General features: G+C 47.5%; 63 protein-coding genes (2 of these 63 running past the window's edge). 62 read left to right on the plus strand and 1 reads right to left on the minus strand.

The window, feature by feature from the left end; translation table 11 throughout:
- The 8 genes from sdaAA to rnc form a co-directional block, all read left to right on the plus strand.
- Positions 1-563 carry the 3' portion of an L-serine ammonia-lyase, iron-sulfur-dependent, subunit alpha gene (gene sdaAA / locus ACXAGL_RS16880; RefSeq protein ID WP_474968472.1) on the plus strand. Its footprint begins 322 nt before the window's first position, so 563 of the gene's 885 nt are visible here — the last part of the coding sequence; its start codon lies off the left edge, out of view; it ends in the stop codon at positions 561-563.
- Between the two features lie 5 nt (positions 564-568).
- A complete protein-coding gene (gene recG, locus ACXAGL_RS16885; RefSeq protein WP_474991888.1) occupies positions 569-2,605 on the plus strand; it encodes an ATP-dependent DNA helicase RecG in 2,037 nt (678 codons plus the stop codon).
- A 167-nt stretch (positions 2,606-2,772) separates the two neighbouring features.
- Complete coding sequence (fapR, locus tag ACXAGL_RS16890; RefSeq protein ID WP_242520187.1) at positions 2,773-3,351, plus strand: transcription factor FapR; 579 nt, start codon at positions 2,773-2,775, stop codon at positions 3,349-3,351.
- 15 nt (positions 3,352-3,366) lie between these two features.
- On the plus strand, positions 3,367-4,371 hold the full coding sequence (gene plsX, locus ACXAGL_RS16895; RefSeq protein ID WP_474968474.1) for a phosphate acyltransferase PlsX: 1,005 nt from the start codon (positions 3,367-3,369) through the stop codon (positions 4,369-4,371).
- A complete protein-coding gene (fabD, locus tag ACXAGL_RS16900; protein ID WP_474968475.1) occupies positions 4,368-5,309 on the plus strand; it encodes an ACP S-malonyltransferase in 942 nt (313 codons plus the stop codon). The genes plsX and fabD overlap by 4 nt, the downstream gene beginning before the upstream one ends.
- A complete protein-coding gene (gene fabG, locus ACXAGL_RS16905) occupies positions 5,309-6,049 on the plus strand; it encodes a 3-oxoacyl-[acyl-carrier-protein] reductase (protein ID WP_474968476.1) in 741 nt (246 codons plus the stop codon). Before fabD ends, fabG begins: the two co-directional genes overlap by 1 nt.
- A 61-nt stretch (positions 6,050-6,110) precedes the next feature.
- The gene (acpP, locus tag ACXAGL_RS16910) at positions 6,111-6,344 is read left to right on the plus strand and encodes an acyl carrier protein (RefSeq protein WP_027954176.1); all 234 of its coding nucleotides are present in this window, start codon (positions 6,111-6,113) and stop codon (positions 6,342-6,344) included.
- Between the two features lie 75 nt (positions 6,345-6,419).
- Entirely contained in the window at positions 6,420-7,112 is a 693-nt protein-coding gene (gene rnc / locus ACXAGL_RS16915; RefSeq protein WP_027954177.1) for a ribonuclease III, read from the plus strand.
- A 45-nt stretch (positions 7,113-7,157) separates the two neighbouring features.
- Here the strand turns inward: rnc and ACXAGL_RS16920 are convergent, their stop codons facing one another.
- Positions 7,158-7,379: a DUF1128 domain-containing protein gene (locus ACXAGL_RS16920; protein WP_474968477.1), complete on the minus strand. Its 222-nt coding sequence runs from the start codon at positions 7,377-7,379 to the stop codon at positions 7,158-7,160.
- Positions 7,380-7,563: 184 nt separating this feature from the next.
- Between ACXAGL_RS16920 and smc the strand changes: the two genes are divergently transcribed.
- The 54 genes from smc to rpsB all read left to right on the plus strand — a co-directional run.
- Positions 7,564-11,124: a chromosome segregation protein SMC gene (gene smc, locus ACXAGL_RS16925; protein WP_474991890.1), complete on the plus strand. Its 3,561-nt coding sequence runs from the start codon at positions 7,564-7,566 to the stop codon at positions 11,122-11,124.
- Positions 11,125-11,137: 13 nt separating this feature from the next.
- Positions 11,138-12,469: a signal recognition particle-docking protein FtsY gene (gene ftsY, locus ACXAGL_RS16930; RefSeq protein ID WP_474991892.1), complete on the plus strand. Its 1,332-nt coding sequence runs from the start codon at positions 11,138-11,140 to the stop codon at positions 12,467-12,469.
- A 90-nt stretch (positions 12,470-12,559) separates the two neighbouring features.
- Positions 12,560-12,889 (plus strand): putative DNA-binding protein, encoded by a 330-nt coding sequence (locus ACXAGL_RS16935; RefSeq protein WP_474968480.1) that lies wholly within the window; start codon positions 12,560-12,562, stop codon positions 12,887-12,889.
- Positions 12,890-12,902: 13 nt separating this feature from the next.
- On the plus strand, positions 12,903-14,243 hold the full coding sequence (ffh, locus tag ACXAGL_RS16940) for a signal recognition particle protein (RefSeq protein ID WP_027954182.1): 1,341 nt from the start codon (positions 12,903-12,905) through the stop codon (positions 14,241-14,243).
- Positions 14,244-14,333: 90 nt separating this feature from the next.
- On the plus strand, positions 14,334-14,603 hold the full coding sequence (rpsP, locus tag ACXAGL_RS16945) for a 30S ribosomal protein S16 (protein WP_160835583.1): 270 nt from the start codon (positions 14,334-14,336) through the stop codon (positions 14,601-14,603).
- An 18-nt stretch (positions 14,604-14,621) separates the two neighbouring features.
- The gene (locus tag ACXAGL_RS16950; RefSeq protein ID WP_027954184.1) at positions 14,622-14,849 is read left to right on the plus strand and encodes a KH domain-containing protein; all 228 of its coding nucleotides are present in this window, start codon (positions 14,622-14,624) and stop codon (positions 14,847-14,849) included.
- A 66-nt stretch (positions 14,850-14,915) separates the two neighbouring features.
- The gene (locus tag ACXAGL_RS16955; protein ID WP_474968481.1) at positions 14,916-15,302 is read left to right on the plus strand and encodes a YlqD family protein; all 387 of its coding nucleotides are present in this window, start codon (positions 14,916-14,918) and stop codon (positions 15,300-15,302) included.
- A 4-nt stretch (positions 15,303-15,306) separates the two neighbouring features.
- Positions 15,307-15,822, plus strand: a complete 516-nt coding sequence (gene rimM, locus ACXAGL_RS16960) for a ribosome maturation factor RimM (RefSeq protein WP_474968482.1) — start codon at positions 15,307-15,309, stop codon at positions 15,820-15,822.
- 1 nt (position 15,823) lies between these two features.
- Positions 15,824-16,552, plus strand: a complete 729-nt coding sequence (trmD, locus tag ACXAGL_RS16965; RefSeq protein ID WP_474968483.1) for a tRNA (guanosine(37)-N1)-methyltransferase TrmD — start codon at positions 15,824-15,826, stop codon at positions 16,550-16,552.
- A 131-nt stretch (positions 16,553-16,683) separates the two neighbouring features.
- The gene (gene rplS, locus ACXAGL_RS16970; protein ID WP_027954188.1) at positions 16,684-17,028 is read left to right on the plus strand and encodes a 50S ribosomal protein L19; all 345 of its coding nucleotides are present in this window, start codon (positions 16,684-16,686) and stop codon (positions 17,026-17,028) included.
- A gap of 116 nt (positions 17,029-17,144) precedes the next feature.
- Positions 17,145-17,696, plus strand: coding sequence for a signal peptidase I (gene lepB, locus ACXAGL_RS16975; RefSeq protein ID WP_474991894.1), 552 nt, complete (start codon positions 17,145-17,147; stop codon positions 17,694-17,696).
- Positions 17,697-17,706: 10 nt separating this feature from the next.
- Positions 17,707-18,549 (plus strand): ribosome biogenesis GTPase YlqF, encoded by an 843-nt coding sequence (ylqF, locus tag ACXAGL_RS16980; RefSeq protein WP_474968485.1) that lies wholly within the window; start codon positions 17,707-17,709, stop codon positions 18,547-18,549.
- A gap of 101 nt (positions 18,550-18,650) precedes the next feature.
- Complete coding sequence (locus tag ACXAGL_RS16985) at positions 18,651-19,412, plus strand: ribonuclease HII (protein ID WP_474971475.1); 762 nt, start codon at positions 18,651-18,653, stop codon at positions 19,410-19,412.
- A 214-nt stretch (positions 19,413-19,626) separates the two neighbouring features.
- Entirely contained in the window at positions 19,627-20,787 is a 1,161-nt protein-coding gene (gene sucC / locus ACXAGL_RS16990) for an ADP-forming succinate--CoA ligase subunit beta (RefSeq protein WP_474968487.1), read from the plus strand.
- A gap of 17 nt (positions 20,788-20,804) precedes the next feature.
- The gene (gene sucD, locus ACXAGL_RS16995; RefSeq protein WP_027954193.1) at positions 20,805-21,707 is read left to right on the plus strand and encodes a succinate--CoA ligase subunit alpha; all 903 of its coding nucleotides are present in this window, start codon (positions 20,805-20,807) and stop codon (positions 21,705-21,707) included.
- 75 nt (positions 21,708-21,782) lie between these two features.
- Positions 21,783-22,664, plus strand: a complete 882-nt coding sequence (dprA, locus tag ACXAGL_RS17000) for a DNA-processing protein DprA (RefSeq protein ID WP_474968488.1) — start codon at positions 21,783-21,785, stop codon at positions 22,662-22,664.
- Positions 22,665-22,822: 158 nt separating this feature from the next.
- Positions 22,823-24,898, plus strand: a complete 2,076-nt coding sequence (topA, locus tag ACXAGL_RS17005; RefSeq protein ID WP_474968489.1) for a type I DNA topoisomerase — start codon at positions 22,823-22,825, stop codon at positions 24,896-24,898.
- Positions 24,899-25,185: 287 nt separating this feature from the next.
- Positions 25,186-26,085 (plus strand): tyrosine recombinase XerC, encoded by a 900-nt coding sequence (gene xerC, locus ACXAGL_RS17010; protein WP_474968490.1) that lies wholly within the window; start codon positions 25,186-25,188, stop codon positions 26,083-26,085.
- 5 nt (positions 26,086-26,090) lie between these two features.
- Positions 26,091-26,636: an ATP-dependent protease subunit HslV gene (gene hslV / locus ACXAGL_RS17015; protein ID WP_027954197.1), complete on the plus strand. Its 546-nt coding sequence runs from the start codon at positions 26,091-26,093 to the stop codon at positions 26,634-26,636.
- 12 nt (positions 26,637-26,648) lie between these two features.
- Positions 26,649-28,046: an HslU--HslV peptidase ATPase subunit gene (hslU, locus tag ACXAGL_RS17020; protein WP_474991897.1), complete on the plus strand. Its 1,398-nt coding sequence runs from the start codon at positions 26,649-26,651 to the stop codon at positions 28,044-28,046.
- 26 nt (positions 28,047-28,072) lie between these two features.
- Positions 28,073-28,852: a GTP-sensing pleiotropic transcriptional regulator CodY gene (gene codY, locus ACXAGL_RS17025; protein WP_027954199.1), complete on the plus strand. Its 780-nt coding sequence runs from the start codon at positions 28,073-28,075 to the stop codon at positions 28,850-28,852.
- Between the two features lie 323 nt (positions 28,853-29,175).
- The gene (flgB, locus tag ACXAGL_RS17030) at positions 29,176-29,565 is read left to right on the plus strand and encodes a flagellar basal body rod protein FlgB (protein WP_474970387.1); all 390 of its coding nucleotides are present in this window, start codon (positions 29,176-29,178) and stop codon (positions 29,563-29,565) included.
- A gap of 3 nt (positions 29,566-29,568) precedes the next feature.
- Entirely contained in the window at positions 29,569-30,018 is a 450-nt protein-coding gene (flgC, locus tag ACXAGL_RS17035) for a flagellar basal body rod protein FlgC (RefSeq protein ID WP_474991899.1), read from the plus strand.
- Between the two features lie 29 nt (positions 30,019-30,047).
- A complete protein-coding gene (gene fliE / locus ACXAGL_RS17040) occupies positions 30,048-30,350 on the plus strand; it encodes a flagellar hook-basal body complex protein FliE (RefSeq protein WP_474972312.1) in 303 nt (100 codons plus the stop codon).
- A 62-nt stretch (positions 30,351-30,412) separates the two neighbouring features.
- Entirely contained in the window at positions 30,413-32,020 is a 1,608-nt protein-coding gene (gene fliF, locus ACXAGL_RS17045) for a flagellar basal-body MS-ring/collar protein FliF (RefSeq protein WP_474991901.1), read from the plus strand.
- Between the two features lie 12 nt (positions 32,021-32,032).
- Positions 32,033-33,046 carry a flagellar motor switch protein FliG gene (fliG, locus tag ACXAGL_RS17050; protein WP_027954204.1) on the plus strand — a complete coding sequence of 338 codons (1,014 nt, stop codon included), beginning with the start codon at positions 32,033-32,035 and terminating at the stop codon, positions 33,044-33,046.
- Positions 33,039-33,779: a flagellar assembly protein FliH gene (gene fliH / locus ACXAGL_RS17055; RefSeq protein ID WP_474968494.1), complete on the plus strand. Its 741-nt coding sequence runs from the start codon at positions 33,039-33,041 to the stop codon at positions 33,777-33,779. Before fliG ends, fliH begins: the two co-directional genes overlap by 8 nt.
- Positions 33,772-35,079 carry a flagellar protein export ATPase FliI gene (gene fliI / locus ACXAGL_RS17060; RefSeq protein ID WP_474991903.1) on the plus strand — a complete coding sequence of 436 codons (1,308 nt, stop codon included), beginning with the start codon at positions 33,772-33,774 and terminating at the stop codon, positions 35,077-35,079. The genes fliH and fliI overlap by 8 nt, the downstream gene beginning before the upstream one ends.
- 12 nt (positions 35,080-35,091) lie before the next feature.
- Positions 35,092-35,544: a flagellar export protein FliJ gene (gene fliJ, locus ACXAGL_RS17065; RefSeq protein WP_474968496.1), complete on the plus strand. Its 453-nt coding sequence runs from the start codon at positions 35,092-35,094 to the stop codon at positions 35,542-35,544.
- A 4-nt stretch (positions 35,545-35,548) separates the two neighbouring features.
- Positions 35,549-36,133, plus strand: a complete 585-nt coding sequence (locus tag ACXAGL_RS17070; protein ID WP_474991905.1) for a MotE family protein — start codon at positions 35,549-35,551, stop codon at positions 36,131-36,133.
- 140 nt (positions 36,134-36,273) lie between these two features.
- Positions 36,274-38,340 (plus strand): flagellar hook-length control protein FliK, encoded by a 2,067-nt coding sequence (locus ACXAGL_RS17075; RefSeq protein ID WP_474991906.1) that lies wholly within the window; start codon positions 36,274-36,276, stop codon positions 38,338-38,340.
- An 8-nt stretch (positions 38,341-38,348) separates the two neighbouring features.
- Complete coding sequence (flgD, locus tag ACXAGL_RS17080; RefSeq protein WP_474991908.1) at positions 38,349-38,792, plus strand: flagellar hook assembly protein FlgD; 444 nt, start codon at positions 38,349-38,351, stop codon at positions 38,790-38,792.
- A complete protein-coding gene (locus ACXAGL_RS17085; RefSeq protein WP_474968500.1) occupies positions 38,792-39,160 on the plus strand; it encodes a TIGR02530 family flagellar biosynthesis protein in 369 nt (122 codons plus the stop codon). Before flgD ends, ACXAGL_RS17085 begins: the two co-directional genes overlap by 1 nt.
- A gap of 83 nt (positions 39,161-39,243) precedes the next feature.
- Complete coding sequence (gene flgG / locus ACXAGL_RS17090; RefSeq protein ID WP_474991909.1) at positions 39,244-40,137, plus strand: flagellar basal body rod protein FlgG; 894 nt, start codon at positions 39,244-39,246, stop codon at positions 40,135-40,137.
- Positions 40,138-40,150: 13 nt separating this feature from the next.
- Positions 40,151-40,381: a flagellar FlbD family protein gene (locus ACXAGL_RS17095; protein ID WP_425306996.1), complete on the plus strand. Its 231-nt coding sequence runs from the start codon at positions 40,151-40,153 to the stop codon at positions 40,379-40,381.
- A 4-nt stretch (positions 40,382-40,385) separates the two neighbouring features.
- Positions 40,386-40,802, plus strand: coding sequence for a flagellar basal body-associated protein FliL (fliL, locus tag ACXAGL_RS17100; protein ID WP_474968502.1), 417 nt, complete (start codon positions 40,386-40,388; stop codon positions 40,800-40,802).
- 21 nt (positions 40,803-40,823) lie between these two features.
- Positions 40,824-41,825: a flagellar motor switch protein FliM gene (fliM, locus tag ACXAGL_RS17105; protein WP_474991910.1), complete on the plus strand. Its 1,002-nt coding sequence runs from the start codon at positions 40,824-40,826 to the stop codon at positions 41,823-41,825.
- Entirely contained in the window at positions 41,818-42,996 is a 1,179-nt protein-coding gene (gene fliY / locus ACXAGL_RS17110) for a flagellar motor switch phosphatase FliY (RefSeq protein WP_474971462.1), read from the plus strand. The genes fliM and fliY overlap by 8 nt, the downstream gene beginning before the upstream one ends.
- Before the next feature lie 30 nt (positions 42,997-43,026).
- Positions 43,027-43,389: a response regulator gene (locus ACXAGL_RS17115; RefSeq protein ID WP_474968505.1), complete on the plus strand. Its 363-nt coding sequence runs from the start codon at positions 43,027-43,029 to the stop codon at positions 43,387-43,389.
- A 40-nt stretch (positions 43,390-43,429) separates the two neighbouring features.
- The gene (locus ACXAGL_RS17120) at positions 43,430-44,050 is read left to right on the plus strand and encodes a flagellar biosynthetic protein FliO (protein WP_474991912.1); all 621 of its coding nucleotides are present in this window, start codon (positions 43,430-43,432) and stop codon (positions 44,048-44,050) included.
- Positions 44,043-44,708 (plus strand): flagellar type III secretion system pore protein FliP, encoded by a 666-nt coding sequence (fliP, locus tag ACXAGL_RS17125; protein ID WP_206932597.1) that lies wholly within the window; start codon positions 44,043-44,045, stop codon positions 44,706-44,708. Before ACXAGL_RS17120 ends, fliP begins: the two co-directional genes overlap by 8 nt.
- A 12-nt stretch (positions 44,709-44,720) precedes the next feature.
- On the plus strand, positions 44,721-44,990 hold the full coding sequence (gene fliQ, locus ACXAGL_RS17130; protein WP_474968507.1) for a flagellar biosynthesis protein FliQ: 270 nt from the start codon (positions 44,721-44,723) through the stop codon (positions 44,988-44,990).
- 2 nt (positions 44,991-44,992) lie between these two features.
- The gene (gene fliR, locus ACXAGL_RS17135) at positions 44,993-45,769 is read left to right on the plus strand and encodes a flagellar biosynthetic protein FliR (RefSeq protein WP_474991914.1); all 777 of its coding nucleotides are present in this window, start codon (positions 44,993-44,995) and stop codon (positions 45,767-45,769) included.
- Between the two features lie 6 nt (positions 45,770-45,775).
- A complete protein-coding gene (gene flhB, locus ACXAGL_RS17140) occupies positions 45,776-46,861 on the plus strand; it encodes a flagellar biosynthesis protein FlhB (protein ID WP_474968509.1) in 1,086 nt (361 codons plus the stop codon).
- Between the two features lie 15 nt (positions 46,862-46,876).
- Positions 46,877-48,910 carry a flagellar biosynthesis protein FlhA gene (flhA, locus tag ACXAGL_RS17145; protein WP_474968510.1) on the plus strand — a complete coding sequence of 678 codons (2,034 nt, stop codon included), beginning with the start codon at positions 46,877-46,879 and terminating at the stop codon, positions 48,908-48,910.
- Entirely contained in the window at positions 48,907-50,010 is a 1,104-nt protein-coding gene (flhF, locus tag ACXAGL_RS17150) for a flagellar biosynthesis protein FlhF (RefSeq protein ID WP_474991916.1), read from the plus strand. Before flhA ends, flhF begins: the two co-directional genes overlap by 4 nt.
- Entirely contained in the window at positions 49,994-50,866 is an 873-nt protein-coding gene (locus ACXAGL_RS17155; protein WP_474991918.1) for a MinD/ParA family protein, read from the plus strand. The genes flhF and ACXAGL_RS17155 overlap by 17 nt, the downstream gene beginning before the upstream one ends.
- The gene (locus tag ACXAGL_RS17160) at positions 50,863-51,909 is read left to right on the plus strand and encodes a protein-glutamate methylesterase/protein-glutamine glutaminase (protein WP_474968513.1); all 1,047 of its coding nucleotides are present in this window, start codon (positions 50,863-50,865) and stop codon (positions 51,907-51,909) included. The genes ACXAGL_RS17155 and ACXAGL_RS17160 overlap by 4 nt, the downstream gene beginning before the upstream one ends.
- 4 nt (positions 51,910-51,913) lie before the next feature.
- Entirely contained in the window at positions 51,914-53,896 is a 1,983-nt protein-coding gene (locus ACXAGL_RS17165; protein ID WP_474991919.1) for a chemotaxis protein CheW, read from the plus strand.
- A gap of 14 nt (positions 53,897-53,910) precedes the next feature.
- Entirely contained in the window at positions 53,911-54,381 is a 471-nt protein-coding gene (locus ACXAGL_RS17170) for a chemotaxis protein CheW (protein ID WP_474968515.1), read from the plus strand.
- Positions 54,374-54,907 carry a chemotaxis protein CheD gene (locus ACXAGL_RS17175; RefSeq protein WP_474971457.1) on the plus strand — a complete coding sequence of 178 codons (534 nt, stop codon included), beginning with the start codon at positions 54,374-54,376 and terminating at the stop codon, positions 54,905-54,907. Before ACXAGL_RS17170 ends, ACXAGL_RS17175 begins: the two co-directional genes overlap by 8 nt.
- A gap of 51 nt (positions 54,908-54,958) precedes the next feature.
- On the plus strand, positions 54,959-55,729 hold the full coding sequence (locus tag ACXAGL_RS17180; RefSeq protein ID WP_027954230.1) for a FliA/WhiG family RNA polymerase sigma factor: 771 nt from the start codon (positions 54,959-54,961) through the stop codon (positions 55,727-55,729).
- A 37-nt stretch (positions 55,730-55,766) separates the two neighbouring features.
- Positions 55,767-56,189, plus strand: coding sequence for a hypothetical protein (locus ACXAGL_RS17185; protein WP_474971456.1), 423 nt, complete (start codon positions 55,767-55,769; stop codon positions 56,187-56,189).
- A 166-nt stretch (positions 56,190-56,355) separates the two neighbouring features.
- Positions 56,356-56,869 carry the 5' portion of a 30S ribosomal protein S2 gene (gene rpsB / locus ACXAGL_RS17190; RefSeq protein ID WP_027954232.1) on the plus strand. The gene runs 224 nt beyond the window's last position, so only the first 514 of its 738 coding nucleotides appear in the window; the start codon lies at positions 56,356-56,358; its stop codon lies beyond the right edge, outside the window.

Below are 56,869 nucleotides of genomic sequence, written 5' to 3' on the forward strand. Positions count from 1 at the left end.
CCATCTGCGCCACGCCGACAGCCGGCAGTGCGGGGTGTGTGCCGGGTACTTTGTTTGCCGTTAAAAATCAGCTGAATCCATCACGTGAGCAGATGGTCCGGTACTTGTTCACCTCAGGTGCTTTCGGTTTCGTTGTTGCCAATAATGCATCGATATCAGGGGCTGCGGGTGGATGTCAGGCAGAAGTCGGCTCCGCTGCTGGAATGGCTGCCGCGGCTATTGTGGAAATGGCAGGAGGCACGCCTTCCCAGTCTGCCGAAGCTATGGCGATCACTTTGAAAAATATGCTTGGATTAATCTGCGATCCTGTTGCTGGACTTGTCGAAGTCCCGTGTGTGAAACGAAATGCCATGGGGGCTTCCAACGCTGTTGTAGCGGCAGATATGGCCCTTGCCGGTGTGAAGAGCAGAATTCCATGTGATGAAGTGATTGATGCCATGTATAAAGTAGGGCAGCGGATGCCGTCAGCTTTCAGGGAAACCGCCCAGGGTGGACTGGCTGCGACGCCGACCGGACGCGAACTCGAAGCAAAAGTGTACGGAATATCTTTAAAGAAAGAGTGAATGATGTGCTGCAGCAACCGATTAGTGAAATCAAAGGAGTTGGCGAAAAACTGCAGTCCCATTTAAACGAACTGGGGCTGTTTACGGTGGAGGATCTTTTGTTTTATTTTCCACATCGTTATGATTCCTATGAAGTCAAGCCGTTGACGGAACTGGATCATAACGAGAAAGCGACCATTGAAGGGGAGATTGTCTCCGAACCTGTCGTCAGCTATTACGGACGGAAGAAATCAAGGCTGACCTTTACCCTGCAGGTGGAGCATTTTGCTGTGAAGGCGGTCATGTTCAACCGGGCCTTTGCGAAGAAGCAGCTGCAGCAGGGGGACACCGTCACAGTGACAGGGAAATGGGATCAGCAGCGTCTTCAAGTGACGGTCAGTCAATTCAAAAAAGGGGAGTCGAAAAGTCAGGCGCCGATCCAGCCCGTCTACACATTAAAGGAAGGGGTGAACATGAATACCCTCCGGAAAGTGATGACGGCAGCTTTCCACGAATATGGTGGATCGGTTAAGGAAATCCTTCCGGAGGATCTTGCTCTCGCTTATAAGCTCCCACCCCGGCAGGAGGCCCTGCATCAGATGCATTATCCGGAAAACCGGGTGATGCTCAAACACGCCAAGCGCCGGTTCGTATATGAGGAATTTTTAATTTTCCAGCTGAAAATGCAGCTGCTGCGTAAGCATAACCGCGAATCGACGCAGGGCATTGTTCAAAGGTATGATAATCAGAAGCTGACCGGTTTTGTCCAGTCCCTGCCCTTTGAACTGACTGGGGCACAGAAGCGCTCGCTTGCGGAAATTTTGAAGGATATGAAACGTCCCCACCGTATGAACCGCCTGCTTCAGGGGGACGTAGGCTCAGGGAAAACCGCCGTTGCGGCGATTGCTCTCTATGCTTCCATCACCGCTGGATACCAGGGGGCTTTAATGGTTCCGACGGAAATTCTGGCGGAACAGCATTATCAGTCTTTGTCGGCCATGTTTGAAGGCCGGGCAAGGGTGGAGCTTCTGACTGGTTCTATTAAAGGGAAGAAACGCCAGGAAATCCTCGAAGCAGTCAAAGCGGAGGAGATTGATATTCTTGTAGGAACACATGCGCTCATTCAAGATGAAGTCCTATTCAGTCATCTCGGCTTTGTCATTGTAGATGAACAGCACCGCTTCGGTGTAGAACAGCGGCGGACCTTAAGAGACAAGGGTCTTTCCCCCGATGTATTGTTCATGACGGCTACACCTATCCCGCGGACGCTGGCCATTACGGCGTTTGGTGATATGGATGTCAGTGTCATTGATGAAATGCCGGCGGGACGTAAGCCTGTAGAGACCTACTGGGTGAAAGGTGAAATGACCGACCGGGTCTTGAATTTCATCAAGAAGGAAATCGATCAGGGACACCAGGCCTACGTCATCTGTCCGCTTATTGAAGAGTCGGATCAGCTGGATATTCAGAATGCCATTGATCTGTACCATCAGATCAGCAGTGTCTTTGAGCCGGATATTTCTGTTGGACTGATGCATGGCCGCCTCCATAATGATGAGAAAGAAGAAGTGATGAAGGAATTTGCAGAGAATCATCTGAATATCCTTGTTTCCACAACGGTGGTGGAGGTGGGTGTGAACGTTCCCAATGCCACGATGATGGTGATTTATGACGCCCAGCGTTTCGGCCTTTCCCAGCTTCACCAGCTGCGCGGAAGGGTCGGGCGTGGATCTGACCAGAGTTATTGTATTCTTCTTGCTGATCCAAAAGGGGATGTCGGTAAAGAACGCATGCGGATCATGACGGAGACGAACGATGGCTTCGAACTGTCTGAGCAGGATTTGAAGCTCCGGGGTCCAGGGGACTTCTTTGGGAAAAAGCAGAGCGGATTACCTGAATTTAAAGTAGGGGATATGGTACACGATTACCGCGCGCTTGAAACGGCAAGAAAAGATGCAGCCGAAATGATTGAAGAAGACATCCTGGATCAACATGAATCTTACAGCTCGTTAAAGGAAGTCGTCTATAAGGATAAGCAGATCATGGAAAATGTTCTGGATTGAGTGGAAAAGGGCACGTCCTGACAAGGGGCGTGTTTTTTTTATTTCCGCTTTTCATAGGACAGGCATCCGTATTTTTTCAATGAATGGGTTTTCAATCCTTGCGTTATGGTTTCCGGTATTATATATTACTATTAGTACCTAGTCATAAAAACGAGGCTTATGGCTGGATGAACGGTGGTATTTGTGTGAAAAAAACCAAGAGAGTACGTCAGGAAGAACTGAAGACACGTATTGAGCAAATGCCTTTCACAACGGATGAAGAACTCGCTAAATCCTTTGGTGTCAGCATACAGACGATCCGGCTGGACAGGATGGAGCTCGGAATTCCCGAGCTGCGGGAGCGGATTAAATCGGTGGCCACACAGGAATGGAATGAGACGGTGAAAGCTCTGCCGGTTGAAGAAATCATTGGAGAGGTCGTTGATTTAGAGCTTGACGACCGTGCCATTTCCATATTGGATATCCGTCCGGAACACGTTTTTTCAAGAAACCATATCGCCCGGGGGCATCATCTGTTTGCCCAGGCCAATTCACTAGCTGTCGCTTTGATCAATGATGAACTGGCTTTGACAGCCCGGTCGACGATTCATTTTTCCAGACCGGTTAAACTGGGTGAACGCGTAGTAGCGAAGGCGACGGCCAAAGGTGAAGATGATAAAGGGCGAACGATCGTAAGCGTCCACAGTTTTGTTGGAAACGAGGAAGTGTTTGCCGGTACGTTTGAAATGTACCGCTCGAATCAGTAAAGGAGTCGAATATTCATGAAGTTAGCCATTGATGCAATGGGTGGGGACAACGCCCCCGAAGCCATTGTGAAAGGAGCTGTCAAGGCAGCTGACACGATTGATGGTTTGTCCATCACACTCGTAGGAGACGAATCACAAATCCGTCCGTTTTTGAAGGATCAGCCGAATATAACGGTCTTACATACAACAGAAGTGATTACTTCGGAAGACGAACCTGTACGGGCTGTTCGCAGGAAGAAAAAAGCTTCCATGGTCATGGCTGCGGCAGAAGTGAAAGAAGGACGCGCGGATGGATGCATCTCGGCTGGTAATACCGGCGCCCTTATGAGTGCAGGTCTTTTCATCGTCGGCCGCATGCCCGGCGTGGAACGTCCGGCTTTAAGCCCTACCCTCCCGACGATGGACGGAAAAGGCTTTTTAATGCTGGATGTTGGAGCGAACGTCGATGCCAAACCGGCCCATCTGCTGCAGTATGCCGTCATCGGTTCGATTTACTCAGAAAACGTCCGTAAAATCAACAACCCAAGAGTGGGGCTGTTAAATGTCGGAACGGAAGATGGAAAAGGAAGCGACCTTACGAAGCAGGCGTTTCAGCTCATGAAGGAAGCGCCGATTAACTTTGTCGGGAATGTGGAATCCCGCGATCTCCTTAATGGGGTGGCTGATGTCGTCGTTACAGACGGATTCACAGGAAACGTCGCTTTGAAAACAATAGAAGGAACGGCTCTTACGATGTTTTCCATGATCAAGGAGACATTTATGAGCAGCTGGAAAACGAAAATCGCTGCCGGACTCGTGAAAGATGACCTCCGCGGCTTGAAAAACCAGCTGGACTATAGTGAATACGGCGGAGCCGGGTTGTTCGGCCTTGCCTCCCCGGTTATTAAAGCCCACGGCTCCTCGAATGAGCGTGCTGTGCTGAATGCGATCCGCCAGGCATGTGAAATGGTAGAGCTGAATGTGACAGAAACCATCTCCAGTACGCTGGACCGGATGAAGGAAAAGGAGGAATCAGAATGAAAAAGATTGCAGTCGTTTTTCCAGGCCAAGGCTCCCAGGAAGTCGGAATGGGACGGGCGATGTATGAAGCCTATCCTTCTGTGAAAGAATTGTTTGATAGAGCTGACGAAGGACTCGGGTATTCCCTTACATCCCTGATGTTTGAAGGCCCGGCCGAAGAACTTACGAAAACGGAAAATGCCCAGCCGGCCCTGCTGTTAAACAGTATCGCCATCCAGCAGGTGCTGTCTGAAGAAGGAGTCAAACCAGACATGACGGCAGGACACAGTCTTGGTGAATACAGTGCCCTCACAGCCGCCGGCGCGCTGGATCCGCTTGAAGCGGTTCAGCTTGTCCATATCCGTGGAAAGCTCATGGAAGAAGCGTACCCGACCGGGAAAGGTACGATGGCCGCTGTACTTGGACTTTCCCAGGAGGAAATCGAGGATGTCCTGACAGGGTTCGACGGAGAAAAAGCCGTTGATCTCGCTAATATCAACTGTCCGGGACAGATCGTCATCTCCGGTACGAAAGAAGGCGTGGAGGCAGCTGGTGAACAATTGAAGGATAAAGGCGCAAAACGCGTGCTTCCTTTGAACGTGAGCGGACCTTTCCACTCCCGTCTTATGGAGCCGGCGAGTGAAGAATTTGCGGGTCATCTCAATGACCGTACGATCAGAGATGCCTCCATCCCGGTATATGCCAATGTTTCGGCAGAAGCCGTCACAGAAGCGGAAACGATTGAGCGCCTGCTTGTAGAGCAGCTGTATTCGCCTGTGCGTTTTCAACAGATTCTAGAGGCATTTGTCGAAGAAGAAGTTGATGCCATCGTAGAAGTGGGGCAGGGAAAAGTTCTCAGCGGGCTTGTGAGAAAAGTCCAGCGTCGTATGAAGACGTTCAGCGTCCAGGATCCAGATTCATTAAAGGATTTTGTAAAGTGGTATAAGGAGGAAGCCTGATGTTACAGGAACAAGTAGCTCTCGTTACAGGAGCATCACGTGGCATAGGCCGTGCCATCGCTTTAGAACTTGCCCGCCAAGGAGCTAAAGTGGCGGTCAACTATGCAGGAAGTGAAGATAAGGCGGAAGCGGTCGTGCAGGAAATCATTGCCGGCGGCGGTTCAGCGATGAAGATACAGGCCGATGTTGCCAGCGAAGAAGATGTGAAGCAGATGGTGAAAACAGTCGTCGATGAGTTCGGCCGCCTGGACATTCTGGTCAATAATGCCGGAATCACCAAGGATAACCTTCTCATGCGTATGAAGGAAGAGGAATTTGATTCTGTTATCAATACGAATCTGAAAGGGGTTTTCCTCTGCACGAAAGGGGTTACCCGTCAGATGATGAAACAGAAGTACGGCCGGATCATTAATGTAGCCTCCATCGTCGGCGTTTCCGGCAATCCGGGACAGGCGAACTATGTGGCTGCCAAGGCAGGCGTTATCGGGATGACAAAATCCAATGCCAAGGAATTGGCGGCCCGTAATATTCAGGTGAACGCTGTAGCTCCCGGTTATATCACCACCGATATGACGGATGCTCTTACAGAAGAACAGCGTGAGCAGATGCTTGCCCTTATTCCATTGAAACGTCTGGGAGAAGGGGAGGATGTGGCGAGAGTCGTCCGTTTCCTGGCCTCAGAAGACGCCGCATATATGACCGGTCAGACGCTTCATGTGGATGGTGGAATGGTGATGTAAAAACCACTATGGTTTTTCTCTGCAAAATTTACTATAATGACTGAAGGGAGGTGAGGTTCCAATGGCAGAAACATTTGATCGCGTAAAACAGATTATCGTCGACCGTCTAGATGTTGACGAATCCAAAGTAGTTATGGAAGCTTCCTTCAAAGAAGATCTTGAAGCAGACTCTCTTGACGTAGTCGAGCTTGTAATGGAGCTCGAAGACGAGTTTGATATGGAAATTTCTGATGAAGAAGCTGAAAAAATCAATACAGTTGGCGACGCTGTGAATTACATAAGCAGCCAGTCATAAAAAGGTCAGCTGTCCGTTGTTCAACGGGCAGCCTTTCCTGTATTCAGAAACTTTTAGTAAAGGACAAGGTGATTTATGGGTGATTTCTCCAGTTTCCAGAAGCAGATAAATCAATCATTTCAGAACATTTCGTTGCTGGAGCAGGCTTTCACGCATTCATCTTATGTGAATGAGCATCGTAAAACCGACCGGGAGGACAACGAACGTCTTGAGTTTCTCGGGGATGCCGTTTTGGAGCTGGGTGTTTCCCAGTATCTCTACCGGGAGTTCCCGGATATGGCCGAAGGGGAGCTGACGAAGTTCAGAGCCTCGATCGTCTGCGAAGCCTCATTGGTCGAGTTTGCCAATGAACTGAATTTTCAGGACTTGATTCTTCTCGGCAAGGGCGAGGAATTGACGGGCGGCCGCAACAGGCCTGCGCTATTGGCAGACGTATTTGAAGCCTTTATCGGAGCTTTATATCTGGATCAGGGGTATGAGGCGGTTATTCGTTTTTTGAAGACCTACGTCTATCCAAGAGTCCAAAAAGGTGCTTTTTCTCATGCGATGGATTATAAAAGCCAGCTGCAGGAGTTTATACAGCGGGATAAAAATAGTAAAATTGAGTACGAAATTGTGGAAGAAAGAGGCCCAGCACACAGCCGGGAATTTATCGCTCACGTGATGATCCAGGATGACATCGGCGGTATCGGCGTCGGGCGTACGAAGAAGGAAGCAGAGCAGAAAGCGGCTCAGCAGGCTTTAGAGAATCAAGGCGCTCGATTTTAAAAAGGACCGTCATCAGCCTTAAGCGGCTGTAGACGGTCCTTTTTTTCATCGTCGGTACCGGCCCAGTTCCTGGACAAACGCCTGGATTTCAGAAACACTGAGCTGTCCCTTCATATTAATGATGTCGTAGAGGGATTTGATTTCCTCATATTTGTCTAAATCATAATCCTCCGGTTTCATAAGGGAACGATTGACCACCTGAAGTTTTTCGGCCATATCGTCAATGATAAATGCAAGATTTTCTTGTTTTGGTTCTTGTAAACTCAAAAGCTGATTCCTCCTTCGGCTGACTTCATCCGGTTTAGTACATATGATAAAGGACTTTGTCCAATTATGAAACCCTTTGACGGAAGGAAAAGAACGCTGGAGGCTTCCTACCGTAGGGAAAGCGTTTATGATAAAATATATTAGTTGAGTGAATGAAAGATTGTGAAGATACAGGAGGATGACTATGTTCCTCAAACAGTTGGATACTATTGGATTTAAATCATTTGCCGACAGGGTGACCGTGGATTTCGTTTCAGGCGTTACATCTGTGGTCGGTCCGAACGGCAGTGGGAAAAGTAATATAACAGATGCCATCCGCTGGGTGCTCGGAGAGCAGTCGGCCCGTTCCCTGCGCGGTGCGAAGATGGAAGATATTATATTTGCAGGGAGCGACTCGCGTTCTGCCCTGAATATGGCAGAAGTGACCCTTACGCTCGATAACGAAGATCAGACCCTGCCCCTGGATTACCAGGAGGTCAGTGTAACAAGAAGAGTTTACCGATCAGGAGAAAGTGAATTTTACATCAATAACCAGACATGCCGGTTGAAGGATATTATCGACTTATTTATGGATTCTGGTCTTGGGAGAGAAGCTTTTTCCATCATCAGCCAAGGGAAAGTCGAGGAGATTCTAAGCTCGAAGGCTGAAGAGCGCCGGACCATTTTTGAAGAGGCGGCCGGTGTCCTCAAATATAAACAACGGAAGAAAAAAGCCGAATATAAACTGGCGGAGACTCAGGAGAACTTGAACCGTGTGGAAGACATCATTCATGAAATCGATGGACAGCTTGAGCCTTTGAAAGAACAGGCTGCTGTGGCTGAAGACTACCTGGAGAAAAAAGAAGAGTTGAAGCATATCGAAATTTCCCTTTTAATTACTCAGATTGAGGGTCTCCACAAGGATTGGCAGGTTGTTTTAAAGGAACTGGAAGAGGTCAAGAGCGGAGAAGCGTCGTTGAGGGCTGATATCACTGCCAGGCAGGAATCTGTGGATTCGAAGCGGGACCGCATTCAAAAGCTGGATGAGTCTTTGGAAAGTCTTCAGGAAAAGCTGGTGGAGCTGACGAGGGAACTCGAAAATCTGGAAGGTAAAAAGCAGCTCATGAAAGAGCGGCATAAACATTTCGAAGAGAACAAATCCAAACTTGAAGAAGCCTACGAAGAACTCTCGAACAAACTTGAAACGCTGAAGGCCGTAACGACAGAAGAATCATCCAAATTGGAGGAAGTGCGGGAAAACCGCCGGAAATCCAAGCAGGAGCTCAAGGAAACGAATCAGGCGCTCAATCAGAACCTTCAGGAGATGGAAGACCAGATTGAGGATTTAAAAAGTGATTATATCGAACTATTAAACAAGCAGGCCGCGAAACGTAATGAAAAACACCTTCTGGAGAAGCAGCTATCAGAACTGCATTCTAAAAAAGATGTTCAGAGTGGAAAATTCCAAGGCCTCAGAGAAGAGCGGGAAACGCTTGAAAAAGAGCGCAGCCGGTTAACCGCAGAACTTGAAAGACTGGCGTCGGAACGCAGCGAACTGGAAAGCAGCCTCCAGGAAGTGTCGTCTTCGCTTGATGAAAACAAGCAGGCGTATCAGGAATGGCAGGAAAAACTGTACAAAGGGTATCAGTATCTTGAGAAAATGCGTTCCAAAAAGGAAATGCTGGAAGATATGAAAGAGGACTTCTCCGGTTATTTCCAAGGGGTCAGGGAAGTTTTAAAAGCGCGGCAGAATGGACGCCTCTCTGGTATAGAAGGGGCCGTCCTTGAGTTGATTGACATTCCGTCCGCCTACATGACAGCCATTGAAACGGCCCTCGGAGCTCAGGCCCAGCACATTGTTGTCCAGGATGAAAAAGCAGGAAGACAGGCCATCCACTGGCTGAAAACCCAGCACAAAGGCCGTGCCACCTTCCTGCCCCTTTCAGCCATCCAGCCCCGGTATGTAACCGGTGCCGGTTCGCTGAATCAACAGGATGGATACGTGGGAGTCGCAGCTGAATTGATTCACGTCCCGGAGATGTACGCCAAAGCTGTGCAGCACCTGCTTGGTCATATCGTTGTAGCGGAAACCTTGGAACACGCCAATGCGATTGCCCGGGTGCTGAACCGGAAGTACCGGGTCGTCACGCTGGAAGGAGATGTCGTCAATCCCGGTGGTTCTATGACGGGAGGAGCAAAGAAACAATCCGGCCAGTCGTTGTTTACCAGGGAAAAAGAGCTTCAGGAGACAACCGGAAAAATAAAGGATTATGAAAAGAAACTGCAGGATGTTGAACAAAAGGTTATGCAGCTGAAGCAGAGCCTGAGTGAACAGGAACAAGCGAAGGAGTCCTATGCAGAAAAGCTTTCTCATATGAAAAACAAAGAGTATGAAAAACAGTCCGATGCCAGGGAAAATGAAGTCAAATTGAACCATATTAACAGTCAGCTCCACCTTTACGATCAGGATCAGGCCCAGTTTGATCAAGATCGTACACAGGCGGATGACAGGCTTCAAACCCTGACAGAGAACCTCAGCTCTCTGGAGGAGGAACTTGGCTCGACCCAGCAGCGGATCGAAGCCCTTACTGCAGCAAAAGACAGGCAGAAAGAAGATGAGGAAGCTCTTCAAAAACGGCGTCAGGAACTACAGATCAAGCTCGCCGAGCAGGAATCGGCCGTCCATAACCAACAGGAAAAGGTCAGTCGATATGAAGAGGAGAAAGCACTGATTGAGCAGGAACTTCGTGGAAATAAAGCTTCTTATCAGCAGCTGATGGAAGTGGTGGAATCCAATCAAACCGAAGAAGAATTAACAGAGCTGATCAAAAATGCTGGACAGGAGAAAGCGGCAGCCTCAGAAGACATTCATTCCCTTCGCAAAGAACGGGCGGATATCAGTGCCGATGTGCATAAAGAGGACGCATCTCTGAAGGAACACAACCGGCTGCATCAGAACTACCTGCAGGATATCCAGCAGAAAGAAGTGAAGGCCAATCGTCTGGACGTGGAGCTTGATAATCTCCTCACGTACCTGCAGGAAGAATACGTAATAACTTTTGAAAAGGCGAAACGGGACTACGATACCGTTGAAGATGTGGATCAGGCTGCAACGAGAGTGAAACTGATCAAACGGTCCATTGAAGAGCTTGGGACCGTCAACCTTGGGTCTATCGAGGAATATGAGCGGATCAAAGAGCGCTACGAGTTTCTCAAGGGCCAGCAGGATGACCTTTTGGAAGCAAAAGGAACCCTTCATAGTGTCATTAATGAAATGGACGGGGAAATGAAACGGAAATTCGAAGATACCTTCACGAAGATCCGTGCCGAATTCAATGAAGTATTCCGGACGCTCTTCGGAGGAGGACGTGCCGATCTTCAGCTGACTGATCCGGAGAACATGCTGGAAACCGGAGTGGATATTGTCGCTCAGCCGCCTGGCAAGAAACTTCAGAACCTGAGTCTTTTATCTGGTGGAGAAAGAGCGTTGACAGCCATTGCTCTGCTGTTTTCTATATTAAGAGTCCGCCCCGTGCCGTTCTGTGTTCTGGACGAAGTGGAAGCAGCTCTTGATGAAGCCAACGTCGACCGGTTTGCCCGGTTCTTGAAAGAATTCAGCAGAAATACACAGTTTATCGTGATCACCCACCGTAAGGGAACAATGGAAGAATCGGATGTCCTGTATGGAGTAACGATGCAGGAATCGGGCGTGTCGAAACTTGTTTCCGTCCGTTTGGAAGAAACACCTGAACTATTGGAAGCATAGAAAGGAAGATTGGATGAGTTTTTTCAAAAAGTTGAAAGATAAATTTGTGAAGGGGCAGGACGGCGAGGAGGAAAACAAGGATCAGCACCCTTCTGATCCTGCAGAAGGCAGCGGCTCTGTTTCTTCAGAGGAGGAGTCTCCTGAAGTTTCTGAATCCCTTCCTGAAAAAGAGGAAGCACCCGTGAACGTAGAGCCTGCCGGGGAGGAAGACGCTGATTCCCATGCTTCCAGAACGGAAGAGGACGATGGGGAAGAGGATGTCGATCCAGGTGTAACCGGGACCGAAGAGGACAAGAAGGAAGAAGAAAATGCCGGAACTGAAGCCGGCAATCCTGTGGATGACGACGAGGACGAACGTCCATCCGAGGCTGTAGAGGAAGAGGAAGAGAAAGAAACGATCGCTTCCAAGTTTAAAAAAGGACTGGCCAAAACGAGGAATTCCTTCTCAAGTAAAATCAATGACCTTGTGGCCCGCTATCGTACTGTAGATGAAGACTTCTTTGAAGAATTGGAAGAAGTGCTGATTTCCGCTGACGTAGGAGTAACCACCGTCATGGAAATGATAGAGGAGCTCGAATTGGAAGTGAAACGCCGGAATGTCCAGGATCCACAAAAGGTCAAGGAAATCATTTCTGAAAAACTGGTGGACATTTATTATGGAGACGACGATGCAGGAGAAGTGGAAGGCCTGACGGAAAATCCGGATGGTCTGACCGTGTACTTGTTTGTCGGAGTCAACGGTGTCGGAAAAACGACGACTATCGGGAAGCTCGCCCACCGTTTGAAATCAGAAGGGAAAAAAGTCACTCTGGCTGCCGGAGATACGTTCAGAGCCGGCGCTATTGAACAGCTGGAAGAGTGGGGGAACCGTGTAGGAGTCAACGTCACGAAGCATTCAGAAGGCAGTGATCCGGCCGCCGTAGTTTATGACGGCATAAAAGCGGCTGAATCCCGCGGCGCGGATGTACTGATTTGTGATACCGCCGGCCGCCTGCAGAATAAAGTCAATCTCATGAATGAGCTTTCCAAGGTGAAGCGGGTCATCGAACGTGAAATTCCGGGCGCTCCTCATGAAGTTCTGCTTGTTCTCGATGCAACCACTGGTCAGAATGCCATGAGCCAGGCGAAAACGTTCGCAGAAGTAACAGACGTATCCGGTATTGTCTTGTCGAAGCTTGATGGAACGGCTAAAGGCGGGATCGTCCTTGCCATCCGGAATGAATTGGAAATTCCGGTCAAGCTTGTCGGGCTTGGTGAGAAAGTGACCGACCTGGAAACGTTTGATGCCCACGCCTTTGTCTATGGCCTGTTTGCTGACATGATAGAGGAGTACGAAGAGGATTAAGAAAATACGCTGTAAACCTTGACACACATGGACCTGCTCCGTTAATATTTATGTGTAAAGGTATTTCACTTAACAAGGAGTGCTACAAGCGTGCTTGAAAAGACGACAAGAATCAATTACCTATTCGATTTCTACCAATCGCTGCTGACTCCTAAACAGAGAAATTACATGGAGTTGTACTATCTGGAAGATTATTCTCTTGGTGAAATATCCGAGACCTTTGATGTATCCCGTCAAGCGGTGTATGATAATATCCGCCGGACGGAAACCATGCTTGAAGAATATGAAAAAAAGCTTCATTTATATGAGAAATTCCAAAAACGCCAGCAGGTAATAGCGGAAATGGAAGCTGCTGTTGATAAACAGGAACTTCCAAAGCACACGGCCGTCTGGCTTGAACAATTACAAGAATTAGAATAGGAGGGTTTCTTCGATGGCATTTGAAGGTTTATCCGACCGTTTGCAGGAAACGATTAAAAAAATCAAAGGCAAAGGGAAGGTAACCGAACAAGACGTAAAAGAGATGACGCGGGAAGTCCGTCTCGCCCTCCTCGAGGCCGATGTTAACTTCAAAGTAGTGAAGGATTTCGTCAAACGTATCCGTGAACGGGCAGTCGGCCAGGAAGTTATGGAAAGTCTGACTCCGGGCCAGCAGGTCATTAAAGTCGTTCAAGAAGAGCTGACCGAGCTCATGGGCGGCAATGAAAGTAAAATTGCCGTAGCCAAGCGTCCTCCAACCGTCATTATGATGGTTGGTCTTCAGGGTGCCGGTAAAACCACGACCACGGGAAAACTGGCGAACCTTCTTCGTAAAAGTTACAACCGTAACCCGATGCTGGTTGCTGCTGACGTCTATCGTCCGGCCGCCATCCAGCAGCTGGAAACGCTCGGGAAGCAGCTGGGCATGCCGGTGCACGCTGAAGGGACAGAGGCAGACCCTGTGGATATTGCGCGTAATGCGGTTGCCAAAGCGAAAGAGGAACATCACGATTATGTTCTTATCGATACCGCCGGCCGCCTTCATATTGACGGAGATCTTATGGGCGAACTGCAGCAGATCAAGGATGCTGTCAATCCGGATGAAATTTTCCTTGTCGTCGACTCCATGACCGGACAGGATGCCGTCAACGTAGCGGAAAGCTTTGATGAACAGCTGGATGTCAGCGGCGTTCTTTTGACGAAGCTTGATGGCGACACCCGTGGTGGTGCAGCACTGTCCATAAAGGCCGTCACTGGAAAACCGATCAAATTCGCCGGTATGGGGGAAAAGCTGGATCAGCTTGAAGTTTTCCATCCCGAGCGTATGGCCTCCCGTATCCTCGGTATGGGTGATGTGCTCACTCTTATTGAAAAGGCTCAGACACAGGTCGATGAAAAACAGGCCAAAGAGCTGGAATCTAAAATGAGGAATGCTTCTTTCACGTTTGAGGATTTCCTTGAGCAGATGGAGCAGGTGAAGAACATGGGGCCCCTCGATGAGATTTTGAATATGATTCCCGGGGCCAACAAGATGAAGGGACTGCAGAATGTCTCCTTTGACGATAAGCAGATTGTCCATGTGGAAGCAATTATTCAGTCTATGACCAAGCATGAGCGTCAGGATCCGTCCCTGATGAATGCAGGCCGTAAAAAACGGATTGCCAAAGGTTCAGGTACATCTGTTTCAGAAGTCAACCGTCTTTTGAAACAGTTTGAAGAAATGAAGAAAATGATGAAGCAGATGAGCAATACCAAAGGGAAAAAAGGCCGCGGAATGAAATTTCCGTTTATGTAATGGAAAAAACCTTTACACACCCTTAAAGTTCTGCTAAAATCTAATTCTGTGTGAAACAATTAATTAAAGAAATTTTGGAGGTTGTTAAATATGGCAGTAAAAATTCGCCTAAAACGTATGGGATCCAAGCGTAACCCATTTTATCGTGTAGTAGTTGCAGATTCCCGCTCTCCTCGTGATGGCCGCATCATCGAGCAGATTGGAACATATAACCCGGTTGTAAACCCAGTTGAGGTTAAAATCGACGCTGACAAGGCGATCGACTGGATGTCCAACGGTGCCAAGCCGAGCGATACAGTCCGTAACCTATTCTCTAACGAAGGCATCATGAAGCAGTTCCACGATAAGAAAAACCAATAATAAAATAGTGGTGATATCATGAAAGCCTTAATCGAAACGATCGTCACTCCGCTTGTCGATCATCCTGATGACATCAAGGTGGATGTGAAAGAAGAAGAGCACAAAATGGTGTATCATCTTTCCGTCCATCCGGATGATGTCGGTAAGGTGATCGGAAAAAACGGGCGGATAGCGAAAGCGATTCGAACTGTCGTGTATGCGGCAGGCTCTGATTCTGATAAAAGAATCTATTTGGATATCATGTAAGAAGGGAGAGGGAGAACCTTTCCCTTTTTTACTATGTAATCTTAAGGATAGGGAGGCGGTCAGCGCATGCAGATCATTAGAAAAGTACCTGTCAAACAAGTCCTGACAGATTCCAGCCGGGCCCAGCTTAAAGAAAGGTTCAACCAGAGGGAGCGCCAGCTTGATGAAGAATGCCGGCAGCTTGCTTTTGAACAGAAAAAACTGGAGCGCAAACCCGGTGTATCCAAACAGGAAGTGGAGCGGAGGTTTTCCCGTGAGATCAGCCGCCGGAGAGATCAGCTCAGGTGGATGGAATATCAGCGTAAACAGCTCGATATCCTTCCGGATGGAAGTGAGCTGGAAACGGATGAAGTCGACACGCTAGTCACGATCGAGGAAGGTGACGTGTGGGAAGACATTATCCAGGACCGCCAGATCACCATTAAAGATGGAAAAGTCATACGAGCGAGGTAATAACATGGATAGACAAATGTTTAATGTCGGAAAAATCATTAACACACATGGGATCAAAGGAGAAGTGAAAGTCCATCGAATCACGGATTTCGAGGAACGCTTCCAGCCCGGGCAGCTTTTGTATTGGGTAAGTGATAAACAGGAAACAAAAACTTTGGTCGTCCGCAGTCACCGGGTCCATAAAGGATTCGACCTGATCAGCTTTGAGGATCTTCCATCCATTAATGATGTGGAACCGTTGAAGAACGTGACCTTGATGGTTTCAGAAGAGGAACAGGAAGAACTCGGGGATCATGAATTTTATTTTCATGAGATTATCGGATGTACCGTCTACCTTGAATCAGGGGAAGAACTAGGGGTTATCAAAGAAATCCTGACACCGGGCGCCAACGACGTATGGGTCGTTCAACGCCGGGGAAGCAAAGATCTTTTGATCCCTTATATCGAGCCGGTTGTGAAGAAGGTAAATCCAACGGAAAAAACGATCATCATCGATCCAATAGAAGGGCTGCTGGACTGACATGCATATCGATATATTAACGCTGTTTCCAGAAATGTTCGAAGGTGTCCTGCAGAATTCCATTATGAAGCGGGCTCGGGAGCAGCAGGCTTTTTCATATGAATATGTGAATTTCCGTGATTACACAACAAGTAAGCATAATAAGGTGGATGACTATCCTTACGGGGGTGGAGCCGGTCTTGTACTCTCCCCTCAGCCGATTTTCGACAGCATTGAGGCCATCCGGGAAAAATCGGAAAAGCCTCCACGCGTCGTCCTGCTTTGTCCGCAGGGGGAACCTTATTCCCAGCAGAAGGCGGAAGAGCTTTCTGAGGAAGACCATCTTGTATTTATCTGCGGCCATTATGAAGGATATGATGAGCGCATCCGCCAAGAGCTCGTGACCGATGAAATTTCCATTGGAGACTACGTGCTCACTGGTGGTGAACTCGGAGCTATGGTTGTCATTGATTCCGTTGTCCGTCTGCTTCCCGGGGTGCTCGGAAATGAACAGTCGGCTCCGATGGATTCCTTTTCCAACGGCCTTCTGGAGCATCCTCATTATACACGGCCGGCGGATTTCCGTGGGATGAAGGTCCCTGATGTCCTTCTCTCGGGCAATCACGCTAAAATTGATGAGTGGAGACACAAAGAGTCTCTGAAGCGTACGTATGAACGCAGACCGGATCTCTTAGAGAAAAAAGAGCTGTCGGATCAGGAAAAAACGTGGCTGGAAGAGTGGAAAAAATAACAGCCGGCGGTTGAAGTTTTTCTCCCCGTATGGTATATTAAATTTTGTGCTTAAACGATCGGTTTAAGTGGAAAACGATGTTCCGCTGCCTCTTAGAAGACAAGAGCATTAGTTAAAAAGGAGTGAAGATCATGCAACAGTTGATTCATGACATTACAAAAGAACAGCTTCGTACAGATCACCCTGACTTCCGTCCTGGTGACACTGTCAAAGTACACGTGAAGGTTGTCGAGGGCACCCGTGAGCGTATCCAGGTATTCGAAGGTGTTGTTATTAAACGTCAGAACGGTGGAATCAGCGAAACATTCACAGTTCGTAAGATTACTTACGGCACAGGTGTTGAGCGTACATTCCCAGTTCATTCACCACGTATTGCTAAAATCGAACGTTCCCGTCGTGGTAAAGTACGCCGTGCGAAACTTTACTATCTACGTAACCTTCGTGGTAAAGCAGCACGTATTAAAGAAATTATCTAAACCGGTGAAAAGGAGCTTGCGTATGCCAAGCTCCTTTTTTCTACTTTATAATAAGTTCCAGCTGTTATACGATGAAAACAGCGGAGATGAACGTCATAAGACAGGGAAGTGGGGAAATGAAGCAACAGTGGTTGGACTGGGTCAAAGCATTTGCCATCGCTGCTGTTCTGGCAGTGATTGTACGGGTATTTATTTTTGCACCTGTTGTCGTCGAAGGACCGTCTATGCTTACGACACTTCATAGTGGAGATCACCTCATTGTGAGTAAGCTGCATAAACGTCTGACTTCTCCTGATCGGTTTGATGTCGTCGTTTTTCATGCAACAGAACAGAAAGATTACATAAAACGGGTCATCGGTATCCCAGGGGATCACATCGCCTATGAAAATGATCAGTTATATGTGAATGGCGAACGGGTGGAGGAGCCCTTTCTTGAGGAAAGAAAGGCACAGCTTCCGGAAGGCAGCATACTGACCAGCGACTTCAGGATGGAAGAGGACATTCCAGGTGGTTTTGAGAAAGTGCCTGAAGGTCATGTCTTTGTTCTTGGGGATAACCGGGACAATTCCACCGACAGCCGCGTCCTCGGCATGATTCCGGAAGAACAGCTGGTTGGAGAAGCTGTGTTATCCTACTGGCCGCTGGACCGCATCCGTATCGTTAATTAGGAGGATTTACATGAGTATACAATGGTTTCCCGGGCACATGGCAAAAGCGAAACGGGAAGTAGCAGAAAAATTAAAGCTCGTCGACTTTGTCATTGAACTTGTCGATGCCCGAGCACCTTTATCTTCACAGAACCCGATGCTTCACGGGATTCTTCAGGAAAAGCCGAAAATGGTTGTGCTGATGAAAAAGGATCTGGCTGATCCTGCAGTCACAGAGCAGTGGATTGACTATTTCCAAAACAAAAGTATTCCCGCTGTTGCGATTGAAGCCAATCAAAAGCAGGATGTCCAGCGGGTAATTCAGAAGGCAAAAGCCCTCGGGAAGGAAAAAATCGATAAGCTCGTGGCCAAGGGCATTCGTCCAAGAGCATCAAGAGCGATGATTATCGGTATCCCGAACGTCGGAAAATCGACGCTGATCAACCGTCTTGTAAATAAAAGAGCCGCCAAAACGGGAGATAAACCAGGGGTTACGACGAAACAGCAGTGGATTAAAGTGAAGAAAGAATTTGAACTGCTGGATACACCGGGAATCCTCTGGCCTAAATTTGAGGAAGAAGAGGTCGGATACCGTCTCGCGTCCATCGGAACGATCAAGGATCAAATTCTGCCTAAGGAAGATGTGGCCGCCTACGTGATTGATTTTCTCAGCCGGGAATATCCAAGTATGCTTGAACATCGGTTCGGGCTGGACCAGGTTGATGATATGATGGACGTTTTTGAGCACATTGGTAAAAAACGGGGCTGCCTGGAAAGCGGGGGCCACGTAAATTTTGAAAAAGTGTCCGATATTATTCTTCAGGATTTACGCACAGGAAAACTCGGGCTGATCAGTCTGGAAACTCCTGAATAGATGCAGGAATGAGCGCTGCAGGCCCGTGCCTGGAGCGCTTTTTTTATGGGTGTGAACCTTGTAGATCCGACAGTCGAACGAAAAGAAACGGAGGAGCCATCATGTCCAAACGTACAATCAATGAAATTAAAGCCATGCTGCAGGCACAGAAGCCGACAGAAGCCGAATGGGAGGAACTGTCCGGGGATACCCGCAAAGGGGTCCAGCAGCTGTTAAAGCAGTATACAGACAGGCAGAAGAAAAGAGAAGCCCTTCGAAAGCAGTATGAAGACATGCTCGAGTTTGAAAAAAAAGCCTGGGCAGGTGAGCGCCAGTATGTATGCGGTATTGATGAAGCCGGCAGGGGGCCGCTTGCTGGTCCGGTCGTCGCAGGAGCGGTTGTCCTTCCTGATGATTATTATTTGGAAGGTCTCTATGATTCCAAGCAGCTTTCAGAATCCAGGCGGGAAAGTTTCTATGAACAGATTACGAGAGATGCCGACTGGGCAGCCGGTATTGTATCCAGCAGGGAAATCGATCAGCTCAATATCTATCAGGCCGCCAGGCTCGCTATGAAACGGGCCGTATCCCAGTTGAAACACGAGCCGGATCACCTTCTGGTCGATGCGATGACGCTCGGTGACGGATGGAGTGAAACGAAACTGATCAAGGGGGACCAGCGGAGTGTATCGATCGCTGCAGCCAGTGTGGTTGCCAAGGTAACGAGGGACCGGATGATGGCAGAACTCGATGAAGTGTATCCGGGTTACCAGTTCAAGTCCAACCAGGGCTATGGAACAAAAGATCATCTTAGGGCCCTTGAAACCTATGGAATCACCCCTGTACACAGGAAAACCTTTGCTCCCGTTAAAAACATGCTCTAGAAGGAGGGGGCGTTTTCGTTATTGAAACAGCCTCTTCAAAGGAAGCAGGAACAGGGGGGAGCAGGATCGGACCGGTTCCTGCTTCCTTTTGTTTACATAAGATAATTTTTGTTAATCTATTGAATTTTTCGACAGATATCACGCTTTTTATGGACAATTGACAGCGTTTTTTTATACAATGTACATGCAGTGAAAATTGATGGGAGGATGAAACATGAACATTCATGAGTATCAAGGAAAACAAATCATGCGTGATTTTGGCGTTTCTGTGCCAAATGGATACGTAGCTTATACAGTCGATGAAGCTGTTGAGGCAGCAGAGAAGCTTGGCAGCAGCGTTACTGTCGTGAAAGCGCAGATCCATGCAGGTGGGCGTGGAAAAGCGGGCGGAGTGAAAATCGCCAAAAATCTTGATGAAGTCCGTACATATGCCGATGACATACTAGGTTCAACGCTTGTCACCCATCAGACTGGACCAGAAGGCAAAGAAGTTAAGCGCTTACTCATCGAGGAAGGGTGCGACATTCAAAGTGAATATTATGTCGGTCTTGTCCTTGACCGCGCGACAAGCCGCGTAACGATGATGGCCTCTGAGGAGGGTGGTACGGAGATTGAGGAAGTGGCATCTGAAACTCCGGAAAAAATCTTCAAGGAAGTCATTGATCCGGTTACAGGTCTGACTCCTTTCCAGGCAAGACGTCTGGCATTCAATATCAACATCCCTAAAGAAGCCGTCGGTAAAGCGGTCAAGTTCATGCTTGGATTGTATGATGTGTTCGTTAAAAAGGACTGCTCCGTAGCTGAAATCAATCCCCTGGTCACGACTGGAGACGGAGATGTCCTTGCCCTGGATACAAAATTGAATTTTGACGACAATGCTCTGTTCCGTCAAAAAGATATCATGGAGCTTCGTGATCTGGATGAAGAAGATCCGAAAGAAGTGGAAGCATCCAAGTATGACCTCAGCTATATCGCCCTGGATGGCAATATCGGCTGCATGGTTAACGGCGCTGGACTGGCTATGGCGACGATGGATACAATCAAGCACTACAGCGGTGATCCGGCGAACTTCCTTGATGTCGGCGGCGGTGCGACGACGGAGAAAGTCACCGAAGCTTTCAAAATTATTCTATCCGACGATAACGTAAAAGGGATTTTCGTTAACATTTTCGGAGGCATTATGAAATGTGATGTCATTGCTGAAGGTGTCGTTGCAGCGACGAAGCAGATCGGTTTGACGCTTCCGCTTGTTGTCCGACTCGAAGGAACCAACGTCGAGGACGGGAAGAAAATCCTTGATGAATCCGGTTTGAACATTACTTCTGCAGATTCCATGGCAGAAGGCGCACAAAAAATCGTGGAACTAGTGAAGTAGGAAAGGCGGGGAATGAGATGAGTGTATTTATTAACAAGGATACTAAAGTGATTGTTCAAGGGATTACAGGATCAACAGCCTTGTTTCACACCAAGCAGATGGTGGAATACGGCACACAGATCGTCGGTGGAGTAACACCAGGCAAAGGCGGTACAGAAGTGGAAGGCATTCCCGTATTCAATACCGTGTCAGAAGCGGTTGAAAAAACAGGTGCCAACGCTTCGGTCATCTATGTACCTGCCCCATTTGCTGCAGATGCCATCATGGAAGCGACAGATGCAGAAATGGATCTGGCCATCTGCATTACCGAACATATTCCTGTTCTGGATATGATTAAAGTGAAACGGTATATGGAAGGCAGGAAGACCCGTCTTGTCGGGCCGAACTGCCCGGGAGTGATTACGCCGGATGAATGTAAAATCGGCATCATGCCTGGATACATCCATAAGAAAGGCCATGTTGGGGTAGTATCCCGATCCGGTACATTGACGTATGAAGCCGTACACCAGCTTTCTGAGGCAGGGATCGGTCAATCAACAGCCGTCGGTATCGGTGGTGACCCTGTAAATGGAACCGACTTTATTGATGTCTTAAAAGCCTTCAATGAGGATGACGATACAGAAGCGGTCATTATGATTGGTGAAATCGGAGGCACTGCTGAGGAAGAAGCGGCTGAATGGGTGAAAGCGAACATGAACAAACCTGTTGTCGGCTTTATCGGAGGCAGAACAGCCCCTCCAGGGAAACGTATGGGGCACGCGGGTGCCATCATTTCCGGAGGTAAAGGAACAGCGGATGAGAAAATCCGTGTCATGAATGAGTGTGGGATTCAAGTGGCAGAGACTCCGTCTGTCATGGGAGAAACCCTTATTGAAGTGTTGAAAAATGAAAATCTTTTCGATAAATGTAAGACCCATTAAGTGGTAGCCCGGGGAGGCCGTATCTATACAGATGCGGTCTCCTTATCATGAAATCCAATACAAATGAGGTGCTGTATGAATTCCAAACGAATCAGACTGATCGGCCTGCACAGTCTTTCGATAATAAGCAGAGCACGAATAAGAACCCTGCTGACATCGGACCCTGAACTTGATTTCCTCACAAACCTTTCCCCAAAAGAATTCGCTTCTTTAACAGGCACTCCTATCCGCACCTCCCAAATGATTTATCGAAGGCTGAAAGACCCTAATATAATGAAGAAACTCGACAACTATCTTCGGAGGTATACCATTTTAACGTGGTTTGATGACCAGTTTCCTCCTATGTTCCGCACCATTCCCGACCCTCCTCTCGTGTTATATATGGAGGGCCATCCCCATCTACTCTCCAACGTTTTTTCCCTCAGCGTTATCGGTACAAGAAAACCCTCTTCCTACGCTTTCCCGGCAATGAAACAGGTGCTCACCCCACTCATTCATCAGGGAGCTTTGATTGTCAGCGGGATGGCTTATGGAATTGATCAGTATGCGCACACCCTCGCTGTTTATAATGGGGGGAAGACGGCTGCTGTTCTTGGGTCGGGTTTTGAGCATATTTACCCTTCAAACAATCTTTCTTTGTATAAACAAATGGCTGATCATCATATAGTCATTAGTGAATACCCTCCTGATATACCGCCGAAGAAATATCACTTCCCTGAACGTAACCGGCTTATTTCAGGATTGAGCCCAGCCACATTTGTCATTGAAGCAAAAATGAGAAGTGGGACAATGATTACGGTGGATCAGGCTCTGGAGCAGGGGAGAAGTGTGTATGCCCTTCCAGGTCCGGCGGGAAGCCCGACAAGTGAGGGATGCCACCACCTTATAAATGAAGGGGCCAAGCTTGTTCACACGTACCAAGACATAGCTGAAGACTGGTTTGAAAAATTTGAATAATCGGTGACAAAGGTGGTACAGTACTAAGAAGAATTAGTCGTTATTCCCTAATAAAGAGAGAGGACCGGTTTGACAAACGGTTTCATTGTATTTAATAATAGGGAAGATTTATTTTATGTAAAATTTATAGAGAAAACACCTCTATGGGAGGAACCTGTATGGCAGATTATCTTGTAATAGTGGAATCACCTGCAAAAGCAAAAACAATTGAACGCTATCTTGGAAAAAAATATAAAGTTAAAGCTTCCCTCGGGCATGTCCGTGACCTTCCAAAGAGTCAAATGGGTGTGGACGTGGAACATGAATTTGAACCGAAGTACATTACGATACGAGGCAAAGGTCCGGTATTAAAAGAGTTGAAGACGGCCGCTAAGAAGGCTAAGAAAGTCTATCTTGCAGCCGACCCCGACCGTGAAGGGGAAGCCATCGCCTGGCACCTTGCCCACAGCCTGGACATTGATGACCAGTCCAAATGCCGTGTCGTATTTAATGAGATCACTAAAGAAGCCATTAAAGATTCCTTTAAACAGCCGCGGAGCATCGATTCCGATCTTGTGGACGCTCAGCAGGCCAGACGTATTCTTGACAGACTTGTAGGATACAACATCAGCCCGATTCTCTGGAAAAAGGTGAAAAAAGGGCTGAGTGCCGGGCGCGTACAATCCGTTGCAGTAAAAATTATTATTGACCGCGAGAATGAAATCAAGAAATTCCAGCCTGAAGAATACTGGACGATTGAAGCTGATTTCCTGAAGGAGAAGGAGCCTTTTGAAGGGTCTTTCTATGGTGTCGATGGTAAGAAGCAGGAACTTAAGACTCAGCAGGATGTGGAAACGATCCAGTCCCGTCTGGATGGCAGAAACTTTACAGTAGACAAAGTAAACAAGCGGGAAAGGCGGCGGAATCCTTCGCTTCCATTCACAACGTCCTCCCTCCAGCAGGAAGCGGCGCGAAAGCTCAACTTCAGGGCTAAGAAGACGATGATGATTGCCCAGCAGCTTTATGAAGGGATTGATCTCGGCGGCAAACAGGGGATCACTGGTTTGATCACCTATATGCGTACCGACTCCACACGTCTTTCGAATTCTGCAAAGGATGACGCCAAACAGTACGTGGAAAACAATTTCGGGAAAGAGTTTCTTGGTGCCGGCAAAGCGGCTAAAAAGCAGGAAGGGGCACAGGATGCCCACGAAGCGATCCGGCCGACAGGGGCTGATCGAGACCCTAAAGCGATGAAGAGTATCCTCTCCAGGGACCAGTACCGTCTTTATAAGCTGATCTGGGACCGTTTCATAGCCAGTCAAATGGCACCGGCTGTCCTTGACACGATGACCGTACACATGACCAATGAAGGGGTGGAGTTCCGTGCGACGGGCTCTGAGGTCAAATTCAAAGGTTTCATGAAAGTCTATGTCGAAGGCAATGATGACAACAAGAAGGAAAAGGATAAACTCCTGCCTCATCTCGAGGAAGGCATGACGGTGAAGGCAGAGGAAATCAAGCCGAACCAGCACTTTACTCAGCCGCCTCCACGCTATACCGAAGCGCGCCTTGTAAAAACGCTGGAAGAACTGGGGATTGGACGCCCTTCCACTTACGCCCCTACGCTTGATACCATCCAGCGCCGCGGATATGTCGCATTGGATAATAAACGATTTGTTCCAACCGAGCTTGGCGAAATCGTCCTTGATCAGCTGCGCGAGTACTTTCCGGAAATCATTGATGCGGCGTTTACGAAGGAAATGGAAGATGACCTGGATGCCATTGAAGAAGGCAAAGAGGAATGGGTCAACATTATCGGCCAGTTCTATCAAGGTTTTCAGCCGAGACTGGAAAAAGCAGAAAAAGAAATGGAAGAAGTGGAAATTAAGGATGAGCCGGCAGGCATTGATTGTGAAAAATGCGGCCATGAAATGGTTTATAAGATGGGACGCTACGGAAAGTTCCTCGCCTGTTCCAACTTCCCGGAGTGCCGGAATACGAAGCCGATTTTGAAGAAAGTCGGAGTCACTTGTCCGAAGTGTAAAGACGGAGAAGTAGTAGAAAGAAAAAGTAAGAAAAATCGGAAGTTCTTTGGATGTGAAAACTATCCGGACTGCGACTTTATTTCCTGGGATAAACCGATCAGCCGGCCATGTCCGAAATGTGAGTCGCTGCTTGTAGAGAAGAAAGTCAAGAAAGGTACCCAGATCCAATGTACCAGCTGTGATTATAAAGAAGAACCGCAGGCTTGAGTCCTGTTATATTTTCAAGAGCCTATGACTATCCTTATAGTCATAGGCTCTTTCCAATTATTTTAATTGACACGGGTGGAGTTGGACGCTATAATTACGCTTTGGTAAGGCTACATACTTGACAGCACTGATGGCACAGCAGCTGGAGCCGGAAATCCTGTAATCTTTTCCAATTAATTGTTTAGACTTGGAAACAATTCAGAATTTTGTTACATTTTAATTAAATCCATTGTTTATTCAGTCAATGGTGTGATAAAATTTAATCGCCTTTGTGAGGTGAAAAACTCATGCATTCCTATAAAGAATCGTTTATGGAGTACCTTCAGATTGAAAAGAACGCGTCGCCTTTGACAATCAAGCATTACGGCAGAGATATTGATGAGTTCTATACTTTCCTTCATGCGGAAGGGACAGCCATTGAGAGCTGTGATTATTCGACCGTCCGAGTATTTTTAACAAAGCAGTATGAAGCAGGGTACGCGAGAAAAACTGTTTCCAGGAAAGTGTCCAGCCTCCGGAGTTTTTTTAAGTATCTAGAAAGGGAGAATTGGTTTGACAGCAACCCGTTCGCCAATGTGTCGCTTCCTAAAGCGGAAGCTCCTATTCCTAATTTCTTTTATGAACAGGAACTGGATCAGCTTTTTCAAGTCAGTGATCTGACAGATCCACTCGGACAGAGAAATCAGGCTCTTCTCGAACTGTTGTATGGAACGGGGATTCGTGTGAGTGAATGTGTCCAGTTGAAAACAGGAGACCTGGACTTTTCCCTGAACACAGCTCTTGTCCTCGGAAAGGGAAGAAAAGAGCGGTATGTTCCTTTTGGAAAGTCAGCTTCACAAGCGCTCCGAACATACATGGAAGACGGCCGTCTTGACTTATCGTCTAAACAAAAGGACCCTGTCCGGACATTGTTTCTCAATGCCCGGGGTGGACCGCTTACGGCTGATGGAATTCGTTTGATTTTAAATAAAATGGTGAAAGAAGCTGCGTTAACTGTGGATGTTCACCCTCATAAGCTCCGGCATACGTTTGCTACACATATGCTGAACGAGGGGGCTGATATGCGGTCCGTTCAGGAACTGCTCGGCCATGAGCATTTATCTTCCACGCAGATCTATACGCATGTAACCAAGGATCGACTGAGAAATGTATATATGAACAGCCATCCAAGAGCGAATAAGAGGTGAATCATATGGATCAGCAATTTCACGCAACGACTATTTTCGCCGTCCAGCACAATGGGAAGTCAGCCATGAGCGGGGACGGACAGGTGACATTAGGAAATCAGGTAGTGATGAAGCATACAGCCAGGAAAGTGAGAAGACTGTTCAACGATCAGGTACTCGCCGGCTTCGCCGGTTCCGTAGCCGATGCTTTTACACTTTTCGAGAAATTTGAAGGCAAGCTTGAAAGTTATGACGGCAATCTGGCAAGAGCCTCTGTGGAACTGGCCAAGGAGTGGCGCAGTGACCAGGTATTAAGGAAGCTTGAAGCCATGCTGATTGTAATGGATAAGGAAAAAATGTTTCTCGTCTCCGGAACAGGGGAAGTCATTGAACCAGATGACGGAATACTTGCCATCGGATCCGGCGGAAACTTTGCGCTCAGCGCCGGACGCGCATTAAAGAGATACTCCCCGGATCAGTCCGCTCCGGATATCGCAAGAGCTGCGTTGGAAATTGCCGGAGAAATCTGTGTGTTTACAAATGATCAGATCGTTTTGGAAGTTCTCGAATAAGGAGGACCAGGAATGTCTATACAGTTAACCCCTAAACAAATTGTAGAAAAACTGGATCAATACATTATTGGACAGGACAGCGCCAAACGCTCCGTCGCTATTGCTCTTAGGAACCGTTACCGCCGTATGCAGCTGACCGATGAGCTGAAGGATGAAATTGTTCCGAAGAATATTTTGATGATGGGTCCGACAGGCGTTGGTAAAACAGAAATCGCCCGCAGGCTTGCCAAGCTTACAGGCGCTCCTTTTGTAAAAGTAGAGGCCACCAAATTCACGGAAGTCGGCTATGTCGGCCGTGACGTCGAATCCATGGTGCGCGACCTCGTCGAAATGGCGGTCCGTATGGTCAAGGAAGAGAAAATGGACGCGGTCAAGGACCGGGCCGAAGAACAGGCGGATAAGAGACTGGTTAAGCTTCTCGTTCCATCCAAGAAGAAGCAGAATAATAATTTCAAGAATCCTTTTGAAATGCTGTTTAACCAAAATGGCCAGCAGGACAACCAACCCGACGAGTCCCAGGAAGAAGCCGAAATCGAAACGAAGCGGAGCCGGATCCGCCACCAGCTCGATATGGGTGAGCTGGAAGACCGGATGGTGACGATAGAGGTCGAAGAATCGCAGTCTTCCATGTTTGATATGCTCCAAGGTTCAGGAATGGAACAGATGGGGATGAACATGCAGGATGCATTCAGCCAGTTTATGCCTAAGAAAAAGAAAAAGCGCCGCCTTTCCGTATCAGAAGCGAGAAAAGTTCTGACCCAGGAAGAAGCGGGAAAACTTGTGGATATGGATGAAGTTGGACAGGAAGCGGTTTATAAAGTAGAGCAGTCCGGGATGATCTTTATCGATGAGATTGATAAGGTCGCGGCAAAAGGGGACAACCAGGGGAATGTATCCCGTGAAGGTGTCCAGCGTGATATTCTTCCGATTGTGGAGGGATCCACGATTGTAACGAAATATGGACCTGTAGCGACCGATCACATCCTCTTCGTAGCAGCAGGCGCCTTCCATATGTCCAAACCCTCCGACCTGATCCCTGAATTACAGGGCCGCTTTCCGATCCGGGTCGAGCTTAACAAACTCAGTGTGGCCGATTTCAAGCGTATATTAATGGAGCCTTCCAATGCGCTTTTAAAACAATATAAAGCTTTACTTGAAATTGAAGGTATAAAGGTTGAATTTTCTGACGATGCTGTTACCAGACTCGCAGAAATCGCTCATGAAGTGAATCAGGAAACAGATAATATCGGTGCCCGCAGACTTCATACGATTCTCGAAAAACTGCTTGAGGATCTTTCGTTTGAAGCTCCGGATGTCATGATGGAAACTATCGAAATTACACCACAGTATGTAGACAGTAAATTATCATCAATTGTTAAAAACAAAGATCTCAGCCGATTTATCTTGTAGGAGAGATCAACAAGGAGGAAATGCACATGAAACTACTAGATCGTGCACGTAAGATCAATGCAATGCTGCAGAAAACAACAGGAAAGTCCGTCGACTTCAATGATATGTCCGCTACCATGCGTGATGTCATTGAAGCCAACACATTCGTACTGAGCCGTCGCGGAAAGCTTCTCGGCTTTGCGATTAATCAGGAAATTGAGAACGAGCGTATGAAGGCGATGCTTTCTGACCGCCAGTTCCCTCAGGAGTATACCCAGAGTCTGTTCAATATCCAGGAGACAACCCCTGATATTGATATCGACAGTGAATATACCGCCTTCCCTATTGAAAACCGCGATTTGTTTGAGAACGGTCTGACAACCATCGTTCCAATCATCGGGGGCGGACAGCGCCTCGGTACATTGATTCTGAGCCGTCTTAACGGAAATTTCAATGACGATGACCTGCTTCTAGCCGAATATGGTGCCACGGTTGTAGGAATGGAGATTCTTCATGAGAAAACAGAGGAAATCGAGCAGGAAGCACGGAGCAAAGCTGTTGTGCAAATGGCGATCAGCTCCCTGTCCTACAGCGAACTTGAAGCCATTGAACACATTTTTGATGAACTGGAAGGCAATGAAGGCCTGCTGGTGGCAAGTAAAATTGCCGACCGCGTGGGAATCACCCGTTCTGTCATCGTAAATGCACTTCGCAAACTGGAAAGTGCAGGAGTCATCGAGTCCCGTTCTCTTGGGATGAAGGGAACCTATATTAAAGTTCTTAATAATAATTTCTTGCTGGAGCTACAGAAGCTTCGCACAAACTAAAAAAAGCAGGCCGTGTGCCTGCTTTTTTTTAAACCCTTTTTATAACATCCTGCCTCTCTTTGTGCCTATTGGATTATTTTTTTATATTCTAATAAATACATACTATTCGACACACTTTTATGACATAATGTTCATTATAAGATTCTATTCGACAATTTTTCCATTATCATACACTTTATAAGGTATTTAATCATAGTTAATATGTACTATTTGTAATACTCTCGTAAAAAAAGTCAGGATTGTATAGACAAATTTTAAGTAATTTTTTTAAAATTGAAGATGGGATATGGAAAAAATGTCGAATGAAGGATAGAGGTGGAAAGGTGAGCCTGTTTAATGACACGTTTACGTCCCTTCAGGGTGCTCTTGATTATTCTGCGGCCAAAAACAAAGCGTTATCCAATAATATCGCCAATGTAGATACGCCGGGATACAAGGCAGAAGGGGTGGCATTCAAAGATATCCTTGCCAAGGAAACGTCGTTCCAGACGAAAACTACACATGCCGGACATATCAACTTCAGCGGTGGCGCTGGTCAATCCTATACTACATATAAGAAAAACGATTCATCCTATCATCCGAACGGAAACAATGTGGATATAGATAAGGAGATGAACGAGCTGGCACAGAACCAGATCCAATATCAAGCGCTCGTGGAACGTATGAACGGGAAGTTTCAAAGTCTTCAATCCGTATTAAAAGGTGGTGGTTAATCGATGAGTATATTTCAGGCTATGAACGCCAGCGGCAGTGCATTGACGGCCCAGAGGCTGCGTATGGATGTGGCATCATCCAACATTGCCAATGCGAATTCCACGAGGGCTTCCATCAATGAAAATGGAGAGTGGGAACCATACCAACGGAAGATGGTTGTTTTGGAACCGGAGAAGCAGAATTTCAAGCACGTCCTGCAGCAATCCACAGAGACCGGCCATACATCAGGTGTGAAGGCTTCGGAAATTGTGGAGGACGAAGAACCTTTCAAGATGGCGTACAACCCGTCCCATCCGGATGCGGATGATGAAGGATATGTTCAAGTTCCCAACGTGGATCCCCTGCAGGAAATGGTGGATATGATGAGTGCAACACGCTCATATGAAGCAAGCGTTACATCGCTGAACGCTTCGAAAAGCATGCTGATGAAAGCTTTAGAGATTGGCAGATAAAGAAAGGGGATAGATAACGGATGGCAGAAATGATTCCATTAACGAGTGTGAAATCCATATCCGAACCTGTGCAGTCACAGTGGCAGAAAGGGGTTTCCCCGAGTGAGGCCCATCAGTCATTTTCCGGTCAGTTAAAGAACGCCGTGGATCAGTTGAATCACGTTCAAGTCGTATCAGACGAAAAAACGAAGGCTCTTGCCACTGGCGACATCGATGATCTCCATGATGTCATGATTGCATCCCAGAAAGCCGGTATTACGATGCAGACAGCTGTGGAAGTGCAGAGCAAAGTCATCGACGCGTATAAAGAAATGATGCGCATGCAGGTATAGCAGTTCATGAGAAGATTTGCATTATACGATTCGGTTGAATCGTAATTTTTTTGGGGGCAGTTATGAAAGAGCAATTACATGGATATAAAGAGCGGCTGACTGCTTTTTGGAAAAGCCGCAGCAAAGGACAGCGCAGCTTGATGACAACAGCAGGAGCTGTGCTGGTTATTGCTTTAATCGTGATCAGTGTGCTGGCATCCAACACGGGGATGGTACCTCTCTACAAGGATATTACTGTTCAGGAGGCCGGACAGATTAAAGCGGAACTGGATACACGCGGCATCCCTTATGAGCTGGACCAGGGGGGGACAAGCATTCTTGTTCCTGACTCAGAGGTGGAAGGGCTTCTTGTAGATCTGGCCGCTTCGGGCATTCCGAACAGTGGAACGATCGACTACAGCTTTTTCAGTAATAACATCTCGTGGGGGATGACAGACAATGAATTTGATGTCATCAAACTGGATGCTATGCAGACGGAACTGGCTGGATTGATCACAGGTATTCAAGGGATTGAAAATGCAAAAGTGATGATTAACATGCCTGAAGAACAGCTTTTTGCTGCTGATGCCGAAGCGAATGCTTCGGCGTCTGTTGTCCTTGATGTCCAGCCGGGGTATCAGCTGGAAGCGGGCCAGGTTGAAACGCTTTATAACCTGGTTTCCAAGTCTGTACCTGACTTGTCTAAAGATAATATCGTCATCATGGATCAAAATTTCAATTATTTTGACAATCAATCTGAAATGGCTGGACAGGAAGAGATGTATACATACCAGCAGAAGGTCAAATCAGATATTGAAAAAGATATCAAACAACGGCTGCAGCATATGCTCGGAATGATGATCGGGGAGCAGAAAGTGATTGCAACCGTAACGGCAGATATTGATTTTACTAAAGAAAACCGTGTGGAAGAGCTTGTGGAACCGGTGGATCCCGAAACGATGGCAGGGCTCCCTGTAAGTATGGAATTGATTGAAGAGACATACGAGGACGGTGCTGTACCCGAAGGCGGAACGGCCGGAACAGGGGACGAAGATATTCCGAACTATGAAGCCGGCGAAACCGGAAGCGGCGATTATGAAATGAAAAAAGAAACGATCAATAATGAATTCAACCGGATTAAGAAAAATATAGAGGAAAGTCCGTATAAAGTACGTGACCTCGGTATTCAGGTGGCAGTGGATAATAAAAAGTCCGTGAACGAAGACGGCTCTGTTGAGTATTTGACTGCAGCAGAAGAGCAGACCGTTCAGGAAAGTGTTCAATCGATTGTAGACTCGATGATTACAACATCCATCAATGAAGAATACGAGCAGGAGAATACCGACGGAAAGGTTTCGATCGTATTCCAGGAATTCAGCGGCCAAGTGGAATTTCCAACCGGTGAAACGTCTACGGGGCTTCCGTTTTGGGCCTACATCGTGGCTGGAGGGCTGCTTCTGGTCATCATTATTCTAATCTGGAGATTATTGAGACGGAACAAGGAAGAGGAAGAAGAAGAATTTTACGTGTATACAGAGGAAAGCGCCGTACCTGAAGAAAAAACAGAAATTCCGGAAATAAAGGAAAAAGAAGATGAATCAACTCAAAAACGGAAACAGCTGGAAAAGATGGCGAAAGAAAAGCCAGAGGATTTTGCGAAGTTACTGCGCTCCTGGATTTCGGATGATTAAGGAGGTCTGAAGATGGCTTTGAACAAGCAGACACTGACAGGAAAACAAAAAGCAGCCGTCCTCCTCATATCTCTGGGACCCGACGTTGCTGCACAGGTATATAAACATTTGACAGAAGAAGAGATTGAACAGCTCACGTTGGAGATTTCTTCTGTTCAAAAAGTGGAAGCTGACAAGAAAGAAGATATTCTCGATCAGTTCCATCAAATTGCTTTAGCCCAGGACTACATTTCCCAGGGAGGCATCGGATATGCCAAAACAATCCTTGAAAAGGCACTGGGCGTGGAAGAAGCGTCAAATATCATCGGTCGTCTGACCTCTTCTCTTCAGGTGAAGCCGTTCGATTTTGCCAGAAGGGCGGATCCCGGACAGATTTTAAATTTCATTCAAAATGAACATCCGCAGACGATCGCTCTCGTCCTTTCATACCTGGATGCTGAGCAGGCTGGACAAGTCTTATCAGAACTTCCACAGCAGCAGCAGGGCGATGTGGCGAGGAGGATTGCCGTAATGGATTCGACGTCTCCTGAAATCATCAGTCAGGTGGAGCAGATTCTTGAAAAGAAATTATCGGCCACCGTCACAAACGATTACACGGAAACGGGTGGTATTCAGGCCGTTGTCGAAGTATTGAACGGGGTTGACCGCAGCACAGAGCGTACCATTTTAGATTCCCTGGAAACCCAGGATCCAAACCTGGCAGAGGAAATTAAAAAACGGATGTTTGTCTTTGAAGATATCGTCGCCCTCGATAACCGGGCTGTCCAGCGTGTAGTCAGAGATGTTGACCAAGATGATCTGCGTCTGGCGCTTAAGGTGTCCAGTGAAGAAGTGAAAGAAGTTGTCTTCAATAATATGTCCGACCGTATGGCCCAGACCTTTAAAGAAGAAATGGAGTTCATGGGTCCTGTACGTCTGCGTGATGTGGAAGAAGCTCAAACGAGGGTCGTTTCCACTATTCGACATTTAGAAGACATTGGCGAGATCATTATCGCCAGAGGCGGAGGAGATGACATCATTGTCTAACTATCCACAGGATACCGGCAGGGTCATTCAAATCAAGAAAGTAAATCCAGTCCCCCATCCTTCTGAAGAGGAATACAGCTCAGAGAATCTGGAGAACCACAAGGATTCCCTTCAACAGGACATCCATCATCTGCAGACTAGAAAGCAGGAGCTGATCCAGCAGACGGCTGCCGAAATTGAAGCAATGAAACAGACCTGGGAGGAAGAAAGAAAAGTCATTGAAAATGAAGCCTTCCGGAAAGGCTTTGAAGAAGGAACATCTAAAGGGCAGGAGGAAGGCAGACAGGTGTATGAAAGCCGGATCGAACAAGCGAATCTTGTCGTTGAAAAAGCCGGGATCCTTCAAAAAGAAAAGGTAAAGGAAAGTGAACGTATGATCCTGGATCTTGCCTTGACGTGTGCGGAGAAAATCGTAAAAAAACAACTGATGGAACAACCGGAAGCGTTCCTTCCTTTGGTCAGTGCAGCCATTGAAGAAGTGCAGGCGCAGCCAGAAGTGACCATCTATGTTCACCCGGATCAGTTCGGTCTTTTACAAGAGCAGAGAGAAGAGCTTCATGAAGCTGTCCGTCACAATACAGACCTTTCCATATACGTTGAGGCAGAACTTCCTCCTTTTACATGCAGAGTCGAATCCCCATTTGGAATTATCGATGCAGGAATTGACACACAGCTGACAGAACTTCGTAAAGCCGTCTTGAAAGCTGCAGAAAGGGCGGATGCAGATGAATGAATCTTTTTTTGAATCCGTGATCCGCCGGGCAGATACGTATAAGCGCTACGGTAAAATTCACCGCGTCGTCGGTCTGATGATTGAGTCCAAAGGTCCGGAGGCTTCGATCGGAGAAGTGTGTACCATTCATTCGCCGATACATGGACAAGCAACGATTCAGGCGGAAGTGGTCGGCTTCCATGATGAAAACATTCTGCTTATGCCTTATCAGGAAGTGACCCATATCAGTCCTGGAAGTCTTGTGGAAGCTACTGGATCCCCCTTGAACATTCATGTGGGCAGAGGCTTGATCGGGAGTGTTCTGGATGCCTCCGGACAGCCGCTGGACGGAAGCCGTCTGCCCAAGGGTTTGAAGGAATATCCGACGATTCAGGCCCCCCCGAACCCTTTATCGAGGCCGCCGGTAAGAGAGCCGATACAAGTCGGTGTCCGCGCAGTAGATTCCTTGTTGAGTGTGGGCAAAGGGCAGCGTGTAGGAATTTTTGCAGGCAGTGGTGTTGGAAAAAGTACGTTGATGGGCATGATTGCCCGTAACAGCTCGGCGGATTTGAATGTGATCGCCTTAATCGGAGAGAGAGGCCGGGAAGTCCGGGAATTTATCGAACATGATCTTGGAGAAGAAGGCTTGAGGCGGTCCATTGTTGTTGTGGCAACTTCAGATCAACCGGCTTTAATGAGAGTGAAAGGGGCTTATACTGCGACTGCCATCAGTGAGTATTTCCGTGACCTTGGCTATAACGTCAACCTGATGATGGATTCCGTCACAAGGTTTGCAATGGCCCAGCGTGAAATCGGTCTGGCCACAGGCGAACCCCCCACTACGAAAGGGTATACGCCGTCTGTCTTCGCTCTCCTTCCAAAGCTTTTGGAACGGACAGGGGCTTCCAGCAGGGGGACGATCACAGCCTTCTATACTGTTCTCGTAGATGGGGACGATTTAAACGAACCGATCGCCGATACAGTCCGTGGTATTCTGGACGGCCATTTTGTTCTTGATCGTAAACTGGCTGAGCAGGGAAGGTTTCCGGCAGTCAATATCCTGAAATCCATCAGCCGCGTGATGAAGCAGATTGTCACAGAGGAACATGCTCATGCAGCATCCCAGCTCCGTGCTCATCTGGCAACGTATGAAGAGAACAGAGAATTGATTCAAATTGGCGCTTATAAAAAAGGGTCCAGCCGGGACATTGATGAATCGATTTCCTACTTTCCGCACCTGGTGAAGTTTTTAAAGCAGGATGTATATGAACCGGCAAGCTATGAAGGTTCGGTGGAAGATTTGAAAGGGTTATTTGACTAGGGGGATATGTAAATGACGGCCGTTGTCCAAACCTATCAAAAGATTAAGGACTTAAGAGATAAAGACAAGCATGAAAAGCAGAAAGAGTACCAAAAAGCAGTAGAAACCTTTGAAAAACGGGCCCGGGAACTGTATGAAAGGCTCAGGGAAAAAGAGCAGGCAGTTGAACAGTTCAACGACTCCTTATCACGGGGGACTCTCCCGGCCGGCGCTTTCGTTCAACACCGGCAGTATATTGAACATTTAGAAGCCATCGTCGATGATCTGCAGCCGTTCGTCCAACAGGCCCGTATGAAAATGGAGCACGCTCAAACTGTTCTGACAGATGCTTACATCGAAGTGAAAAAGTATGAAAAATTAATAGAAATGAAGGAAGAAGAAGAAGTGCAGTGGATGAAATACGAAGAAAATGCACGCATGGATGAACTGTCCATGAATCAATACTTAAATTTCTTAAACAGGTGATGGTATGGCTGGAAAAATAAAAAACACCCCAACAAAAGAGCGTTCCTTAGGTAAAATCATGCTCGCTGTCTTTATTCCCGTTATCTTTCTTGCTGTCCTCGCATGGGTAGTACTGACACTGTCAGGGATGAACGTTTCCAAAGAGGTTGGAAAAGCGGCGTCTGCCATTCCCGGACTTTCAACAATCATTTCTTCCAATGAAGCAGAATCGACCGGTGAAACAAGTGATCGTCTCGAGGCAGCACTGGCAAACAAAGAAGCTGAAATCAACCAATTGAAGCAGGAGTCTTCAGACAAAGAATCATTGTTGGAAGAGAAGGATAGACAAATCCTTCAGCTTCAAGCCGATTTGGAAGAAGCTTCCCAGCCGGCCGTGCAGGAAGAGGAGGCTGAAGATTCTGTCAAGGATCTGGCCTTGTCGTTCCGTGAGATGGACGCAGAAGATGCAGCGCCCATTTTACAGGAAATGAATCAGGATAAAGCTGTACTCGTTCTAAAAGAGATTACGAATAAAGAACGTGGAACGATTTTAAGCGCTATGGAATCGGCAGCCGCAGCCGAGATTGCCGTCCGTTTAATGGATGAATAAACGACACATTCGATAAGGAGGTGAAGAAGATAACCACACTATTTTCATTAGTACCAACGTCGGTACCCATGCAGCCACTCACGAGCTCTTCTTCTAAGACTGATGGAATTTCATTCAAACAAGCGCTTCAGGCTGTGAAAATGTCTGAGGAGATGGGTACAGCTTCATGGGCGGATACCAGCGAGAACGGTGGCTTGGAAGAACTGACGAATCGAATGCAGCAGTTGATCAATGAAGTTGGGCAGCAGGTAGAGTCTGTGTCCCCAAAGGGTGTCCCGGAAAACGACGGATGGGATATACATAATCAATGGGCCCGGATTCAAGGAGAATTCCAGAAGTTTCTGATGCATACCGGCAGATCATCGAGCATCAAGGCGGATTCGCAGACGAAAATAAAGCCGGTGCAGGGTATACCGTCCGAGGTTTCCAACCAACACCCTCTTGTGAAAACCGGGGCCGCCGGTAATGAACAATTACTGGAAGTGTTAAAGAAATTAGTTTCAATTGGTACGGCCTCTCCCAGCCAGTCGGAAGAACAGAGGGCGGGAAGTCCTCCGATCGTGGAAAAGGACCCGGATTTGGATTATTATTTGACATCGTTTCTACCGAAAACATCCGGGCTCCTATCGTCACCTTCTCACGAATCGGTTCAGGAAGAGGTGACGGCAGGTTTGAACAGACGGTCTCAAAGAAAGGGACAGAGAGATGTTCCCTTCTCATTTGATTTTCAAGTACATTCCTTGATGAAAAATGAAGAAACAGGCCGGATGGTTGAGAAGGTTAGCACAGAAGGAAAGGGCCCTGCACAGGATCGTCCACTTTTTGTAACAAAAGAAGCCGCCGTGACTTTCGTTTCTCAACTGGAAGGTCTATTGGAAACATTGAATCCAATGGCTGGTGCGGATGAAGACCAGGCAGCGATGACAGATCTTGAAGATCAGCTGCACGCAATTGGAATTACGCAGTCCCTGTTCATCCCCAGGGAAACAAAGGGTGATCAATTCCGAATGACTCCTAAAGATGAACTTACAAGTTCAACCCCTGCCCTTTCAAGGGGATGGAGAGATTTTCATCAATCACTCATGCATCAGGCTTCCGGCAGGGAATCCGGTGAAACCATAGACTCTCTCATCGGGAAGTTTGCTCCTGTAGCGGCAGCTTTGCAAAACATGCACCCGGATGATGCAGCGGTTGAAATGGCTTCTCTTTTTCAGGAAAGCCACCCTAAAGTGAAGGACATGCTTACAGCCCTGGTCAGAGGGGGGCAAGTCATTGATGCATCTGCCAGTGTAGAAAAAGGAGACGTTCTGCCTCAGAGTGTTCTCAATCGTGTGCCTGCAAGGGGAGCTCTGGATGTTGAACCCACGCTGATGTCCTTTTCAAAACAGTTCAAGAGTTTGGTTGAGGCCTTCAGGAAGGGTGAGCAGCCAGGATCAGAGTTGAAAAAAATAGTGATTCCGCTGACAAAATCCGTTCAACAGGCTTCCATGGATGTTGGGAAACAGGACGTCGTCGACCGGCTTTTCCGTGATGCTCCGGTTGAGAAACAAATTTTTCTACAGCTTGCTGCACGGCTGGACCAGCATCAAAAGCTTCCTCAAGCCTACCAGCAGCACCCTTTGACGGGAAGAGAGATGGGCAGGTGGGCCCAGGAAGCGTTAAGAAACACGGCTGGTGCGGATGAAGCCCAAACACCTTCCTGGCCGGGGACTTCTGGAGTGATGTCTAAAGTCGAACAATTGGTCCTCCACGTGAATCAAACGGGAAGTGATCAGACCCGTCCTGCTGGTTTTCTGCAGGAGCTGGAGCGGATGGTCCATAACAGCCGCTTGTTGACACATGCTTCCGGGATGAAGGAAATGCAGATCCAATTGAAGCCCGGGAGCCTCGGAAACATGATGGTACAGGTGACCCAGCAGAATGGTGAGATGATTGTCAAACTAATGGTGCAGACCCAGGCAGCAAAGGAACTCCTTGAAGGGAACCTTCATCATTTGAGACCTGTGTTCTCCCCCCAGCAGGTAGTGGTTGAAAAAAATGATGCCCTGGCATTCGCGCAGCACCATTCCAGCGGACAGGCAGATGATGAACAGGGATCGTCTGATGAGTCCCACAGGGAGAAAGAAGACAGTCCGCATGTGAATGAAGAAGAGGAAGGGGAGGATGCCGCCTCTTTTGAAGATATTTTATTGAATGAGAAAGTGTAGGTGGTTCCGTGACTTCGATCGATCCGTCTTATTATCTGAAAAATCAGCAGACCCAAACATCCGGAAGCAATATCCTTGAAAAGGATGATTTCCTGAAAATCCTGATGACTCAAATTCAAAATCAAAACCCGCTTGATCCTATGAAAGATCAGGAATTCGTTTCGCAAATGACGCAGTTTTCAAGTCTGGAGCAGATGACGAATATGTCGACAGCGTTCCAATCCTTCACAGAGCAGCAGAACATGTCATCCTTGATTACCTACAGCCATCTGATCGGAAAGGAAGTTACGTATACTTCCAAGGATCAGGGAGATCTGAGAACAGATGTCGTTGTTGCTGTTAATCAAAAAGAAGATGGCACATATGTTGAACTGCAGTCCGGAGGTCTCGTATCAGTGCAGGATTTGACAAAGGTGAGTCAAGAGAGCGGATCAGGAAAGCAGGAAACTTGATGGACCCGCGCATCCATGCTGTCCAGCCCCCTCTCATGGGAAGGCAGACCAGCATAAGGACAGAGAAAGAAACGTCGGCTTCATTTAAGGATGCTCTGGAGGAAGCAGCGGGGTTGAAAATCAGCAAGCATGCGGAGCAGCGTCTGAAAACAAGAAACATTTCCATTGCGCCGTCTTCCTGGGAACAGATCTCTGCAAAAATGCAGGAAGCTGAAACCAAGGGCGTGACTGATTCTCTTGTATTGACAAATGAAGCAGCGCTGATCGTCAGTACGAAGAACCGGACCGTCGTAACCGCCATGAACCGAGAGGAAACGCAGTCGCAGATTTTCACGAATATCAATGGCACCATTTTTATCAATGAATAGGCTGGACCCGTATGAAGGGAAGCCGCAGCTGGGGCGGAAGGACAGAAGCACCGGCATTAAAAACCGAAAGGGATGTTGACTACATGCTACGTTCACTATATTCAGGAGTTTCTGGAATGAAAGGTTTTCAAACAAAATTAGATACGATCGGCAACAATATTGCCAACGTGAACACATACGGCTTCAAACAGGGACGCGTCACTTTTCAGGATATGATGAGTCAGACGATGTCCAATGCCCAAGGTCCGATTGCCAATGATAATGGTGGCAATGTGACAGGGGGACTGAATGCAACCCAGGTCGGTCTTGGGACACAAATCGGCTCCATCGATACCATCCATACACAGGGGAACCGCCAGTCCACCGGTCGTCCACTTGATCTTGCACTTGAAGGAGACGGCATGTTTGTGCTTGCGGAAGCGGGAACGGATGGCGTTAACGTTGGTGGAGGAAACACAGATCTTTCACAACTGCAGATCAGTTTCACAAGAGCCGGGAACTTTTACTTGGATGATGATGGCTCACTCGTCAATAACAGTGGGAAGTATGTCATTGGTAACGAGGGTGCGATTACTATTCCTGATGACGCACAGAGCTTCAGTGTCCAGACGGATGGAACCGTCAACTACATTGACGCTAATAATAACGTTCAGCAGGCGGGTCAAATTATGCTCGCCAAATTTTCCAATCCCGGCGGTCTTGAGAAAGTCGGCGGAAATGAATATCGTGCCACGCCCAACTCTGGTTTTATAAGCAGTAATGCAAATGACGATGAATTGAATGACGTGTCTGATCTATCCGTTGCCGGTCAGAATGGGACAGGCGGCATGATTGCAGGGGCGCTTGAAATGTCCAATGTCGACCTTGCCGATCAGTTCACTGAAATGATTACATCCCAGCGTGGATTCCAGGCCAATACGAAAATCATCACCACTTCTGATGAGATTCTGCAGGAACTAGTCAATCTGAAGCGATAAGGAGAGACGGAGGGTGCCGACCCTCCTCCTTTCTATGATTACATTGACAAAGTTAAACGGACAATCTTTCACCTATAATGCGATTTACATAGAACAGGTCCAGTCTAATCCGGATACGACCATTACCACTGCCCGCGGTCGTACATTTCTCGTGTTGGAATCAGAGGAAGAAGTGGCTCTGAAGGTAACGGACTATTTTCGCAGCATAGGCCTGATCCAGGCTGCAGATAAGGCAGGTGAGTAAAAAGATGAACATTTTCAAAGGAATGATCATCACGTTAAGCACCTTAACGATTCTCGGTGTTGTAGCGCTTGTTTTCGTCCTGAACGTCAATGGTGGAGAAGAAGGATCCGGAGAACGCAGCATTGATGATATCCGGGAGGCCTCTTTTGTAACAGAGGAGATCACCACGGACTTGAAAGATGGAAGCTATGTGAGGATCAGCTTTCAAGTCGTCACAGACAGCACAGCTACAAAAAAGGAACTGGAAAAGAGAGATTTCCAAATCAGCAATACATTGATTAAGGAATTATCTGTGATGAAGTCGGAAAGCTTTCAATCTGGCATTTCTGATTTAGAGGAAAAGATGAAATTAAAGATGAATGAGCTTCTTACAGAAGGTAAAGTCACGGACGTTTATACCGTAAACAAAGTCCTTCAATAATCGAAGGAAGGGGGAGAAAATTTGGCGGAAGAGGTTCTCTCACAAAATGAAATAGATTCCCTTCTATCTGCACTGTCTTCAGGAGAGATGGACGCCGAGGAATTAAAGAAAGAAGAAAAAGAAAAGAAAGTCAGAGTGTATGATTTTAAGCGGGCCTTGAGATTTTCCAAGGATCAAGTCCGAAGCCTGTCTAGAATTCACGAGAATTTCTCCAGGCTGCTGACGACTTACTTTTCTGCGCAGTTACGCACGTATGTAGACATACAGGTAGCGTCCGTGGACCAGCTTCCTTATGAAGAATTTATCCGGTCGATCCCGGCCATGACCATTTTGAATATTTTCAGCGTCCCTCCACTGGAAGGGCGCATTCTGCTCGAAGCCAACCCCAATGTCGCCTACGCCATGCTGGACCGCGTCCTCGGAGGCCGTGGGAGCAGTGTGAACAAGGTGGATAATCTGACCGAGATCGAAACGACGATTATGTCCCACTTGTTCGAACGAGCGCTTGAAAATTATCAGGAGGCATGGGGATCGATTGTGGACATCGACCCTATGCTTGAGGATTTCGAGGTAAACCCTCAATTCCTTCAGATGGTTTCTCCCAATGAAACTGTTATCGTCGTTTCATTGAACACGACGATCGGAGAAACGAGCGGCATGATCAACGTCTGTATTCCACACGTTGTATTAGAGCCGATCATTCCGAAGCTCTCCGTCCATTACTGGATGCAGAAAGAACAGTCCAAAGAAAGAAATCCGGAGGACTATGAAGCGATCAGCCGGACGATACAGGGAGCAGAGCTTGATGTGCTTGCTGTCCTTGGCGAGGCGGATATGAGCATTGAGCAGTTTTTGAACCTTGATGAAAATGATGTCATCCGTCTCGACCAATCCATCGAACATCCGATGATTATGAAAGTGGATGATGAACCGAAATTTTACATTCAGCCTGGACAGGTGAAAAATAAAATGGCTGTTCAAATATTAGACGAATTTACAAAAGGAGGCGGGGAAGATGAGTGATGACATGTTATCCCAGGACGAAATTGATGCGTTATTGAATGGCGGGGCTGATGCAGGAGACGATAAAGCTTCAGATCTGTCTGCCAAAGAGTCGCATCTGGCCATTCTTGAGGAAGATGCGCTCGGCGAGATTGGAAATATATCGTTTGGAAGCTCCGCAACTGCGCTGTCTTCTCTGCTCAATCAAAAAGTAGAGATCACCACGCCGGAAATCGCTGTCGTGTACCGGAAGGATCTGGCGGACGAATTTCCCAAACCCCATGTCGCCGTCGGAGTGACTTATACAGACGGATTCACAGGAGAAAATGTGTTTGTTATGAAGACGAAGGATGCAGCCATCATCGCTGATTTGATGCTCGGGGGGGATGGTCTGAACCCGGATGAAAACTTGAATGAAATCGCATTAAGCGCCGTTCAGGAAGCTATGAATCAGATGATGGGGTCTGCAGCGACCAGTATGTCCACCATCTTTAATAAGAAAGTGGATATTTCACCACCATCGATCAATGTGCTGGACTTGGAGGAACAATCAGGGGAGGATATGATCCCTGAGGAGGAAACCTTGGTCAATGTGGCTTTTCAACTCAAAGTAGGAACATTGATCGACTCAAAAATCATGCAGTTGATCCCGCTGAATTTTGCGAAAGACCTGGTAGAGCAGCTTCTCGATCCGGAAGGCTCACAACCAAGCAAAAACATTTCAGATGAAAAACAAGTGCTGGAACAGACCGGTCCTGCTTCACCTGAAGAACCACAGACGTCACCGGAGCGAGAAGTTACAGAATACGAAGAGCATCCGGCTGATCCGCAGTATGTGGGGGGGCCTGCAGGCCGAAGTGCTCAGGATGCAGATGTGCAGCATGCACAATTCCAACAGTTCGAGCAGTCTCCATCCATGACAGGAACCGCTCATAAAAACCTTGATATGCTGATGGACATTCCGTTAAAAGTCACGGTGGAACTTGGAAGGACGAAACGGACGGTGAAGGACATTCTTGAATTGTCTGCCGGGTCTGTCGTGGAATTGGATAAACTCGCCGGTGAGCCTGTTGATATTCATGTAAATGAAAAGTTGATGGCTAAAGGGGAAGTCGTCGTTATTGATGAAAATTTCGGTGTGCGGGTGACTGACATTTTAAGTCCAAAGGACCGGCTGACAAAATTACGTTAATACAGGAACGAAATGACAGGAGGAAGAGAAATGGGAGAAAGAATACTGATTGTAGATGATGCAGCGTTCATGCGTATGATGGTGAAGGACATTCTAACAAAAAACGGATATGAAATTGCTGGGGAAGCAGAAGATGGACAGAAAGCGGTAGAGCTTTACAAAGAAGAAAAACCGGACCTTGTCACGATGGATATCACCATGCCGGAAATGGATGGGATTACGGCCTTGAAGGAAATTAAGGCGGTTCATCCAGATGCAAAAGTCATTATGTGTTCAGCTATGGGGCAGCAGGCGATGGTTGTGGACGCAATCCAGGCCGGTGCCAAGGACTTTATTGTGAAGCCTTTCCAGGCCGACCGTGTGATTGAAGCGATTCAGAAAGCGTTAAGCTGAAGCGGGGAATATGATGTTTTCTGCACCAAGAGTATCAGCAATGTTGATGTTTACGGTCCTCCTGCTGACGTTTTTGCCTTTGCAAACGATGGCCCAGCCCTCTGTGAACGAATGTTTATCAAATCCGGAACTCGAGGGCTGCCCTGGTGCAGATGCGGATATGGATGCATCTGAGCCGGCTGAAGCAGCACAGGATCAGCCTTCGCTTTTGTGGAACTTCATGAAGCTCGGACTGGCCTTGGTTTTCGTCGTGGCCTTGATTTATGGATTGCTGAAATTGTTCAACCGTAAAAACCAGTGGGTGAACCAATCAAGAACTATGGAGAACCTGGGAGGGATGAGTCTCGGGCCTAATCGTTCCATACAGGCGGTAAGAGTAGGAGAGCAGGTGTTTTTATTAGGTGTAGGCGATACGGTGGAGTTGATCACGGAAATAACGGATCAGGATACGAAGGCCTCTTTTCAGAAAAAGGACCAGGGCCCTTCCATTCCAACAGCTTCCGTGCAGAATCTGCTGCGTAAAATTCCCGGTCATCAAGAGCCGAAAAAGGATACCTCGACGTTCCAATTCCAACAGCTTTTTGAAACCCAGCTGAACGATATGAAACAGAAACAGAAAAAAGCAGCGGAGAGAGCGAAAGGGGGGCAGGATCATGAATGAATTTGTAGATATCTTTACAAGCTCAGATCCTGAAAACATCGCTACCTCTGTCAAACTGCTGCTGTTGTTGACGGTTTTATCACTGGCCCCGGGTCTGTTGATCTTAATGACCAGTTTTACAAGGATCCTTATCGTTTTATCCTTTGTCCGGACATCGCTGGCTACTCAGCAGATGCCTCCCAACCAGGTGTTGATAGGAATCGCTTTGTTTCTGACGTTCTTCATCATGGCTCCTACGTTTGAGGAAGTCAACGAGCAGGCGTTAACCCCATTGTTTAATGAGGAAATCACCTTAGATGAAGCGTATGATGAAGCGAGTGCTCCGATGAAGGAGTTCATGGGCAAACACACCAGACAGAAGGATCTGGCCTTATTTATGAATTATTCCGGTCTGGAAGCCCCTTCTTCTATCCAGGAAGTCCCGCTTACTACACTGGTGCCTGCTTTTGCCATCAGTGAACTGAAAACCGCTTTTCAAATGGGGTTCATGATTTTTGTCCCATTTTTAGTCATTGATATGGCTGTCGCCAGCGTGTTGATGTCGATGGGAATGATGATGCTTCCACCCGTCATGATATCCCTGCCGTTTAAGATTCTGCTGTTTGTCCTTGTGGACGGCTGGTTCTTAATAACGAAATCATTGCTGGAAGGCTTTTAAGGAGGAACCACGATGAATAGCAATATGGTTATCTCATTTGCCAAGGAAGGCATTTATACGGTGCTGCTGATTTCGGGGCCCCTTTTGATTCTTGCCTTAACGGTAGGACTGGTCGTGAGTATATTCCAGGCTACAACGCAGATTCAGGAACAGACGCTTGCCTTTATCCCGAAAATCGTCGCCGTTTTAATTGGACTGATCGTCTTTGGGCCTTGGATGCTTACCAATATGGTTGAATTCACAGCGGAAATCTTTAGTAACTTGAATATGCTGGTGGGCTGACTATGATCGAATCAATTTCGCTCGTGAATCTGCCGGCATTTCTGCTGGTCTTCGTCCGGGTGGCCGCTTTTTTCGCATCCCTGCCTTTGTTTTCTTATCGGACAGTACCGGTCACTCATAAAGTAGGGTTCAGCTTTTTTTTAGCCGCCTTGATGGTTTTCACCCTTCCTGTTCCTGAACTGACGGTGGACGGGACCTATTTTCTTCTGCTTTTAAAGGAGGCGGCCGTTGGACTCGGGGTCGGCCTTTTGGCTTACATTATTCTGGGCGCCATCCAAATCGCTGGAGGGTTCATCGATTTTCAAATGGGCTTTGCCGTCGCCAATGTGATTGACCCTCAAACAGGGGCTCAAAGTCCTTTGGTGGGCCAGTATATGTATATCATTACATTGCTGTTCATTTTAGTCGTCGACGGCCATCATTTGATGATTGATGGAATTTTTTACAGCTATCAATTCATCGGCCTTGAGCAATTCCTTCCGATGAAAGAAGAAGGCTGGATCATGTTTGTCCTACAGTCGTTCAATAAGATGTTTATGATTGCTTTTTTAATGGCGGTACCAATCGTTGGGTGTCTGTTCCTCGTTGACATCGCCCTTGGAATCGTCGCCCGGACCGTCCCACAGTTGAACGTGTTTGTTGTGGGGCTGCCTTTGAAAATTTTTGTTGCGCTGTCCGTTCTCGTTATTGCAATGAGCTTTTATGTCTATTTGATTCAAATACTGTTCGAAACGATGCTTGAAACCATGAGGGGATTTATGGATGTACTTGGAGGCTGATGAACAATGGCATGGATGAAATTGGATCTGCAATATTTCGCAGCCGATGAAAAGACGGAAAAAGCAACACCAAAAAAGAGGCAGGATACGAGAAAAAAAGGCCAGGTACCTAAAAGTCAGGATGTAAACACAGGGTTCCTGCTGTTGTTTATGTTCGGCGGTCTTTTCCTCCTAGGCGGATATATGAGGGACGCGGTATTACAAATGTACCGCCATGCTTTCACTTATTATGTGCACCAGGACTTAACACAGGAGCAGACCCATACCATTTTTGTTGAAATGACGATGGAAACAGCGAAGGTGACAGCCCCGCTCATGGGTATTGCAGTCGTTGCAGGGATCGCTTCCAATCTTCTTCAAGTAGGAGTCATGTTCACAGGGGAGCCTTTGAAGGCGGATTTGAAAAAAATCGATCCGATTAAAGGAGCCAAGCGGATTTTTTCTGCACGGGCCCTTGTGGAATTGTTGAAGTCTCTGCTGAAAATCAGCGTCGTCGGTGTGATCACCTTCTCTATCATTTGGGTGAACAAAGATCAGATGATGATGATGTCGCAGAAATCGGTGGAAGATGCCGTGTCTTTCTTCGGGACGATTACTGTCATCATGGGAATCGCTTCCGCTCTGGCCCTGCTGGTCTTATCTGTTCTCGATTATACATACCAGCGTTATGATCACGAGAAGAACATCCGAATGTCCAAAAAAGACATAAAGGATGAGTATAAAAACATAGAGGGTGACCCTCAGATCAAAGCGAAAATCAAAGAAAAGCAGCGCCAGATGTCAGCATCGAGGATGATGAGTGAAGTGCCGCAGGCCGATGTCGTCATCACCAACCCGACCCATTACGCTGTTGCGGTGAAATATGATGACCAGAAATCCGACGCTCCGATCGTTGTAGCCAAGGGCGTGGATTTTCTCGCCCTTAAAATTAAGGATATTGCCAGGGCGCACGACATTGTAACCGTGGAAAACAGACCGCTGGCCAGATCGCTTTATGCCAAATGTGAAATAGACAAGCCGATTGATGAAGAGTTTTTTAAAGCGGTGGCGGAAATACTCGCCTACGTCTACCGGCTGCAGGAAAAGATTTAAGAAAGGAGTGCCCTTATGTCACCAAGAGATTTATCCGTCCTGTTAGGTGTAATATTGATCATCATTATGCTTGTTATACCTTTACCTGGGTGGCTCCTCAGCTTTTTTATTCTTATTAATATCACGCTCGCTCTTATCGTTATTTTAGTATCCATGAATATGGATGAGGCGCTCCAGTTTGCCGTCTTTCCGACCCTTTTGCTGCTGCTTACGTTATTCCGTCTTGGTTTGAACGTGTCCACGACGCGTTCGATTCTTTCTGAGGCGGAAGCCGGTGGTGTTGTAGAAACCTTCGGAACTTTTGTGATTGGTGGTAATCCTCTCGTAGGTTTCGTTGTATTCATCATCCTTGTTATCATACAATTTTTAGTTATTACCAAAGGGGCGGAACGTGTGTCCGAAGTAGCTGCTCGTTTCACTCTTGATGCGATGCCAGGAAAGCAGATGAGTATTGATGCCGACTTGAACGCAGGCATGATCAATGAACATCAGGCTAAGGAACGACGAGGAAAAATTGAAAATGAGGCCGATTTTTACGGAGCCATGGACGGAGCCAGTAAGTTCGTAAAAGGAGACGCTATCGCCGGAATTATTATCGTGATCATCAACATCATTTTTGGATTGATTATCGGCATGGTCCAGATGGGCATGTCTTTTAATGAAGCTATTGATACATATATGCGTCTGACCGTTGGTGATGGACTCGTCAGTCAGATTCCGGCTCTGCTCATATCGACCGCAACCGGAATTGTAGTCACAAGGGTCGCCTCAGAAGGGAATTTGAGTTCTGATGTGACCAGTCAGCTGCTCCGCTATCCAAAGCTTCTTTATATTGCAGCCGCCTCCATCTTCCTTCTCGGCCTGACCCCGATTCCCATTTTCTTAACGAGCCTGATCGCCGGAGTGCTGGCGTTTGGAGGGTACCGCCTTTCCAGGCAGTCTGAAAAGCAGGACATTGAAGAACCGGAGGAAACCGATGAAGCAGAAGGGGATCAAATGCGGTCGCCGGAGAATGTGGTTGATCTTATTAGTATGGATCCGATTGAATTTGAGTTCGGTTATGCCTTAATTCCCATCGCCGATACGAGCCAGGGGGGAGATCTGCTCGATCGGATTGTTATGATCCGGCGGCAGCTCGCCATAGAACTCGGCCTTGTCATTCCTGTTGTGCGTATCCGTGATAACATTCAGCTCAGTCCGAACGAATACCGGTTGAAAATTAAAGGAAACCAGGTAGCAGGGGGAGAGCTTCTGCTGGATCATTATCTGGCTATGACCCCGGGTGATGAGGATGACGGAGTCGAGGGCATGGATACTGTGGAACCTGCGTTTGGCCTCCCGGCTAAGTGGATCACAGAAGATATGAAAGATGAGGCGGAATTGTCAGGATACACGGTTGTCGATCCACCATCTGTCGTTTCGACTCACATAACGGAAGTGATTAAGCGTCATGCCCACGCCCTCCTTGGCCGTCAGGAAACCCAGCAGCTGATCGATCATTTGAAGACCTCCTATCCAATATTGGTTCAGGAAGTCACCCCTGATCCACTCAGTGTCGGAGATGTTCAAAAAGTGCTGGCCAAACTGCTGCGTGAAAACATCTCGATTAAAAATCTGCCGGTCATTTTTGAAACACTGGCCGATTTTGCAAAGATGACCAATGATACAGAACTGTTAGGTGAGTACGTGCGCCAGTCTCTGTCCGCACAGATTACGAGTCAGTTTAAGGGTGGGAATGATCAGATGAAAGTGATTACCGTCTCCGGTCAAGTGGAGAAACTTGTTGCAGACCATATTAAGCAGACGGAGCATGGCAGCTATCTTGCCCTTGATCCTGAAAAACAACAGGCGGTGTTACGCTCTGTAGCTGAACAGGTCGAACGGGTCACTCTTCAGGAGGAGACGGCGGTCGTCCTTTGTTCGCCGGCCGTGCGAATGTACATGAAGCAGCTGCTGGACCGGGCACTGCCCCAGGTCGTCGTGCTTTCGTATAACGAATTAGATCCAAGTGCCGAAGTCCAGAGTGTCGGGGTGGTGAATGTATCTTGAGAATAAAAAAGTTTCACGGAGTATCGATGCCGGAAGTTATGAAAAAAGTGAGAAGTGAATTTGGGACAGAAGCCGTAATCTTAAGCTCAAAAGTAATAAAAAGTGGAGGCTTTCTCGGGTTGTTTAAAAAAGAAATGACAGAAGTGGTCGCAGGTATGGACCCGGATGTTCCTGTTGAACGAAAGAAAGCCATGCCCTCTGAACCACTTCTGGATAAGGGGAACAATGGAGAAAACCAGAAGATTCTGGATGAAATAACTCAGTTGAAAGCCATCATTCAAGATAGGTCAACAGAGAATTCGGCTTTGTCCCCATTGATGCAGGAGTTGGAACGGTATTTATCAGGACAGGGGCTTCAAAAGCCATACGTTCAAATCCTTGTATCTTCCATACTGGAAAAGTATGAAACCCCGGACAAACGTGGTGAGGTCAAAAGAATGGCGGTAGAGGAACTGACGGACATGCTCCGGCAGATTCCGTCCGGGCATACGTTTCAGAAACGGTACATCCACTTATTCGGACCGACAGGGGTCGGAAAGACGACCACCTTGGCCAAGCTCGCCGGAGATGCGGTGTTGAATAAGGGGTGGAGGGTTGGTTTCATTACAACCGATACGTACAGAATTGGTGCAGTGGAGCAGTTGAAGACCTATGCCGGAATTCTTAATGCCCCGGTTGAGGTGGCTTATAACATGGAGGATTACAGGCAGGCGAAGGAAAAGCTGGCGGATGTTGATCTTGTTCTCATTGATACCGCAGGGCGGAACTATCGGAATCGTACATTTATAGAAGAGCTCCAGAACGTGATTGATTTCGAAGAGCAGGCGGACCATTTCCTTGTCTTATCCTTAACGAGTAAATATGCGGATATGCAGGCGGTTTTTAATAATTTTTCTTTCTTACCTGTGGAGAAGATTATTTTTACAAAAGAAGACGAAACATCAACGCTGGCGGATGCTGTCAATTTGATCTTGAAGAACAAACGGGGGGCAGCTTATATCACAAATGGACAGGACGTGCCCGACGATATCCAAAGCATGTCTCCCGAACATATAGCTGTCCAGCTTATGGAGGGGTATACCGATGAAGGATCAGGCTGAACTTCTTCGGACACGCATGATTTCCCGTGAATCCAGTCCCCCTGCGCGGGTGGTGGCCGTTGCCAGTGGAAAGGGAGGGGTCGGGAAATCGAACATCACGATAAATATGGGGTTATCCCTGTGCCGCTCAGGAAGAAAAGTGTTGGTGCTGGACATGGATGTCGGGATGGGGAATGTGGATATTCTTTTAGGACGAACATCGGCTTGTAGTCTTCCTGATCTTATACGGAATCGGCTGACGTTTCAGGAAATTATACAACACGGTCCGGGCGGGCTTGATTATGCTGCAGGCGGGTCTGGTTTGACAGAGTTGTTCAATATGAATGCAGTGGACTACGAATTTTTGAACGAGCAGCTTGAAGACGTCTCGAAAATATATGATGTCATCCTTCTTGATATGGGAGCGGGGATTACGGAAAGCAGCCGTTCATGGCTGCTTTCCGCTCATGAAGTCATTATTGTGACAACGCCGGAGCCTACGTCGATTACCGACGCTTATGCCCTGATGAAGCAGCTGGTTCATAAAAACCCCGTACTTCCTTTCTCGTTTATCGTCAACCGGGCGCAGACCAGACCATCGGGGGAACGCACGTTAGCACGTCTTCAGGAGGCTGCGCATAGATTCTTACATGTTGACGTGCATCAACTTGGTGTCGTTCTTGAAGATCGGCAGGTTCTTGAAGCCGTTTTGAACCAGGTCCCTTTTCTGATCCATGCCCCTTCAGCAAAAGCGAGCCGTGCCGTGCATCAAATCACCGGACGGTTTTTAAACCGGACATCATCCAGCATCCATTTGGAAGAACCGGGATTCTTGGAAAAATTAAAACGGCTCGTAAGGAAGGGGGAAGCGCAGTGAAAGAAATCAAAGTACTGGTCGTCGATGACTCAGCCTTTATGAGGCGGGTGCTGAGCGATATGCTCCAGCGGGATCAGCGTATCAAGGTTGTGGGTGCTGCCAGGAATGGACAGGATTGTCTTCAAAAACTGAAGCAGGTTCAACCCGATGTGATTACGATGGATGTGGAGATGCCCGTCATGGATGGTCTGTCCACTCTGGAGTGGATCATGAAGGAAACACCGCTGCCAGTCCTCATGGTGTCCAGTCTTACTAAAGACGGGGCCGAGAGCACGTTGAAGGCGATGGAACTTGGCGCCGTGGATTTCATACCAAAACCTTCGGGCGCGATATCTCTTGATATGGAAAAAGTAGAAGCTGAAGTAATAAGGAAAGTGAAAGGCGCGGCGGAAGCAAGGGTGGGAACATTGCCTTGGAGCCATCCTGTTGAAAATCCTCCCCCTGTTTCGTTCCAAAAAGGGAAGAAGAAACGGGTCGTAGCGATCGGCACCTCTACGGGAGGACCGCGAGCTCTTCAAAAGGTTCTCGCCGCCCTTCCGGAACAACTGCCGGCGCCGCTTTTGGTCGTCCAGCATATGCCGCCGGGATTTACTAAGACCCTGGCTGATCGGCTGGATAAGCTTTCTTCCCTTACTGTCAAAGAGGGGAAGCATGAAGAAGAGTTGAAAAACGGTGTCGCTTATATTGCTCCGGGAGGAACGCATATGACGGTTGTTCAGAAAGGGGAAGGGCTTTTCCTTGAATTAAATGGACAGGCACCTGTGAATGGACATCGGCCGTCCGTCAATACATTGTTTCAGTCCCTTGCTGCTGTACAAGGATGGATGGTTACAGCGGTTGTGATGACCGGGATGGGCACGGATGGACTGGAAGGCATGATCAAGCTTCGAAGCAGTTGTCCGACCTACACCATTGCAGAATCTGAACAATCCTGTGTCGTCTACGGGATGCCGAAAGCGGTCGTTAAGTCAGGACTGGCTGATGAAGTGACAGATGTCTCGAATATAAGCGCCGCAATCGTGCAGGCGTTGGAGAAGGGGTAAAGAAATGGAAATGAATCAGTATTTAGAAGTCTTTATTGATGAAAGTAAAGAACACCTCCAAGCCATCAATGATCATCTGCTTGTTTTAGAAAAGAACCCGCTGGATACTGCTGTCGTCCATGAGATTTTCCGTTCAGCCCATACCTTGAAAGGAATGGCGGCGACAATGGGATACCAGGATTTGTCGGACCTGACCCACAACATGGAGAATGTGCTGGATGCGGTCCGCAATGAACAGCTTCAAGTGAATGAAGGGGTGCTGGACACCGTCTTTGATGCGGTCGACGACCTGGAAGCAATGGTCCTTGATATTGCTGATGGCGGTACTGGAGAGCGGAATGTAGAAAACGTCGTCCGAAGACTTGAGGCGGTTGAAAAAGGTGGAGAGCAGCTGTTAAAAAGTCAAAATCCCATCGTTGTAATGCAGGAAACAGAGCTCCAGATCGATGCATTTACAAAGAACGTGATCCATATGGCAGAAGAGTCCGGGAATAAGGCGCTGAAGATTCACATACACCTCCGGGACGACTGCCTGTTAAAAGCTGCGAGAGTGTATATGATTTTTGAAGTTCTTGAACAAGCGGGAGAGGTCGTCGCTGCCTCTCCTTCTGTTGAAAAACTCGAAAATGAAGAATTTGAGCACAGCTTTACCGTCCTTTTCATTACAGAGGGGTCAGAAGATGACATCCAGGCAAAAATTGAAAAGGTGTCAGAGGTGGAGCACGTTTCTGTTGAGCTGTATAAGAAAGGGGAAACACAGGCGATGGAACAAATCCCGGTTCAACCTGAACCAGAAACAAACAGCAAGGCAGCGAAAGAAGCGGGTAAACCATCCTCCAGCGGGCGTACGATCCGGGTGAACATTGACCGTTTGGATGCTCTTATGAACTTGTTTGAAGAACTTGTGATTGACCGGGGACGCTTGGAACAGATTTCTGCAGATCTTGCGCATCCGGAGCTTCAGGAAACGGTGGAGCATATGACGAGAATATCCAGCGATCTGCAGAGCATCATTTTGAACATGCGTATGGTCCCGGTAGACCAGGTGTTTAACCGATTCCCGCGTATGATCCGCCAGCTTTCAAAGGATTTACATAAACGTCTGGAATTAACCATAACGGGTGCGGACACAGAATTGGACCGCACCGTTATCGATGAGATCGGAGATCCCCTCGTCCATTTAATCAGGAATGCGGTGGATCACGGCATTGAGAGTCCTGACGAGCGTGAAGCCAAAGGGAAACCTGCGGCAGGAAAAATTGAATTAAAGGCTTATCACAGTGGCAATCATGTTTTCATCGAAATCAAGGATGACGGAGCAGGGATCAACCGTACGAAAGTGGTCGAGAAAGCCGTCAAAAATCAGGTCGTTACAAAAGAGCAGGCCGAAGCAATGTCTGATTCCCAAGTGTTTGATTTGATTATGGAAAGTGGATTTTCCACGGCTGACCAGATTTCGGATATTTCAGGGAGGGGTGTCGGCCTGGATGTTGTCAGGAACACCATCGAATCCCTTGGCGGGGCTATAACAATCGAATCGGAGTTTGGAGAAGGCAGCCGGTTTTCCATCCAGCTCCCTCTGACACTTTCCATCATCTCTGTCATGCTGGTCGAGGTGCAGAAAGAGAAATATGCCGTTCCGCTTTCTTCTATTATAGAGACCGCTATTGTGAAGAAAAAAGATCTGCTGCACGCCCATAACAAAAGGGTGATGGATTTCCGCGGCAGGGTCATTCCTCTTGTCTACTTGACAGAACTTCTGCAGGTGCCTGTGGAGCGGGAAGAAGATGATGAATATTCTGTTGTCATCGTCCGCAAAGGTGACAAAATGGCAGCTCTTGTCGTCCATTCATTTATTGGACAGCAGGAAGTAGTTTTGAAGTCTCTCGGTGACTATCTATCCGGAGCGTTTGCTATATCAGGCGCCACGATTCTGGGTGATGGTCAGGTGGCATTAATCCTGGACAGCAATGCGTTAATCAAATAAAAGGAGGGGTTTTCATGACAGAATATAAAGGGCACGCGCAGAAAGTCATCGTTTTTCAAATCCAGGACGAGGAATATACCCTCCCTGTCCAAACGGTGGGGTCGATTGAAAGAATGGTGCCGATCACCCGGGTACCGGGAGCCAGGCCTTTTGTAAAGGGAGTCATCAACTTAAGAGGGGTCGTCACTCCTGTGATCGATCTGCGGGAGAGGTTCGGCTTTGAACCGGCTCCGGAAACCGAACAGACGAGGATCATTACCGTCTCAATCGAAGATATGAACGTTGGTTTGGTGGTGGATGCTGCCAACGATGTTCTCGACCTCGAAGACGATCTGGTCGAGCCGCCTCCTGAAGTTGTCGGTACTGTGGAAGCCGCTTATATTCAAGGCGTGGCGAAAATGGAGGACCGGTTATTTATCCTTTTGAATCTGGAGAAAGTGCTGGACAAAGAAGACGTGTTGGAATTGGAAAAGATGTATGGATAATTCCTGGACCATTTCCGGACAATCCCGGGTGATACACGACCAAAAGAAGCGTATAAGAATCGGGATTGGCCAAATGGCTGCTGCAGGAACGGATGCCTTACTCACCACAACTGGACTTGGATCCTGTGTTGGAGTGGTACTGTACAACGGGAACGGCATGGCCGGCATGATCCATATCATGCTGCCGGAGGCACAAACGGCTCTCCATGGTCGTGTTAACCGGTGGAAGTATGCAGATACGGCTGTTGATGCTCTTGTTGATTCTCTCATCAACAAAGGGTGCAGACCCGGGAGCTTAAAAGCGAAGATCGCGGGAGGGGCTCATATGTTTTCGGTGAAAGATCAGAGTTCAAGGATTCGTATAGGAGAGCGGAATGTGAGTGCGGTGAAAAGCCGCCTTGCGGATCACTTTATCCCGATCATTGCGGAGGATACAGGGGGACGGACCGGAAGATCCATCCTGTTTAATGTGGAAACCAGTGAAATGAACATAAAAAAGGCCGGCGTCGGTGAGCTTCTATTATGAGAGGGCGCGTGCGGGTCTATGAAAAAATGAAAAAATGCGGGGAGGATGAAAATGGCAGGTGGTTTATCTCCTCAGGAACAACAATGGTGGAATTTATGGACGAACGAAAGAGACGGTGAGGCGGCCAACCAGCTTGTCCAGCTTTACGATTATCTGGTGAATTATCACGTCCATCGGATTACAGCACATTTACCGAAAAATGTGAGCAAAGACGATGTAAGAAGTCTCGGAATGCTTGGTCTATATGATGCTTTGAAAAAGTTTGACCGGTCCCGGGACTTGAAATTCGATACGTACGCTTCCTTCCGCATCCGCGGTTCGATTATTGATGGTTTGAGGAAGGAAGACTGGCTGCCGCGTTCGGTGAGGGATCGGACTAAAAAGATTGAACAGGTGACAGAGGAGCTTGAGCAGAAGCTGCAGCGTCCAGTCACGTCCAAAGAAGTGGCAGAAGCCGTCGGAATATCCGCCCAGGAAGTAGAAGCGGCTGTCAAGGACTCCTTGTTTGCCAATGTCCTTTCTATGGAAGAGAAACCGAAAGACGGGGGCGAAGATCATAAGGAAGGCATCGGATACTCGATTCCCGATGAGGAAACCGGTTCTCCGGATTCCTCGCTCATCAAACAGGAAAACTATAAGGAACTGGCGGAGCAGATTGACCAGCTGAAGGAAAAAGAGAAGCTGGTGATCAGTCTTTTCTATAAAGAAGAGCTCACGCTTACGGAAATCGGCCACGTTTTGAATTTAACGACGTCCCGGATTTCACAGATCCATGCCAAGGCGATTTATAAACTAAAGCAGTCCCTCCAGAATGTGATGTAGCTGGGCAGAGGATGAGAAAGAAAGGATGTGACTCTCCTTGACATCATTTTTATTAGTGATCAGTTTTCTCATTGACGGATTAATATTATTCGGCCTTATGATAATGATGAAAAAAATCCGCCGGACAGAAGAACTGGAGCTTCGACAGGAAAAGGTCGCTGCGGAGATCGAAGACTTATTTTCCTCTTACCTGTATGAAATCAAGGAGGAAAACAGACGGATGGAAGCATGGGCATCTTCAGGCACCGGTTCAATGGAAGGGACCATGAGCCCTGTAAATGAAACGAAGGCCGGCGTGTACGAGCCTCCCCTCCCGGATGAAGGAGCAGGAGTGGAGCAGCCCTCCATTCATTCTATGGTCATGAATATGAAGAAGGATGGGTGGTCTGTGGAAGAAACAGCGAAGGCATTGAACAGAGGTAAAACAGAGGTGGAACTGATGTATAAGTTTAATCAGTAAAAATACTGAAAAAACTTGAACCATCCATACCTTTATGGTATATTTACTGACGGTGTCAATACACACGCCTTTGGATCTGCTTGTGAGGTTGCTCCGATACGGAGTTCACAGGAAGGAAATGAAAAGGGCGGAGGATACTAAAAAAACCAAAACAGGAGGAACAAACATGTCTGTAATTTCTATGAAACAGCTTCTAGAAGCTGGTGTTCACTTTGGACACCAAACACGCCGCTGGAACCCGAAGATGAAGAAATACATCTTCACGGAGCGTAACGGCATTTATATCATTGACCTTCAGAAAACCGTGAAGAAGGTTGATGAAGCATTCAACTATGTGAAAGAGGTCGCTGCTGACGGCGGTAACGTTCTTTTCGTAGGTACGAAAAAACAAGCACAGGATACTGTACGTGATGAAGCTACCCGCTGTGGTATGTACTACATCAACCAACGCTGGTTGGGCGGTACCCTTACAAACTTTGAAACCATCCGCAAACGTATTAACCGTTTGAAAGATATCGAGCGTATGGAAGAAGACGGTACTTTCGATGTACTTCCTAAAAAAGAAGTCGTTGACATGCTTAAAGAAAAAGATCGTCTTGTTAAATTCCTTGGCGGTATTAAAGAAATGAAGAGTCTTCCTGATGCAATGTTCGTCATCGATCCTCGTAAAGAGCGCATCG

The sequence above is a fragment of the Halobacillus sp. ABA4_118 genome (assembly GCF_056160205.1).

What these genes read in the sequence shown, in the direction of transcription:
- fapR (WP_242520187.1), top strand. Translation starts at nt 2,773, where the DNA reads ATGAACGGTGGTATTTGTGTGAAAAAAACCAAGAGAGTACGTCAGGAA.
- plsX (WP_474968474.1), top strand. Translation starts at nt 3,367, where the DNA reads ATGAAGTTAGCCATTGATGCAATGGGTGGGGACAACGCCCCCGAAGCC.
- fabD (WP_474968475.1), top strand. Translation starts at nt 4,368, where the DNA reads ATGAAAAAGATTGCAGTCGTTTTTCCAGGCCAAGGCTCCCAGGAAGTC.
- fabG (WP_474968476.1), top strand. Translation starts at nt 5,309, where the DNA reads ATGTTACAGGAACAAGTAGCTCTCGTTACAGGAGCATCACGTGGCATA.
- acpP (WP_027954176.1), top strand. Translation starts at nt 6,111, where the DNA reads ATGGCAGAAACATTTGATCGCGTAAAACAGATTATCGTCGACCGTCTA.
- rnc (WP_027954177.1), top strand. Translation starts at nt 6,420, where the DNA reads ATGGGTGATTTCTCCAGTTTCCAGAAGCAGATAAATCAATCATTTCAG.
- smc (WP_474991890.1), top strand. Translation starts at nt 7,564, where the DNA reads ATGTTCCTCAAACAGTTGGATACTATTGGATTTAAATCATTTGCCGAC.
- ftsY (WP_474991892.1), top strand. Translation starts at nt 11,138, where the DNA reads ATGAGTTTTTTCAAAAAGTTGAAAGATAAATTTGTGAAGGGGCAGGAC.
- ffh (WP_027954182.1), top strand. Translation starts at nt 12,903, where the DNA reads ATGGCATTTGAAGGTTTATCCGACCGTTTGCAGGAAACGATTAAAAAA.
- rpsP (WP_160835583.1), top strand. Translation starts at nt 14,334, where the DNA reads ATGGCAGTAAAAATTCGCCTAAAACGTATGGGATCCAAGCGTAACCCA.
- ACXAGL_RS16950 (WP_027954184.1), top strand. Translation starts at nt 14,622, where the DNA reads ATGAAAGCCTTAATCGAAACGATCGTCACTCCGCTTGTCGATCATCCT.
- ACXAGL_RS16955 (WP_474968481.1), top strand. Translation starts at nt 14,916, where the DNA reads ATGCAGATCATTAGAAAAGTACCTGTCAAACAAGTCCTGACAGATTCC.
- rimM (WP_474968482.1), top strand. Translation starts at nt 15,307, where the DNA reads ATGGATAGACAAATGTTTAATGTCGGAAAAATCATTAACACACATGGG.
- trmD (WP_474968483.1), top strand. Translation starts at nt 15,824, where the DNA reads ATGCATATCGATATATTAACGCTGTTTCCAGAAATGTTCGAAGGTGTC.
- rplS (WP_027954188.1), top strand. Translation starts at nt 16,684, where the DNA reads ATGCAACAGTTGATTCATGACATTACAAAAGAACAGCTTCGTACAGAT.
- lepB (WP_474991894.1), top strand. Translation starts at nt 17,145, where the DNA reads ATGAAGCAACAGTGGTTGGACTGGGTCAAAGCATTTGCCATCGCTGCT.
- ylqF (WP_474968485.1), top strand. Translation starts at nt 17,707, where the DNA reads ATGAGTATACAATGGTTTCCCGGGCACATGGCAAAAGCGAAACGGGAA.
- ACXAGL_RS16985 (WP_474971475.1), top strand. Translation starts at nt 18,651, where the DNA reads ATGTCCAAACGTACAATCAATGAAATTAAAGCCATGCTGCAGGCACAG.
- sucC (WP_474968487.1), top strand. Translation starts at nt 19,627, where the DNA reads ATGAACATTCATGAGTATCAAGGAAAACAAATCATGCGTGATTTTGGC.
- sucD (WP_027954193.1), top strand. Translation starts at nt 20,805, where the DNA reads ATGAGTGTATTTATTAACAAGGATACTAAAGTGATTGTTCAAGGGATT.
- dprA (WP_474968488.1), top strand. Translation starts at nt 21,783, where the DNA reads ATGAATTCCAAACGAATCAGACTGATCGGCCTGCACAGTCTTTCGATA.
- topA (WP_474968489.1), top strand. Translation starts at nt 22,823, where the DNA reads ATGGCAGATTATCTTGTAATAGTGGAATCACCTGCAAAAGCAAAAACA.
- xerC (WP_474968490.1), top strand. Translation starts at nt 25,186, where the DNA reads ATGCATTCCTATAAAGAATCGTTTATGGAGTACCTTCAGATTGAAAAG.
- hslV (WP_027954197.1), top strand. Translation starts at nt 26,091, where the DNA reads ATGGATCAGCAATTTCACGCAACGACTATTTTCGCCGTCCAGCACAAT.
- hslU (WP_474991897.1), top strand. Translation starts at nt 26,649, where the DNA reads ATGTCTATACAGTTAACCCCTAAACAAATTGTAGAAAAACTGGATCAA.
- codY (WP_027954199.1), top strand. Translation starts at nt 28,073, where the DNA reads ATGAAACTACTAGATCGTGCACGTAAGATCAATGCAATGCTGCAGAAA.
- flgC (WP_474991899.1), top strand. Translation starts at nt 29,569, where the DNA reads ATGAGTATATTTCAGGCTATGAACGCCAGCGGCAGTGCATTGACGGCC.
- fliE (WP_474972312.1), top strand. Translation starts at nt 30,048, where the DNA reads ATGATTCCATTAACGAGTGTGAAATCCATATCCGAACCTGTGCAGTCA.
- fliF (WP_474991901.1), top strand. Translation starts at nt 30,413, where the DNA reads ATGAAAGAGCAATTACATGGATATAAAGAGCGGCTGACTGCTTTTTGG.
- fliG (WP_027954204.1), top strand. Translation starts at nt 32,033, where the DNA reads ATGGCTTTGAACAAGCAGACACTGACAGGAAAACAAAAAGCAGCCGTC.
- fliI (WP_474991903.1), top strand. Translation starts at nt 33,772, where the DNA reads ATGAATGAATCTTTTTTTGAATCCGTGATCCGCCGGGCAGATACGTAT.
- fliJ (WP_474968496.1), top strand. Translation starts at nt 35,092, where the DNA reads ATGACGGCCGTTGTCCAAACCTATCAAAAGATTAAGGACTTAAGAGAT.
- ACXAGL_RS17070 (WP_474991905.1), top strand. Translation starts at nt 35,549, where the DNA reads ATGGCTGGAAAAATAAAAAACACCCCAACAAAAGAGCGTTCCTTAGGT.
- ACXAGL_RS17075 (WP_474991906.1), top strand. Translation starts at nt 36,274, where the DNA reads ATGTCTGAGGAGATGGGTACAGCTTCATGGGCGGATACCAGCGAGAAC.
- ACXAGL_RS17085 (WP_474968500.1), top strand. Translation starts at nt 38,792, where the DNA reads ATGGACCCGCGCATCCATGCTGTCCAGCCCCCTCTCATGGGAAGGCAG.
- flgG (WP_474991909.1), top strand. Translation starts at nt 39,244, where the DNA reads ATGCTACGTTCACTATATTCAGGAGTTTCTGGAATGAAAGGTTTTCAA.
- fliL (WP_474968502.1), top strand. Translation starts at nt 40,386, where the DNA reads ATGAACATTTTCAAAGGAATGATCATCACGTTAAGCACCTTAACGATT.
- fliY (WP_474971462.1), top strand. Translation starts at nt 41,818, where the DNA reads ATGAGTGATGACATGTTATCCCAGGACGAAATTGATGCGTTATTGAAT.
- ACXAGL_RS17115 (WP_474968505.1), top strand. Translation starts at nt 43,027, where the DNA reads ATGGGAGAAAGAATACTGATTGTAGATGATGCAGCGTTCATGCGTATG.
- ACXAGL_RS17120 (WP_474991912.1), top strand. Translation starts at nt 43,430, where the DNA reads ATGTTGATGTTTACGGTCCTCCTGCTGACGTTTTTGCCTTTGCAAACG.
- fliP (WP_206932597.1), top strand. Translation starts at nt 44,043, where the DNA reads ATGAATGAATTTGTAGATATCTTTACAAGCTCAGATCCTGAAAACATC.
- fliQ (WP_474968507.1), top strand. Translation starts at nt 44,721, where the DNA reads ATGAATAGCAATATGGTTATCTCATTTGCCAAGGAAGGCATTTATACG.
- fliR (WP_474991914.1), top strand. Translation starts at nt 44,993, where the DNA reads ATGATCGAATCAATTTCGCTCGTGAATCTGCCGGCATTTCTGCTGGTC.
- flhB (WP_474968509.1), top strand. Translation starts at nt 45,776, where the DNA reads ATGGCATGGATGAAATTGGATCTGCAATATTTCGCAGCCGATGAAAAG.
- flhA (WP_474968510.1), top strand. Translation starts at nt 46,877, where the DNA reads ATGTCACCAAGAGATTTATCCGTCCTGTTAGGTGTAATATTGATCATC.
- ACXAGL_RS17155 (WP_474991918.1), top strand. Translation starts at nt 49,994, where the DNA reads ATGAAGGATCAGGCTGAACTTCTTCGGACACGCATGATTTCCCGTGAA.
- ACXAGL_RS17165 (WP_474991919.1), top strand. Translation starts at nt 51,914, where the DNA reads ATGGAAATGAATCAGTATTTAGAAGTCTTTATTGATGAAAGTAAAGAA.
- ACXAGL_RS17170 (WP_474968515.1), top strand. Translation starts at nt 53,911, where the DNA reads ATGACAGAATATAAAGGGCACGCGCAGAAAGTCATCGTTTTTCAAATC.
- ACXAGL_RS17175 (WP_474971457.1), top strand. Translation starts at nt 54,374, where the DNA reads ATGGATAATTCCTGGACCATTTCCGGACAATCCCGGGTGATACACGAC.
- ACXAGL_RS17180 (WP_027954230.1), top strand. Translation starts at nt 54,959, where the DNA reads ATGGCAGGTGGTTTATCTCCTCAGGAACAACAATGGTGGAATTTATGG.